We start from the raw sequence: 51,196 nt of genomic DNA, 5'->3' as shown, positions 1-51,196 counted from the left end.
TTCCGATCTTAGCTTTATATGTATCCGGCTACAGATTGGAAGAAGGCTCTTTTTAACGATTATACCATGAACCAGCGTGCAAATTTAAACGTAAGTGGAGGTGGTGGTGTAGCCAGGTATTTTATTGCTGGCTCCTTTAATCAGGATAACGGCATTTTGAAGGTCGACAATAGAAATAATTTTAACAGTAATATTGATTTAAAGAGTTATACACTACGTTCTAATGTGAATGTAAACCTGACTAAAAGTACAGAAGTTATCGTTAGAATGAGCGGTAGTTTTGATGATTATACAGGGCCTATTAGTGATGGTGCTTCTATTTACAGAAGGGTAATGCGTACCAATCCGGTTTATTTTCCTGCTTATTATCCTGTTGATGAAGATCACTCCTATGTGAAACATATTATGTTTGGTAATTATGATGATGGAAGTGGCAGCTACCTTTTAAATCCTTATTCGGAATTGGTAAAGGGTTATAAAAACTCATCCAGATCAATGATGTCTGCGCAATTTGAAGCCAAACAAGATCTGTCGGGCATTACAAAGGGTTTAAATGTGAACGCACTGCTTAACATAACCAGAAATAGTTTCTTTGATGTTAGCCGAAGTTATAGTCCATTTTGGTACCAGGCAGGCTCTTACGACAAACAAGCCAATACCTACAAAGTGGAGCTTTTGAATGAACTGGCTGGAACCGAATACCTCGACTATAATCCTGGCAGCAGAACCGTAAGCTCTAAATTCTATATGCAGGCTTCACTTAATTATAACCGTACCTTCTCAGAAAAGCATTCCTTAAGTGGTCTATTTGTATATATGCTCCGTAATGAATTAACCGGGCAATACAGCGATCTTCAATCTTCTTTGCCTTTTAGAAACATTGGATTAGCTGGCAGAGCCACCTATGGATACGATAACCGATATTATTTCGAAATGAATTTCGGATATAACGGATCAGAGCGATTCTACCAAACCAATCGCTATGGCTTCTTTCCATCTGCCGGTGCAGCATGGAATATTTCTAACGAGAAGTTCTGGGAGCCAATGAAAAACGTTATTTCTAAATTTAAGCTTAGAGGAACCTATGGCCTTACAGGTAACGATGCCATTGGATCTGCAACTGACCGTTTTCTATACCTCTCAAATGTGAATATGAATGATGCTGGAAGGGGTGCCGTTTTTGGTCGTGACAATGGATATTCAAGAAATGGCGTCTCCCTTTCCAGATATGCAAATGAAGCCATAACCTGGGAAACAGCTAAAAAAACGAATGTAGCTGTAGAATTAGAATTTTTTAGAGACTGGAGTCTGGAGGTAGACTTTTTTAAAGAACATCGTACCGGTATTTTGATGACCAGAACGGCTACACCAGCAACTATGGGTTTATCGGCTCAGCCTAAAGCTAATTTAGGCGAAGCCGAAGGGAAAGGTGTTGATATTTCCTTGAACTATACGCACTCATTCAGTAGTGGCCTATGGCTGCAAGCTATGGGTAACTTTACCTACGCGGCAAGTAAATACCTGAAATTTGAAGAGCCTTACTACGATGAAGCACCATGGAAACGCCATGCAGGGTATTCACTTGGGCAACAATGGGGTTATATAGCAGAGCGATTATTTGTTGATGATGAAGAAGCGCGTCGTTCACCAAAACAATTCGGAGAATATGGAGGGGGAGACATTAAATATTATGATGTAAATGGTGATGGTCAGATTACTTCACTTGATCAGGTGCCTATTGGTTATCCTGTAACACCAGAAATAACCTATGGTTTCGGCTTTTCAGTGGGGTATAAAAGCTTCGATTTTTCGGCTTTTTTCCAAGGTCTTGGCAGGGAGTCCTTTTGGATAGACACCAAAGCTACTGCTCCGTTTGTATCCTACCTGTATGACAATGAAACGCTAAACGGCAAACCTCAAAATCAACTATTAAAAGCATATGCAGATAGCCATTGGTCTGAAGACAATCAGAATACTTATGCTTTATGGCCAAGGTTAAGTACTACCTCGGTAGGAAATGAGAATAACTCAGTTACAAGCACCTGGTTCATGAGAAGCGGTTCCTTTTTACGTGTAAAACAAATGGAAATTGGTTATACCGTACCAGATAAACTGGCTCGTAAAATAAGCCTTAAAAAATTCAGGGCATATGTTAATGGAACCAATCTTTTATCCTTTAGCGGATTCAAATTGTGGGACATAGAGATGGCAGGAAATGGTCTTGGCTATCCGGTACAGCGAGTATTTAACTTAGGAATACTGGCAAGTTTTTAAAAATAAATATTATAAACAGATGAAAAAATCGATAAACATAGTTTTTATTCTTGTTACCATTTGCGTACTGGGTTCCTGTAAAAAGTTTTTAGACATAACTCCTGATAACATAGCCACTATAGAATATGCATTTCGCTTAAGGAGCACTGCCGAAAGGTATTTGTTTAGTTGCTATAACTACATGCCGGCATTGGGTAATTTTGATAACAATGCAGCTAACGCCGCCGGCGATGAATTCTGGCTGGTACCAACAAGTGGAGTAAATGCATGGAAAATAGCACGTGGTGCTCAGAATAAAGTGAATTCTTATATGAATTACTGGCAGGGTGTCAATGGAGGTAAAGATCTTTATCAGGGCATTCGTGAATGTAATATCTTTCTGGACAACATTAATAAAGTACCAGATATGGAATCTCTTGAAAAGGCGCGATGGGCTGCTGAGGTTAAATTTCTAAAGGCATATTACCACTATTACATGCTTCGTATGTATGGACCCATCGCCTTGGTTAAGGTAAATATACCGGTAGATGCCCCTGTTGATCAGGTTTACCCGCTACGATCACCTGTTGATTCCTGCGTAAATTATATTGTTCAGCTATTGGATGAGGCAGCCCCTGATCTTCCTGAAAAGATTGAAAATGAAGTTTCTGAACTTGGGCGGGTTACTAGAGCCATCGCGCTTAGTGTTAAAGCTGAAGTATTGGTTACAGCTGCAAGTCCATTGTTTAACGGGAATCCGGATTATACCGGATTCAAAGACCCCGAAGGACACTTGCTCTTTAGTTCGGCATATGATGTTTCAAAATGGGAGCGGGCTGCTAAGGCAACAAAGGCAGCAGTGGAGCTTACCGAATCATTAGGGCATAAGCTTTACACCTTTAACCCAGCTTTTTTTCAATATAAAATATCCGATACTATTAAAGTACAAATGAACATCCGTAATGCCATTACTGAGAAATGGAACCCTGAAATTATCTGGGGAAACACCAATAGTCTGGCAGGCAGTATACAAGCGGCGGCTACTCCGAGAGGACTAGACCCCAGATATACATCAAATGGCTCAACTGTGGGTAATATTGCGCCTCCTTTAAAGATAGCTGAGATGTTTTATAGTGAAAACGGTGTGCCTATTAAAGAAGATCATACTTATGATTATGCAGGGCGTTTTAACCTAAAGAAGGTACCGGCCCAAGACAATAAATACCTTCAGGAAGGTTATGTAACCGCTTCTTTAAACTTTAATAGGGAACCACGCTTTTATGCAGATCTGGGTTTTGATGGTGGTATCTGGTACGGACAAGGTTTTTTTGACGATAAGGCAAGCATGTTATTTGTAGCCAGTAAAAAAGGGCAGCCGGCAACAGCGCAAAATGAAGGAAGTTATTCTGTTACAGGATACTGGCCTAAAAAACTAGTGAATTTCAATAATGTAATTGCTGCCACAACCTATACCAGTCAAACTTATCCATGGCCAATGATTCGTTTGGCGAGTGTATATCTTCTCCATGCAGAAGCAATGAACGAAGCATATGGACCCACAGAAGACGTATATAAGTATCTTAATTTAATAAGAGCAAGAGCAGGACTACATACCGTACAAGACTCGTGGACTAATTACTCAACTAATCCTACTAAATACCAGAATAAAGATGGCTTACGTGAGATTATCCATAGAGAACGACTTATTGAAATGGCATTCGAAGGCCACCGTTTCTGGGATTTACGAAGATGGAAAGAAGCCGCCGGAGAGCTTAATAAGCCAATTACAGGCTGGGACTTAAGTCAGGAAGATGCAGCTGATTATTACCGCGAACGTGTAATATTCAATCAAACCTTTAGTACCCGCGATTATTTATGGCCACTACCAGAGAGCGAGTTATTAAGCAATAAAAGAATGAACCAAAATCCCGGCTGGTAATGATGGGGAATCTAAGAAATGTTTCAAAAAATAAAACTGTAATTATGTTTAAATATTTATTATCAGTTTGTCTGATGATTTTAATCATATCAGGCTGCAAGGAAATTGCAACCGAACCGCTGGATAAGGGCGATGCCGCCCCCGGTCCGGTAAAAAATGTTCAGGTTAAAAGTATACCGGGTGGTGCAGTAATCACTTACACAAGACCCGAAAACATGCTTTATGTTAAAGCGACTTATTCTATTAGAGAAGGGGTAGAAAAGGAAGTGAAAGCTTCATACTATAAGGATAATCTTACCATTGAAGGATTTCCTGATACAAAAGACCACCAAGTGAAATTATACGCGGTGAGCCGCGGAGAAACAATCTCAGAACCTGTAGTAATAAAAGTAACCCCACTAACTCCTCCTGTTCAAAGTGTATTTAAATCTTTACAGCTGGAAGAAGTTTATGGAGGTGTCAGACTTTGGTTCACAAATGAGGCACAAGCCGATGTAGTAATCAATTTATTGGTGCTGGATTCTATTGGAGATTTTGTTCCTGCCGATATTTTCTATACTAAAAGAAAGGAAGGGTATGTTACTTCGCGTGGTCTGGCTCCTGTAAAACGGAAGTTTGCAGCTTTTATTCGTGATCGCTGGAATAACCATTCGGATACTTTGCAAATTGATCTTACCCCTTTGTTTGAAAAGCAATTGGATAAATCCAAATTTAAAGAAGTACGGCTGCCAACTGATACCTACGAGCAACACTGTTGCGGAACGGGCATGGTAAACTTATGGGATAATAGCTGGAATAGCGGAAATGTGTTTCATACTAAGCCAGGTACAGGATTGGCACAATGGTTTACTTTCGATTTGGGAGTCGAATCAGATTTAAGCCGATTCAAGTTTTATCATCGTTTAGGTGATGGCCAGCAGTCAACAAATGGTGCATATGCCGGTGGAGATCCTAAACTATTTGAATTATGGGGCAGTAATGAACCAAATTTAGATGGTTCTTGGGGTAGCTGGACGTTAATTGGCGAATTCGAATCCATAAAACCTTCAGGTTCACCTCAGGGAACAGTGACCGGCGAAGATTTTCTATATGCTGTGGTAAATGGAGAGGAATTCGATATTCCGCCTGGAACCCCTTCTTTTAGATATATAAGGTGGAGAACGAGCAAAGTTTGGGGGGCATTGGATCATCAGTACATCGCTGAACTCACTTTTTGGGGAAATGATAAAAGTAATCTCATTAAATAAAAAACAATCATGGGCTTAAAACTCAAGTACTATATAACAATAGCTGCAATTTCAATCCTATTGGTCGCATGCAGTAAAATGGACTCCACCTATATAGATTTCACAAAGAAAGGTTCAATTACCTATGTGGGTTCTGCCGATTCTGTAAAAGTTCATTCAGGCAAGAACCGGATGAAGTTAAGCTGGAAATTAATTGATCCTACTGCTACAAAGGCAGTAATCTATTGGAACAACAAAAGTGACTCACTTTCGGTGCCAATCGTAACATCGAATGAATCAAATATTATGGATTTATGGCTAAATGATATGGCCGAAGGTTCTTATTCATTCGACATCTATCTATTTGATAAGAATAATAATAAATCAATTATGGTAAATGCGATAGGGCAGGTATATGGCAATAATTACATAGAGTCATTGCTTGCAAGACCTATAAAACGCGCAATTTACGAGAAAGACACTGTTCAAATAACATGGGGGACACCTGATGTGACCGTAATTGGCACAGAGGTAAAATATACCGACAAGCAAAATGTAGAACATGTTTTGAATATTCCTGTAGATTCCATAACCACTAAACTGGGGCAGTTTAACTTTAGTAAAAATGAAACATTTGAATACCGGACCTTATATGTGCCCGACTCTCTATCAATTGACACGTTTTATACGGTTACCAAAACTGTAAAAGCTACGGGTCCGCCGGTAGAGTACAACAGAAGTGCCTGGACTAGCGGAACAGAAGATTATGATATCCCCTCCGGGCGAACGCCGCAAAACACATTAGACGGAAAGACTTCAACGGTTTGGCATATGGATAAAACTCATGGCTATCCACATACCGCTTCATTTGATATGGGTGCAGTTAATTATGTAACGGGATTATTTTATGTTCAGCGAACTCCTTTAGATGGAGCGGCTAAACTGGTTGAAATTCAAATTAGTACGGATAACGTAACCTGGAATTCCTTAGGCGCATTTACGATGGAAAACTCTGGGACAAAGCAATACCTCGAGTTTTTTGAACCCCGTAACTTTAGATATTTTAAAATGATATTTAAATCAGATTATAAAAATGGACTATTTACCGCTATAGCAGAAATAGGAGCCTATAAGAGATAGTATATTAGAAGTCTATCAGAGGGTGTCAAAAACTATTTATTTGACGCCCTCTATTTTAGGGTTTATTTTTTGGAAGCAGATTCCGATCTTACACATCTGAAACCTGTATTTTGTAAACCGGTATCAGGCGACGATTTCATTCGGGCTGCTACCCTATAACCTTTACAATATGAACTGTTACACATAAATGAGCCTCCGCGTGTCACTTTTTTAGGAACGGTAGGCTCATCCGGGTCAAAACTTTTATCAGGACCTTTAGGGTTGGTAACTGTTTCACCTTTCTGCGTGTCATAATAATCATTAGTATACCAGTCCGACACCCATTCCCAAACATTGCCTGCCATATCGAATAAGCCGTATGCATTAGCGGGGAATGATCCGGTAGGAGCCAAACTATGAAAGCCGTCCCAATCCGTATTTTTGTCCGGAAAGCTTCCTTGCCAGGTATTCGCTTTTGGTTTCCCACCTTCAATTTGTTCATTTCCCCAAGGATATATAGTGTTCTTTTGTCCGCCACGTGCAGCATATTCCCACTCAGCCTCTGTCGGTAATCGTTTACCTGCCCATTTAGCATAAGCATTTGCATCTTCCCAGCAAACCTGCGTAACAGGGTAATTGTCTTTTCCTTTTAAATCACTTTTAGGCCCCTCAGGATGTTTCCAGTCGGCTCCGGGTGTCCAAGCCCACCATTGCGATGCATCGTGCAAAGGAACAGGTCTGGAGGGTGGATTAAATGTAAGTGAAGCGGCTACCAGTAAATCGTCTGATGGTTTTGGTGTGCCCTCAGGTAATTGCTTTTTGATTTCTTCCCAATCTGGTTTTCGTTCAGCAACTGTTTTATAGCCCGTTGCTTTAACAAAAGCAGCAAACTGGGCATTGGTAACTTCTGTTTCATCCATCCAGTAGCCGTCTAGTTTAACCTGATGCGACGGATATTCATCAGCACGTCCTTCCTTATCGCTAGCACCCATTAAAAATGTACCGCCCGGGATCCATTTCATTCCTTTAACTGACCCGTTTGAATTTGATGATAACAATGAGTCTTGTTTGTTTTGTGCCGATACACCATACCTGCTGGGTAAATTGTCCGAACAAGATTCATCAGCGGTCTTAACATTTTCAGATTTATTTGCCTGATTACACGATAGTCCAATAATGAGCGGCAATAAAAGGAGGGTTCTTTTGCCGCCATAAGTCTGGGCAAATAAATGAGATATTTTTTTAAAATTAACTTTGTTCATTTTTACAAATACCACTCGCAACTAAGCAGTCGTCGTTGGTTTTTTTTTCAGATTAGGTTATTGTATAATTTTATACAACGAAGATAACCAATTAATATCGATGATTTTTTTTGCTATTAATATTAGTATTCTTGTTTATCCCGGCAAATGCTTGTCGAAATTATATTTGGCCAGGTGAACACAGTTAAAGATTAGCTTTTTATGTTTAAAATAAATATCTATAAATCAATTATGTTATATGTTTTATATTAATAAAATAATCACATAAAAGTCGGTCTATATTCAATACGTTATCTATCAGATTCTTTACATAATTTTAAATTATAAGAGGTAAGATTTCCCTTATTCATTGATATATTAGCGCTGTAACCAACGTAATTTATCAAACATGTTTTTGGGAAAATCAATCTTTGTTTCTGGCTTTTTAACATGGGCGGCCATAACCGCATTTACTTATTCGGCTAATGAAAAAATAGATGTTAAACCTAAAAAAGATAAGAGACCGAACATCGTATTGATCATGGCCGATGACCTTGGCTATTCGGATATAGGTTCATATGGAGGTGAAATAAAAACCCCAAATCTCGATTACCTGGCATCTCAGGGCATCAGGTATAAGCGGTTCTATAATACTTCCCGTTGCTGTCCTTCAAGAGCCGCATTACTTACTGGGGTATACAATCATAATGCAGGCATAGGTGAAATGACTACCGACAGACATGTAGATGGTTATCGTGGTGCACTAGGTACCGATGTAGTTACCCTAGCTGAAGTGCTCAAAGATGCAGGTTACAGAACTGCAATGTCGGGAAAATGGCATGTATCCAATACTGTTGAGCAAGAAACACCAGAAGCACAGCTCGACTGGCTTAATCATAAAACTGAGCATCCGTTATTTTCACCTCTTGAACAGTACCCTACAAACAGGGGGTTCGAAAAGTATTTCGGTACACTTTGGGGGGTGGTAGATTATTTTGATCCATTCAGTTTGGTCAGCGGAACCACGCCAATTAAAAGTGTACCTAAAAACTATTATCACACTGATGCCATTAACGATAGCGCCGCTACCTACATTAAAAATTTTAGTAAAGGAGACAAGCNATTTTTTTTATATGTAGCCCGAAATGCACCTCACTGGCCTTTACAGGCAAAGCCTGAGGATATTGAAAAATATAAAGATATTTACAAAGGTGGTTGGGATGCAATAAGAGAAGCCAGGTATAACAGAATGGTTAAAATGGGGATTATTAACCCTGAAACGACAAGGCTGTCTCCCCGTATCAACAATGAACTTAAGTGGGAAGATAATCCGGATAAGGAATGGGGCGCAAGCGCAATGGCGGTACATGCTGCGATGGTCGACGAAATGGACCAGGGCATCGGAAGGATAATAGACGCATTAAAAAAGTCAGGAGAATTAGATAACACCCTTATAATCTTTTTAAGTGATAACGGGGCGAGCCCTGAAGACTGTTCAAAATATGGTAAAGGGTTCGATAGGCCGGGTCAAACAAGAGAGGGAAAGGAGATCATCTACCCTGTAAATAAAAAAGTCCTTCCCGGACCACAGACAACCTTTGCGTCGATAGGGCAAAGATGGGCTAATGTAGCCAATACACCGTATCAATATGCTAAAGAGCAATCATACGAAGGTGGTGTCCGTACCCCAATGATTGCTTTTTGGCCCAAAGGAATTACTGTAAAGAAGGGCACTATGAGTAATCACGTAGGACATGTAATGGATTTTATGGCTACCTTCATCGATATTGCCCAGGCAAAATATCCGTCTGTATATAAAGGAAAATCAATTAAACCAATTCAGGGCTTAAGCTTAACTTCTTCATTTAAAGGCCAAGAAAATGGTGGACATGAATTTCTATTCAATGAACATTTTAAAGCACGATACGCACGTTCAAAGGAATGGAAAGTGGTTTCCTTATCCAGTGACACTACATGGCACCTTTATAAGATACAGGATGATGAAACAGAGCTAAACGATCTGGCTGCTAAGTTCCCTGAAAAAGTAAAGGATTTAAGTGAAAGATGGCATAAATGGGCTGTTGACAACCATGTTTTACCTAAAAAGTAATATTAGCGTGTGCCATCACAAACACCCTTGAAATATCCCACAGATTCCGCTATTCCGGCCAATGGGTCTTTCATATCTTTTTCGTACTCTAAACTACAAGAGCCTGTATAATTTACCTTTCTTAGCATTTTTACATATGCCGGAATGTCAATTATTCCACGACCAAGCTCACATGTGCTGCCATCTTTTGTGGCGGCAGTTACATTTTTTAAATGCATATCAAAAATGCGTTTGGAAAACTTCTGAAAATCAACCACCGAATCGCGCCCGTCTCTTTTGTTGTGCCCCATATCAAAGCATATTCCTACGCGCTCATCAAGGTTTTTGATGAGGTTGTAAATACTTTCAGCGCTTGGGTATAATTTATCTTCAGGGCCATGGTTATGGATGGCGTAGCGAATGTTGTATTCTTTTGTTTTTTGGGCAACATAATCCAAGTCGGCATGTAAGGGAATGCCTATGACCAAATCAACACCAACCCTTTTGGCGTAATCAAATGCATCGTCAATTTCCTGCTTCGTTTTAGTGTATATAGGACCTACTGCATAGCCCGTTACACCGTTCTCTTTAAGCTTAGCGTGAAATGCGGCAATTTCTTCTGCAGTGCTCTTATAAGGCAGATGAAAGTCTTTAATGCACAAGTAATGCACATCAACTTTTTTCATCATTTTAAGTGATTCATCCAGATTGAAATTAATAAAGCTATAACCGGCAATACCCAGTTTAAATGGATCGGGCTTTCCTTTATCAGATTCCAGTTTAAATGGTTCGGCATAAACAGATGGTATGCTGGTCAGGGTAGTTACAGCTACCCCTAATATTCCTTTGTGCAAAAAGCTTCTTCTTGTAGTCATAATGATTTCACTAGTTTCCGAATTTAGTGTTTAAATTCATTTAGTTCAAACTTCGAGGAACGAAAATACTTCGCTTTTCAGCGAAAACGTTTGCGTAAAGCTGAATTTGGTTAATCAATAATGCCGTACATTTTTTTGAGTCCCTTTGCAGTTCTATTTAACTCCTGATCAGTTAAGGGATGATTGTAAAGCAGAAACCTTGAGATCTCGCCAATAAAAGATTCTGTACCGGGGTGTTCAATAGCATCACGTTCTTGGCCAATAGAAAGCTTTGATGAATTTGCCAGCTTGTTAACAGGGAAGGGATGGCTAACAACGGGCAAAGCTCCATTATTTAAGTACAATGAAAGCGTAACGGTATCAGTTCCTTTACCCATTCGGCCCATTAAAAGATAATACTTGTCAAATTCAAGTACAGAGTTGGCTGTAACTTTAGGATTGTTGTCGTCCCAGCGACCAAAGGTTATTCCGTTTCTGCTGCCCATCCAAATACTATTGTTGTCATTAAGTCCTGCCCAAATGCCTTCATAATTTCCACCGTTCTTTAAATTGCCAAAAAAGGAATTTACATCTTTTAACTCTCCAGATTGTTTTCCGGCCTTTAAAATGCAAAACCAGGTATATCCGCTTCCTGTAAGTAAATGGTCAAATGCATCCTCGTCATGCGCAACAAGCTCTTGCTTATTAAAAGCGATTGTATTGTGTCCGTTTAGTTCGGAAAGCTTGGTTCTTAAAGATGGCATCCCGGAACCCTTAACTTTTCGCCCCTCATCTCTTTTCACAAACTCTTTAACCGGAGGCGACAAAGCCTGGTTAAACCATTTTTCAACGCTGTTGTCTTTGTTTGCAACCACCCCCTTATCAGCATCCAGATCAACAATTAATCCCTTTTGCAGTATGTTTGCTGGCAATTTGACCAATGCGAATCCACATAAAACAGTTGTCAATAATAATAGGGTGAAAGCTATTTTATTCATTGCTTATATTTGTTAAAGGACATTAAATTAAAGATTTAAATCTTGCATCAAGATAAATATTTAATCAATCAGATTTTTATTTAGATAGTTTTTCTGAAAAATAAAGTATGCCGTGGAAACAAAGACAGGTGGTAGCAACCAGGTTATTCTGTATAGGATGATAAGAAACACAAGATTAAACAGTACAAAAATCCAAATCAGATAATTCTTTATGCTTAAACCAATCCAATAAAGTAAACTTCTAAATAAGATAAGGATGCTAAAAGCCTGTAGAAGAAGGCTAACTGAATGTATTCCGAAATTACCTATAAACCATAGTAGTTCGGGGAGCATTAAGATTGCATAATTTAAAAGAGACCCTAAAAACTGTTTCGACATGCTGTAAGGGAAATTCCTTGAGAAATAAAGGTACTTCTGGTTAAAACGAAATTCATTGTAAATAAGTAAACTATGCGCGGTCACGATCATTAATACAACTAAATTGGGAACGGCAGATTCATCTTTAATATCTGAGAAAACTGCAAAGGTCCCGATAATCAGCATCCAGGCGATCGCTTTTGTAATCAGATAAGTGATTTTGAGTTTATCAAAAACGAAGAGTGTATACAAAAGAAAAAACGACTTATTCCAGTTCCTCAATAACCTGATCAGAAGGATTTGCCTATCGATATCTATCAATCTGTTTGAGTGTCTTACATATATTGCTACACTAACAATTATTAGCGCTAACAGGTAAAGTAAAATAACAATAGGAATAATGTAATGGCCAAAATTAAAGCCAATTATGCCTGCAAATAAGGCATAGACTATCAGTGGAAGAAATATGTTAAACTGCACATAAAACCAACTCTTAAATTGTTGCCATTTGCCGAATGATGAAATACTGTGATATAGAAACTCGTTATTTCTTGCAGACAATTGTGTGATAACATATTGCCAGCTTTTAATGGCATAAATAAGAGCAGCCAAACAGAAAAATCCCATTATTACCGGGCTGCTTACCAGTGACAGTGTAATCATCAGATTCCAAACCGTAAAAGCCCATATAGGAACACTCCCCAGTGTATTTATAAAAAAACAATAACAGAGTATTGTACCAAAGAGGAAAATTAACATTCCAGAATGCATCCGGTAAAACCCAGATGAGAAGATTTTCATCAATATATTAGTTAATGGCGATTGTCTCATTTCTCCATTGTCAGCCTTTGCTTATCTACAAGTAGTACCCTGGCTTTCGTTGATAACACTTCATTTAATGGCTGATGTGAGGACAAAAGAAAAGTAGTGTTTTCTTCCTCATGCTTTTTCAGTATCCACTGGCATAATATGTCTAATGATTCTGTATCGATAGTAATCAAAGGCTCATCAAGCAGAATTACCTTGGGTTTACCTAAAAAAGCAAGCACCAAGGAGAGCTTTTTAAGCATTCCACTAGAATAGGAGCCCACGGCATTACTCAGATAGTTTTCCATTTTCATACTTTCTATGAAATACACTTCCTGTTCAGAGGTTGCCTGTTTTGCTTTTGCAAATAAGGCTATCATTTCCCACCCGGTTAAAAACTCAGGATAAATAGGTTCTGCGTCGGCAAAGTTTACCATTTTTCGATAGGCAACGCCATCCTTTTTAACGCTCACATTGTTCAATAATATTTCACCCTCAAAGAAGAGAAATCCTCCAATAGACTTTAGTAAAGTACTTTTTCCAGAGCCATTAACCCCTTTAATCCAATAGATGCCAGGCTCAATTGTCAGGCTTTCTATCTGTAAAATCGGGTGATAACCATATGATTTTCGGAAGTTATTAAATTGCAGCATTCAGTATACTTAAATTATAATTGATGAACTTTTACCTTTTTTTTGCAATAGACTAAACTATTAGAAGAACTGATAAAGGAAATGTTACATTTATTCAGATCAAATGATATTAGAAATAAAATAACCATTACATTTGCAGCAATTATGTTCAAAGGCCTAATTGCTTTTTCTTTAATCTTCATGATGCTGACTGCTAATTTTAGCAGATTCTTCATTTATGCAGGATTTGAGCTGAACAAGAGTTATATCGCATCAGAACTTTGTGAGAATAGAGATAAGCCAATGATGCATTGCAATGGGAAGTGTTACCTGATGAAAAAGCTTAAACAGGCTGAAGAGAAAGAAAAGAATCAAAGTCGTGCTGCACAAAAAGGACATTTTCAGGAAGCACTGATCACTCACAAAACAAACTTTAACTTTTTATCCCAACTAATTAAAGTAATTAAACCTGTTGAACTGCCTTTTGCGCTTCCAAGACATTCAGCTGCTATATTCCATCCACCACAGGCGTAATCAATACGTACACCAGAATTTTACATTCTGATATTTCATGGAATAACAATTATACTTTAATTTTTTATAATGCACCTATTCAGATACTTATATATATCTATTGGGCTGGCTATGATGTTTTGTCATACGCAAGCTCAGACACAGCCCGTTAAAGGCCATATCTACGATTCTCAAACACGTCAGCCATTAGCGGGCGTTATTTTAACAACAAATACTGCTCAACAAGTAGGCAAGTCAGATGCGAAAGGATACTTTGAAATCGATGGTGATCAGCCAGATGGGCAAGTAAAGGCCGCTTTGCCTGGTTACAAATCGCAGATCATTAAAATCAATCCCAGTCAAAATGAGTTAAACGTTCAGCTAGAGGCAGACGGAGTAAGCCTCAATGAAGTTAGGGTTGCAGGTTATAGCGAAAACAAAACAAGCAAAGAAACGGCAGGAGGAATCTCGCTGATCACGTCAAGAGACATCAGCCGTGGAAGTGCAGTTTCATTACAGCCTGCTTTAAACTCAATTCCGGGGGTTCGAATGGATCAAAGCACACTCTCAGAAGCCCGAATTTCAATAAGAGGTAATGGCGTGCGTGCATCTTACGGCATTCGTAACGTAAAGGTTTATGTAAATGAAATCCCGGTTACAGAAGCTGACGGCACCACCCGAATTGAAGCGCTTGATGTAAACAGCATCGGTAGAGCGGAGGTCATAAAAGGCCCTGCTTCAAGTATATATGGTGCAGGAACAGCAGGGGTTATTAATTTTCAATTACCGCGATCGCCATATCAGGAACAAAGCATAGAAGCTTCTGCACTCGTTGGTTCGTATGGCTTACATCGTTTAGCCACCACCTACAGAAGTGGCGGGGATAAGGTGAATAGCTATGCTTCATATGGCTGGCAGGAATACGATGGTTATCGTGAGCATAGCAAAGATATGCGTAGGTTTTTAACCGGTAACTTCCAGCTTTTTCCAAGCGATAAACGCATTATTACCTTAATATTAAACAGAACAACACAGTATTCGCAAATCCCCGGCTCACTAACTCAGGATCAGGTTGACGCAGACCCAAAGCAAGCAAACGCTACAAATCTGGATAAAGTGGCCGGCAGATATCAGAACTGGACAAGGGTAGGTCTGGGGCAGCAATACCGCTTTAACGATCAGTTTTCTAACACCACAAGTGTTTTTACGTATTTCTACGATTTGAATCATCCACTTTCATATGCGTATATCCGTAATATATACCAAAGTTATGGTGGCAGAACCCGATTTGCCTACGATCCTGGCTTCAGTGTTTTGCCTACCAAATTTACTATTGGCGCTGAGTTTAACAGTGGCCTAACCAAGGGAACGCAGTATGTAAACAATCAGGGTAAAGAAGGAGCAATAAATTCTAATATTGATTATCGGAACACGCAATACTCGTTGTTTTATCAGTCTGAAACAGAGCTGGCACCAAAGACTACCTTAACTTTAGGTATTAGCTATAACAGCCTGAATTACGACGTTCGTGATTACCTGAAACAGAACCAGAGCGGCGTAAAAAAGTTTGACCCACAAGCTACACCACGCATTGCCCTTAGCCATACCTTCAGCGATGCAATCAGCTTACATGCAAGTGTAAGTTCAGGATTTTCTCCACCTTCAAGTTCCGAGATAAAGAATGTAGATGGCTCTATCAATCCAAATCTGCAGGCAGAAAAGGGCTTGAATTATGAATTTAATGCAAAAGGTAATCTCTTAAAATCTCGCCTGGAATATGATCTTGCTTTATTTAAAATGGATATGAAAGGTGAACTTATTGCCCAATCTATCCAGCAAGGCATCACTATCTACAATAATTCAGGTAAAACCAGCCACAATGGTGTAGAACTTTCGTTATCCTATCAGTTATTTAAACCAGAAGATGATAGGCAGATTCTTAGCTTACGTCCATTTGCGGCAATAACCTATTCAGATTTTAAATTTAAAGACTATAAAACTTTAAACGCTCAAAATGAGGTCACAGCCACATACGATGGAAATGAACTAACTGGTATTGCACCATGGATGCTAAATGCGGGGATAGACCTTGAAACCAAAAGCGGATTGTATTTCTACGGAAGCTATTTTTATAGTGATAAACTACCTCTAAATGATGCAAATACAAACTACAATCCGTCTTATAATGTTGTAAATGCCAAATTAGGTTACAAGAAACAAGTAGTTAAGCACATTGAATTAAACGTTTATGCAGGTCTGGATAATATTTTGGATAAAAACTACAGCTCCATTGTTTCGTTAAATGCAGCTAGTTTTAATGGAGGTCAGCCAGCATATTTTAATCCCTCGCCAAAACGAAATGGTTATGGTGGGTTAAATGTTAAATACATATTCTAACAATTACTAAAATGAACAGAATAATAACAATACTGTTTACCGGATTTATTTTTCTTACAGCATGTAAGCAAAAGCAAGAGAAAGCAATAATTGGCACTTTAAGTACCCATGGGATAGCGGTAGGGGCTTACCTAACCCAGGATAGCAAAGGCAATCCGATTCTTTGCTGGTCTGAGCAAGATGGTAAAGATTCTCTTTATCGCTTAAAATATGCAAGTTATAATGAACAAACCAATGCGTTTGGCAACCCAGTTACTGTTCCCGCTTCCAGCGGGATCAGTACATCTGCCGAGAGTGTGGGTAAAGTAGCTTTTAAGGCCGACGGCACTGTAATAGCTGTGTACTCAAAGCGGTTTCCTAATGAAAAGAATCCTTATGCAGGTGCTATTTATTACAGCTCCTCTATTGATAATGGAAAAACCTGGTCTGCATCACAATTTCTTCACTCAGATACAACACACACTTATGGGCGCAGTTTTTTTGACATCACAACCTTAAAAGACGGAGAACTTGCTGCCGTTTGGCTTGATGGGCGTTTTGCCAAAAGCATTAAAGGCTCAGCCTTATTCTTTACCAGAACAACCAAAGGCAAAGGATTTGGTATAGATACTTGCCTAGAAAAAGGTACGTGTGAGTGCTGCAGAACAGATATTCTAACTGATAAAGTAGGGAATATTCATTTGGCTTACAGAAATATCACATTTCCAACAGGTCTTTCAGACAAACAGGTTCGGGACATGGGCTATAAGCTATCTACCGACAATGGAAAAACTTTTACTGCTGTAAAAACCATTAGTAACGACAATTGGCAAATAGATGGCTGTCCCCATTCCGGTCCCTCACTTGCAGTCACGAAAGAGGGTGTAAATGCAGTTTGGTTTACCGCAGGGGGCGGATCAGGTATCTATAACGCATCATTAAACAAGGCGCCGGATTTTGATAAACGCAGGTTAATTACGGCTCAGGGCAGGCACCCTCAGTTAATTTCTCTTGCAAATGACCAACTGGTTATGGTTTGCGAAGAATTGAAAGACGAGCCAGAAGAAAAACCAATGAAGATGAACCATTCTCATGGAGGAATGACCATGAACCATGGGCCTGCTGCAAATTCTAAAATAGTATTGAGAATCTTAATCCCGGGGAAAGAGGGGAAAACTAAATCAATTACCGACGGGCAGCAGCCAGATCATCACGCAGTAATTACCCAAATAAATAAAGGGGCATTGGTAGCCTGGGTAAGGGAAAAGAATAGACGATCAGAAATCTGTTATACACAGATAAATATCGATTAATTAACTGTTTGTCGACTTCTAAAATGGCTTGCTTTAGGCCGTGTACAACATCATCTGAACATCCCATTGAAGCAAAATTAATGGTATGGTTCCGATCTGTCACTATCAATAATGGCATATTGTTCGTCTGATATGCTTCGGTAATAGAAGAGGCATCTATAAGTAGTTTAGTATAAAAGATAGGAGTCTGTTTTAATCCTTCAACAACTTTATTTACCGTTTCATGAGTGATCAGTAAAATTTCCAGATTTTCTGGATTTTTTACTGACCTTATAACGTCGTTCACTTTATTGTAATCTCCGGTATCAAAACAGTTTGGATACCAAAAGATCATTAGTATCGATTTTTTTTTCAAGGCATCAATATTCGTTTTCTTAGCCAAGGGATCCAGATCCAATATAGAGCCCACCTTCAATCTGGGGCTAGCTGGACGTAAAGATATCTTTATGAGATCATATGTTTCGGCTTCCTTTTTAAGGTCTCTTTTTTCAATGATTTTTCTAAACTGGCTGTCTGAATCTCTTTTCTTCAAGACAATTCGATATTCCTTTCCCTCAAGCATGTTAACCACTTTCAGCGAATCAACTTTGTTTCCTTCCTCATCATACACATCCTTACTTTGATCTATCATCTTGTTTAATTCAGCACCGTTCATGGTTACTGTTCCTGAAGTAGTGGTCTGAGCAAAAGTAATTGAAGAAATACTGAGCAATAAGGAAAATGCGAGCGTTGTTTTCATCGTTTATCTATCTGGCATTTACAAGGTAACAAAATTTCTTAAAACACTTTCATTATCAAAATGTTCTAAATACAAACCTTATATTATGAAATTCAAAAAAGTTGATCATTCAAAAACCTCCTTTGGGTTTATAGCTGGACTTGCGGTTGGCATAGTTGTAGGTGTTTTATTTACCGAAAACAAAGTCGGGACAATTAAAGAAGAGCAAATGAACAAGCAAACCGACCTGGTTAAAACGGACGAAATAGCTAATCATCTTGCATACCTCGGTCACCAGGCAGAACAAAGCACATTAGATTAAAGCTGTTTTTATCTACAAGTTGAGCAAAAATTTTCTTGTAGTGGGTAATAAATAGGAGGAGAGCGTACTAAAGTGACGATAAACGGCGGTAATGTCATTGGTATGCTATTTGTCTATATGCACAACGTGAGAGAATTTTTTTTGTCGCAATTTATCCTCCTTGTTTAACATAATTTAATGAAAGTTACCTATACACAAACTCAATCCAGGAAAATTCTTCTTGCTTTTTTGGCTATTGTAATTGTTTTGGCGGTTGCTGCACTTTTTGTGCGCAACTCTATATCGCATAAATTAGAAAACATAGTTAAGCAAGCCAACAATGTAGACATTGATGGCTCTAAGCCTCAGCAAGTACTGCTCTTGCTACATCAAGCAGAAGACGATTTTCAAGAATCCTTACTTAATGTTAAAAGCCCAAAAAGCGCTGACTATAAAGCCAAGCTGTCGAAAGCCTTTAATGAGATTGATACCTTATTAAAAAGAACCACGGATACGCTTCAATTAACGCCTGACCAAAGCATAAAAGTGAAAGACTGGTATTATAAAAAGCTGCAGCTTTCAGACAAGTTATATTCTCTTAAGCATAATTTCGATTCCCTGTTAACAGTTTATGCCACTTTTGAAGCTCAAGGAAGCAAGGGCGAAGAAAAACTGGTAACCAGTATCAAATCAAGCAACAAGGTAAAAAGCAAAACAGATACCGTTCGCAAAGAAGTAATTGCTCAGAAAAAGGGCCTCTTTTCAAGATTAAAGGATGCTATTTCTAACAAAACAGCTACTTCACCGACAGCCGTAGTTGAGATTAACCATCGGCAGGAAACTGAGAACTCAGCTCTTACAACCCGAAAAGGGATTGGTAGTGATAGGGCAGTATACCTGGATAAATTGCAGCGACTGCAGGAAAGAAATGTAAAGATGCTTACCATGCAGCGCGAATTGATAAGCTTGAATGATCACATTAGCACTGAACTGGAAAACATAATTAACGAAGTTAAGACGCTGAACTACAATATGGCCGATGAATTTAAAACAATGGCCTTTAAAAGTTACCGGGAATCAACAGACTTATTGAACAGGCTGTACTTGGCTGCTCTTTTCCTTGTTCTTGTTTTTGCCATGCTGTTAATTGTATTTATAATAAAGCTTAACGGGTCTGAAAAACAATTGCGTAAGGAAAACGAGAGAGCAGTTACCATTGCACAGCAAAAAATGGATCTTTTACTGCATATGAGTCATGAAATAAGGAATCCGCTAACCGCCATTAAGGGGTTCTTATACATATTCAGCCAAACAGAATTATCAAAACGTCAATCCGATATGTTAGATTCTATCCGATTATCATCGGATATGCTATTGGGTACTTTGAACGACACCCTGGATGCGGCGAAAATGGAGAACAGTGAATTTAAGTTCAATGCCGATCCGTTTAACCCCGATTTTATACTCAGAGGTTTAATAGAAAATATGGAATTCAGTGCCACAAAAAAAATGCTGAAACTGAACTACAAATTTGAAGGGGATAACGAGGCTATTTTACTCGGCGATAGTTTTAGGTTAAAACAAATTATGATTAACCTGTTAAGCAATGCCATAAAATACACCAAAGAAGGAGAGATTGCTGTAAATGCCATATTAACAAAAGTAGACGATAAACCTAGACTAGAGATAGGCATAACAGATACTGGAATGGGGATCAGTGCCGAGCAGCAAACTAACCTGTTCTCCAAATATTATCAAACAAATTCCTCAAAAGGTAAAACCGGTACAGGCCTGGGACTCTATATCTGTAAGCAGTTTGTAGAACTTCAGGGTGGTAAAATAAGCGTAAAGAGCACAGAAGGAATGGGGAGTACCTTTAGTTTTTACATTCCATATCTTGAAAACAATAGCAATGGTGAGGCGGTAGTAAATCAAACTACAGAGGATCCTTTATCATTATTTAATGGAATAAGTATACTTGCTGTTGATGACAACGAGCTAAATCTGAAATTCCTGAAAATGATGACGCAAAAATGGAACGTTAAATTCTATAGCGCAACAAACGGGAAAGAAGCGTTGGATATTCTTGCTAAAGAAACCATAACAGTAGTTTTAACGGATATTCAGATGCCGGAAATGGATGGATATGAACTCCTTCAATCCATAAAGAGATTACCTAATCCATTGAATAAGCTACCTGTAATTGTAATTAGCGCGAGCCCGGAAGAATTTGAAATGAATAAAATCCTGACCAAAGGATTCTCAGGTATAGTTAGCAAGCCATTTGTAGAAGCAGGTTTAATAGAACAGATCGTTAAAGCATTAAAGGCGTAGGAGTTGTTTAAATAAATCAATAAAAGCTGTATCAACGATACAGCTTTTATTGATTTATTTTATTCTAATGTTTCCCATTGTTACTATTCCTGTTACCATGTTTGTCATTGCCTTTACCTTCACGGGATTTGCCATTACCTTTTGCTTCACGGTATTTGTTTTTGTTATTCGCAGGTTTGGCTTGTCTAATGCTTCTGCTATCTCTAATTAMKMTYKGWWKWSCKTYGTRWMSKKTGTATTTGCTATATTCTTTAACATGTATCTTATGCGATAAATAAGGTTTAGGTGAGTTAATTACAACTTTGTAACTATTGTACAAATCATAGTTCCTATACCTTGATGGCAAGCTATTATTAAACACCCAATTTCCATTATTCAGATAAATGTATTGTTTATTAGGTACGTTGTAATAGGTGTCTATATCAGGAAGATAATAATAATCAACATGATCATAACCAGTTGGACCCCATTGAGGTTGAGAACCTATATTTATATTTACGCTTACCTGCGCTTGAGTGTTTATGTTGCTTAACGAAGCTACTCCGAAAACTACAGCTAAAAGTATTCTTTTCATTTTGTGTGTTTGTTATTTGATAGCCATAGTGCAATGCCTATGCCGGAGACGATTAAAGTTAACACTCAATCTGCCAGATCTGTTAATTTACCGACCGAAAGCAAGAATATATCGACAGGATCAATCAAATAATCTTTTATATTCGTTAGATATTCTTAAAACTGGAAAAATCAGATGAAAACTTCTGTCCTAACTTTGCTACTTTTATTATTTGCGTTGATTACTAACGCCCAATCTACCTATGTAAGGCTTATTACAAACAAAGGAAACATTACCTTGATATTGTACGATGAAACACCCAGACATAGAGACATGTTTCTCCAAACTATTAAAAAAGGTCTTTACAATAACGCGCAATTTAATCGGGTCATTAAATCCTTTGTAAGCCAGGGAGGAGAGCTGGATGAAACTATCCTTGAAAGAGAAAAACTGCATCCTGAAGTGCCAATACAACGGTTAGCCGCAGAGATAACCCCAACACTGTTTCATAAAAAAGGTGCTCTTGGAGCTGGCAGAAATGACAATCCCGAAAAGAGCTCATACCTTACCCAAATATATCTGGTTGTAGGTAAACCGCAAACAGAGGAACAACTGGATGCCCTGGAAAAAAAGAAAGGCATTAAGTTCTCGCAATCACAGCGAACTACTTACAAAACAATAGGGGGAACACCCCATTTAGATAATGATTATACCGTTTTCGGTGAAATAGTAGAAGGAATGGATGTTGCTGATGCTATAAATTCTGTAAAAACAGACAAAAATGATCTTCCATTAGAAACCGTAACTTTTAAACCGGTAGTATTGTCTAAAAAAGAAATGTTAAAGCTTAAAAAAGTAGAATGATGAAAACAGCGCTCTTAACTACTTTCCTTTTATTATTGAACTTCCAGAAACCAACAATCGATACTGATAAAGATAGATGGAAACCCTATTATGTAGATGCTGTTCCAGCAGTTATAGCAAGCAATTGGGTATTGCCATTCGATGTATCCAACAGAAAAGACATAAAACAAATCAAAGTAATCAGCATATTTGGAGATCATCGGGATAGCTTCTATAAGGGACACATACATACCGCAATAGATATTAATCCTTTAAAACCTGGAACGACTTTGATAAGTGTTTATCCAATGTCAAAAGGCGTTGTATGCTCAGTACATTTAGCAGAAAACCAGCGCACAGTAGTAGTAAAACACAAACTTGCAGATGGTAAAGTGATGTTTACTTCTTACAAGCACTTAAAAGAAGTGTATGTGAGTCAGGGCCAACAGGTAACCGAACAAACAAAGCTCGCTCGTCTATTTACTAAGCAGGAGTCGAAAAAGTACGGAGGAGATTACCATCACCTTCACCTGGAGATTCGTAAAAATTTTGACGATTACGGCTGTGCCAGCTGGTTAACTATGAACCAAAAACAGCTTGATCAACGTTTTTACAACCCATTAATCTTTTTAAAAACAAAATTAAAAAGTTAGCCTGCCAGTTGGTATATTTAGTAATAGCTATTTAAATAAATTGTATGGATGCACATGAATTAAGAATTGGAAATATTGTTGGCCTTAAAGATGGAAGCTGGTTTGTTGTAACCGAGGAGCACTTTAAAACMCYACANYKWYGSKMWTCMSWTCATGGTTCCCATCAGGGGGTTCCCATAAACGAATATTGGGCATCATCACTGGGGTTGCAGGTTAAACTAAGCTCATTCATTACGTATGTAGAAGATAGCCAAGGCCAAAGCAATGAGTTTAATTTGTTAAATTCAGTTGACGAGAATAATCATGAAATCTGGATTGTACAGTATAACGATCACACTTTGAAAAGGGTAGAGTATGTTCACCAGATTCAGAATCTGTTCTTTGCCATTAGCGATTACGAACTAACGTTGGCCTTGTAGGTGGGCACTTTAATTAAACACTAAACTGATTCAAATGATGATTCAGGTGTTTGTAAAACATATTATTCCATTCTGCTTTAGTGAGTACACCAAATGAATGCGACTCTTTATTGTCGAAATGACCTTCGCCTAGCTGCTGCGTTTTTTCAATATAGCTTATCAAACGTGCTTTTTCAGTTTCAAACACCCTTGGATCAGTAATTAGAAATTGTGGTGCTGTAGCACCATTCTTACCATAAGGTTTTTCATTAACAACCTTATTCTTGATCATCATCTTTAAAATGAACTTTAAAAAGGCATTTGGATTTTTATGAATATTATCAAACACCAATTCGTACGTTACATTACAATGCGCAAGCATGCGTGCAACGTCCATTTTCCCCCATTCAGGTTGGCTTTCAGGTGTTAGCTTGTTTATTCTTGCGATTATTTCATCAGAAACGGATTTATTAAAGATATTTGGTAATGCCATTTTTAAGATTGCTAATAAAGATTAAATGCCTTTGCTAATCAGCAACAAGACGCGATGAAGTTAGTTAAAAAAACTAAAACTACCGCCGTAATCACGGATGTGATCCCTATAAACGGTATGATAATGCACCTCGGCCGGAAATACTGCACCTGGCTGGCAAATAAACTCTATCCATACAGAGGGGCCATCAATCCGTATATAATCACCCTTGTTGGTAAGTGTAGGTCCACCAAAATATGCGATATAGGTATTGTCTAGTTCTGCCGTGTAAAACGCCATTAGCTTTTTAACAGTAGCATCATCTGCAATTTGAACCCAGGCCTTTATGGCATCAATTACCAGCGTCTTTTGCTGTTTGTTTAGCACGCCCACTTTTAATCCAGCTTTTGTGGCAGGGAATTTACCATCAGCACCAGGGCCAACAGATACATCGCCAAAACCGCTGTTTAATTTGGCACTTTCTAATTGCTCAGGGCTCAAAGAAGCCAGGATCGCTATCAAAAGATCATGATTGGCTTTAAGAGGAGCGTAGGTAACTCCATTTGCAGTCCAGGTTTTGGGCTCTAAGCCAATAAAGAGTGGCGAAGCGCTAATAACCTTACCGTTATCAAACGTTAAGTTAACTGCCAAATGGTGGCCGCCTAACTGAAGTTGCCATTTGCCTGTAATACTTGGCTTACCAAGAAAGGCAATTATATAATTTCCCTCGGAGTATCCCTTACGGCCAGTTCCCAGAAAACCATCAGCAGCTAAAATCTGCATTGCCTGGTCATAACCTTTAGAAGGGAGCGTCCCCATAGCAGCCTTAACTACTGCTTTAGCATTTTGAAGCTGTATGTCTGTCAGTGAGCCTAATAACACCCCAACTCTACATTGCAATCCACATGGGAGATTGGTCCATTTTGTCGCATTTTCTTTAGTATAACCAATTACAGCTGCCTTTTGCTCATCGGCATTTAAAGATTCAATAAAAGTGTTTGCCGTTCTTATAACGGTCCTAACTGATACGGCCTTGCTGTTCTGACTGCAAACCAATACAAGAAACAAACAGAATAGTGTACCCAGGTTTTTCATTTGGTTTTTTTTATCCAAATTACTAAAAAAGGGTGGAATGCTAAAGTTCCATTTGACAACTATTGTGATCATAAGGAAGGTGGATCCAGATAAAGCCATTACTTAGAAGAGAAAGGACGATATCTCAAACCCATAGATAAAGGAAGGCTTGATAAAGCGATCAAAAAGGCCGAAACTTATCAAAGCCTGCTTTCAGGCAATCCAGAAATGAACACATTTGAAGGTAATACGGCAGACTTCTTATTAATCAAATCAGATAGAAGATTTCACAGGATCAAATTCGATAATATCAGATTTGTTGAAGGACTGAAGGACTACGTGGTAATCCATCTGGGTGACCAAAAGTTGATTACTGTCATGAACTTGAAAACCTTCCATCAAAAAATTCCTCATGATATCTTTTTGCGCGTAAGTAAATCCTATGTGGTAAACAGGAATTACATAGAATCTTTTGACCACCATACTATTTACTTGGGTACAAATGAATTGCCAATAGGAGAGGTTTACAAAAAGGACTTTTTCACGATATATTCAGGAGGCTCTATCTCCCCTGAAATTTGATTCAACAAAAAGGTTGTGTAAAATAATTCTTTAGTTGCAGTAACTAATTTTTTAGCTGATATTTGATCATAAAAAATCGTCGATGGATATAAAAGATCTGACTAAAGTTGAAAGCCAGTTGATGCAGGTGCTTTGGAAATTAGAAAGGGCATTTGTTAAAGAAATTATCAATGAGTTGCCTGAGCCCAAGCCAGCTTATAGCACCGTTTCTACAATTATCAGAATTTTAGAAAATAAGGGCGTAATTGGTTACGAGGCCTTCGGCAAAACCCATCGTTATTATCCGCTTATTACAAGGGAAGAATACATGCGCCACGAAGCTGATAAATTTCTGGGCAGTTATTTTTCAAATTCTGTACAGGATATGTTCTCGTTTTTCGTTCGTGAAAAAAAAATAGACCTAAAGGATGCAGAACAATTGTTAAGAATGATTGATAAAATTAAAGACTAAATATATGGAAGCCCAGCTTTACTTTTTCTGGTCGAGCATTTTGCTGATCATATTTTACTTCTTTTATCTTCTGTTGCTCAAATACGAAACGTTTTTTCTGTTAAATAGAATCTACTTGCTATCTGCACTTTGTTTGTCGATGACGCTTCCATTGCTGGATCTTTCCAACTTAATTGCATTGCCAAAAATTGAATTGATGGTTTCAACGCTATCGGTCATTGGCAGCGGAAAACTCGTAATTGCAGCCGAACAGGAATTTAATTGGTTGTCTATCGTTTACTGGATTGGTGTAGCCTTTACCTCGGGTTTATTATTGATGAAACTTTTTGGTGTAAAAAGGCAAATGGGATTACCAGAAAAAGGTCGGGCTTTTTCGTTTTGGAGAACAAAAGTGATCGATCAGGATCTTGATAATTTTGCGGAGATTGATGCGCATGAAAGTATACATGTAAAACAGCTTCATACACTAGACATGCTCCTGGTTGAACTTACCGGGGTGGTTTTTTGGTTTAATCCATTGATTTATTGCTACCGGAAGAGCCTAAAGTTTATTCATGAATACCTGGCCGATGAATATGCGGCAAACTTTGCAGGGAGTAAAAAAAAATACGCGATGGTACTATTTTTACAGAATTTTAAAGCTGGACCCGTTTTAGCGAATACGTTTTATAATCCTTCATTATTGGAAGCGCGGATCAAGATGCTGCAACGTAAAAAATCTAATACCTATCGTTTATTGAAATATGTTTTGTGCATACCATTGATTGTTTTGGTAGCAGTGTTGTGTTCTTTTAATACTTCTGACTTTGGTAGTTACGGCACAATTAAAATTGATCAGGCGGCTAGATTCCCAGGTGGATTTGAAAGTTTCAGTAAATATTTGATTAAAACCGCGAGAAAAGTTTCCAATAAAGATGGAAGGGTTATGGTCAGTTTCGTCGTAGAAACAGATGGAGAAATTACGAACGGAAAAGTTGAAAATGGTTTAGATGAAGCAAGCGATAGAGAAGCTTTACGGGTAATACAATTAAGTCCGAGATGGAAGGCTGCTTTACAGAACGGAAAAAAAGTACGTTCGGCTTATCAAATAGGAATAAATTTTAGATCTGATAATCAGATAAATAGAAAATATAATTAAGTATTTAGTTGGTACAGCTAATACATTAGTTGTATGACTAAATTATTAGTTATATGTTTGGGTTATTCAAATTAACCCAAACATTATGCTTTATTTAATTTTTAAATCTCCTCGATTTTATTACTGTTTAAGTTTTGTTTTGCTCTTCAGCACAATGATTCTTAACGCCCAACAAAAAACCGGCAAAATTAGTGGTGATGTAGTGGATGAAAATAGCGCTGCACTTCCATTTGTGCAGGTGATTTTAAAAAACAGTCGAGATTCCAGCACTGTTAAAGCGGTGCTTGCTGATGACAAAGGACACTTTGCATTCGAGATCCCTGCAGGCAAATATTTGATCGAGCTCAAGATGATGGGTTATGGCATAGTTTATTCTAAAGTTTTCGATATTGCCAGTGCGCAAACTGAATCACTAGGCATCATACAACTTAAACCGGTTACAACACAATTGGCTGCGGTAAACATTTCTGCACCGCCTCCATTTGTAGAAAGAAGGGCTGATAAACTCATTGTTAACCTGAATGGATTGGGTTCCGGTGCGCCAATTATGGAAGTAATGAACCAGTTTCCCGGCGTAACCGTTACACCAGACGATCGGATTAGTCTGAACGGGAAATCGGTTGAGATTTATATCGACGGCAAAGCCACCGTACTTTCTGGCGAAGCATTAGCTGGCTTATTAAAAGGCATGTCTTCATCGGCTATTCAAAAAGTTGAACTCATTGCTCAACCGTCAGCTAAATACGATGCTGCGGGAAACGGTGCCATCATTAACATTATCCGTAAACGCAATTACAAAGTCGGATTAAATGGCAATATCTATGCTGGTGGAGGTAAAGGGGCATTTGGAAAAGCAAATGGGGGAATTAACCTTAATTACAAAAGAGCAATTTATAACCTGTTATTAAACCTGGACTACAATTACAACGATTATTTCTACAACATTTACATTGCTTCCACCTTTCTTAATGGTAATGGCACACCAATAGGTCACTCTGTCTCCGAGATCCAAAGCACAAGAACCAATGCCAATTATACACCCAACTTGGGTATAGATTTTTACCTTTCTAAACGCACTACCTTGTCTGCTTCAGTTAAACCGGGATTTCAAACCTTTGATCGGGATGGTTTTGCCAATATCAATAATACTAATCAGGTAGGAAATGACGTTTCGCAATCCAAATTTGTCAATCTGGTTGGTATTCGCGCAACTAATTTTTCCTCAGGATTGCGCTTACAACATCAATTTGATACTGTAGGACGTGAACTAACCACCGATTTAGATTATTACCGTTATGGGAACTATAACGATCAAGATAATCGAACCATCACTTTCAGTCCGTCTTCAGATCTGCCAAGTGTGATAGTGCAGAACCGTGTTTTTGATGTCTATGCATTCAAAATGGATTATACTCATCCATTAGGCAATGGTCGTCAATTAGAAATGGGTATGAAAACAAGTTATGTCAATTCCGGAAATTCTAATTTTTATCAGGATAGGAATGGTCAGCAAGCCGATTCATTCGATTATAAAGAAAGTATTTCTGCGCTCTTTTTAACTTATGGTCGTACTGGCCAAAAGTTTTCATACCAGTTAGGTATAAGAGGAGAGTATACGCATGGACAGAGTAGGAGCTACTTTCAACCATTTCCATCACTACATTTTGACTATAAACTAACTAAAAATCACAACCTTACGTTAAGCCTTAACAAAAGGGTAGAGCGTCCGGGCTACGAAAGTTTAAACCCGTTGGTTCGCATCATCAGCAGTAACAATTTGCAACAGGGAAATCCTGCACTTCTACCTGTAATTGCCTACAATACCGACTTGTGGTATGGCTATAAAAATGCATTTTTCTTTGGCCTTACTTACAGTTACAGTGCCAATGATTTTGTTAGTATCTCCGTCCCGCTAACCGACAGCGTTATTACTACATTGCCAGGTAATGCTGATTATTCTGATTATTTCACACTCCAAGCCATGTACGGTAAACAAGTTCTGCCTTGGTGGTATACGAGCTCCAATGCTATTTTATCGAAACGATCGTTTAAAGGTGAATTTAACAGTATTTTACTACAGAACGATGGCATTTTTAGTCTATCTGGAACTTCATATAACAGTTTCTCGTTAAGTAGTAAATTCTCGTTGATGTTTCTTTTTAATTACCAGGGTAAAAGCATAAGCCGCTCCATTACCAACCAAGCTTTTGCCTATTTAACGGCAGGTGTTCGGCAGCAGTTTTTAAATAAACGAGCCTCCGCCCAGCTCAGCATTGTTGATCTATTTAAATCATACCGAAATTTCTACCAACAAAACAGTGGTGCTGTACAACAATTATGGCGAAACCAGTTTGAAACCAGAATGGTAAAACTAAACCTCAGTTACAACTTTGGTGGTACAATAAAGAATACTAAGAAAAGTAATAGTGCAGAGGAAGAAAGGAAACGAAGTACCTTGAATGAAAATTAACAATGAGAGTAAACGGATATGTAACATTTATTATATTTGTATACTCATCTTAATCCTATGAAAAAGCTCTGCATATGGCTTATTGTAAGTCTGATTTCTGTTAATCTGTTTTCACAAACAAAAACTGTAAAACAGGATATTATTCAAAAACTCAACGGCGAAGAAATGAAAGGCACAGTTGTCAAGGTAACCGACAGCGATGTTACATTTATATATGACGGCGAAACTGCCGAATATGTCGTTAAAAAATCTGATATAGCTAAAATCGTGCACTCCAGTGGCAGAATTGAAGTGATCAGCCAACAGAGCCAGCCGTCACAGGACCGCCAAAAAGATCCTGTAAGCATGTCTGCCTCCCCAGCTGATCATCACAATAAAATAGCTGTCTTGCCATTCACTTATTTAATGGACAATCAACCTGGCGCAGATGCAATCGGTCTCAAGGCACAGGAAGACACTTATGGATTCCTTTCACAGCACTCTGCAGGATATACCATTTTAGATTCAAGAACAACCAATGCTATGTTGGCCAAAGCTGGGGTAACTAAAGACAAAATGATAAGTTTTACCATGAAAGAAATTTGTGATATCCTTGGTGTGGAGTATGTTGTTGATGGCATAGTTACACAAAACAAAGGATACCAGACCAGCTCTTCAAGTGAAAACTCAAATACCAAGGTGAAAAGGGATGGCGACAAAGATGTTAAAGGAGTCTCTTCTTATGGTTCATCTTCCAGCAATGCCGTTCAACGATACGATGTGGCCGTAAGTCTGCATATCTACATGGACAATAACGCCAGTATTTATAACCAGACCCATAAAGCTTTTTTAAGCAATACCGATGGTTCCTATAGTGGTCCATTGGAATATCTGCTCAAAAGGTGCCCACTTTACAGAAAATAAAAACTACTCAATAAACCAAACCCCTTAGAGTTTTGTTGCAGTTTTCAAATCCATTTCCCAACAAACTGAGCAAAAGCATCTTTGTGCTGGTCGCCAACGCTGATCATCATCTTGCCAATATGCACCGAGCTTTTGGTCATTGATGTGATCTTATCCAGCGAAACAATAAACGAACGATGCACACGCATGAAACGTTTCGGGGGTAATTTTTCTTCCAACGCCTTCAGACTGGTGCGCGACAAGGTTGCTTTCTCGGCGTTCTTCAGAGCAACCTTTACATAATCCTTCAAGCCTTCAATATATAGAATATCATCAAGGGCGATGCGTACAAGTTGATATTCCACCTTCAGAAACAGATAATTGCTGTCCGCACTTTCTGTTTCATTTGTCATGGGCGCTTGTGCGACAGGTCTGTTTAGCAATTCAGCGTAATTCAACGCCTTTTGAGCAGTTCGGTGGAACTCTTTGTAATTAAAGGGCTTTAGCAGATAATCCAAAGCATCTACCGTGTATCCCTCCAGGGCGAACTGATTGTACGCTGTAGTAAATATAATACGTGGCTTATCAAGACCTGTGTCCAGCACGCGTGCCAGCTCAATGCCGTTCAGATCGGGCATTTGTATGTCCAGAAATATGAGGTCAATCTTTTCAGTACGAATGGCTTTTAGGGCGTGCACAGCATTTGCGTATTTTCCTGCCAGTTTTAAAAAAGGCGTTTGTTCAATAAATTTGCACACCTGATTAAGTGCCAGGGGTTCGTCATCAACTGCGATGCAATTCAATATCATAACAGATCAAGAATTAAGTGAACAGTGTACTCGTTATTGGCATTAATCTCGCAAATCTCTAGTTTATGTTTATCTGGGTAAAGCAGCTCCAGCCTTCTGCGGGTATTGACCAAACCAATGCCGCCACTGGTATCTAAGCTAACACTATTATCCTTCATTATCGAATTTTTTACAGTAATATCCAGAATGCTGTCCCGTTGCTGGATCACGATTTCGATATGACTTTGCGCTGTTGCACTCACACCATGCTTAAAGGCATTCTCAAGGAACGGTAATAAAATCATTGGTGCCATGGGCATATCTTTTAAGTGCGGAGGAGTATCGATGATTACCTTCACCGCGTCGGTTAACCGCAATTGCATCAGACTTATGTAATCCTCTACAAAGGCAATTTCCTGGCTCAGCCGGGTTTGTCCCTGTTGGGTTTCGTAAAGCAAATACCTCATCATGCGCGAGAGCTGATGAATGGCCTCACCAGCCATATCCGCATCAACCTGGGTAAGCACATAAATATTGTTCAATGTATTAAAGAAGAAATGCGGGTTGATCTGAGCCTTAAGAAACGACAATTCTGAAGTTACTTTGTCTTTTTCCAGCTCAGCGTGTTTCTGCTTATCTTTCTGCCATTTGCCAATGGTGGCTAGACTGGTACTAATACCAAGCACCAGTACTGAAATAACCAGAGTAAACACTTGTAGTATATTTTCTCCCCGATGTGCCAATATCTGCCTCATCAAGCGTTTATGAAAAGCTTCGTCAAATAACCATTGATTAAAGTTAAGTGCTGGTTCACTCCAACCATCTAAAAGCACAATAACTATAATCACACCAATGATTATAGCAAAATAGTAGCCAGGATGATTTTTTAACAGAAACCTCGGTACCAATACAAAAGCATTGATATAAAATGCGATCACGAGCAGGCCAAGCGTGATTACCTGTTTTATCCAGAACGCGTAATGAATATCAATTCCTGAAAAAAATGGCAGATAAAAAAATATAGCTAACCCGAATACACTCCAAACCAGGAAATGTATCAATATGGTTATCAGCTTGCTTTTTGACAGTAGTAGTTTCATTTCATAAAACTGATTTCAGTATTTGTCCGGAACATAACAAAAACATGTGCAATATCACTTATTAACTGGCTTCCTGCAAATTCAAGCGCTAATGAGCCCTTTTGTGCCGACGAACAGTCATTTTTCATCCCTTAACGGGGCTTACTGTTTTTTTAAATAGATAAAATGTCTTTAGTCGAACAAAAAGAGACCTCTGTCTATAATCGGCTGGTCGCGGTATATTACATTTTAGGGTGTGTAAATAATGCTTTTGCTTTGTCTCTATGAAGAAGCATTTAATATCAACATTTATTCTTATCGCTTACAGTGCGATCCTGATCAAGGTAATGGTATTCAAGGATGTGCCCATGATTAGGATAGGCTCACTGATGATTTATTTTGGTGGATCGCAAACAGGCCCGGCCAATTTAGTGCCGTTCAAAACCATCTTGGTGTATCTGCTGGGTGAGAAGGGCTTGATAATCGGAGGCATTAATCTTATCGGAAATATTATTTTACTAGTACCAGTAGGATTGCTTGGGTCTTTGGCCTTTCCGAATATCACATGGAAAAAAATGCTTGCGCTTGCAGTCGCCGCCGGCTTTGCTATCGAGGGATTGCAGGTAATATTGAGCGTAGGCATTTTTGATATTGATGATGTTATATTAAATGGACTCGGCGTTATGATAGGTTATTGGGCATTTACCGTTCTGGCAAAGAAGTTGAGTCTGATGGAGCCTAAAAGTATTAAGATTGCGGCAGTTGTACTGATGGGTGTTATTGCCGGAACTGCTTGTTATGGCCTGGTTATTTATCAGAAGGGCCAGTTTCCGGTGCGTTTCGAACCTGGTCCAGAGAGTGGTCGGTCTGATCATGCTGATAAGAGCCAAGGTGGAATTCCTCAAGGCAACGACCCCTGTGGTGGCACAGGTGGCCTAGGAGAGATCGTAAGTACTGGAAATCACGCCATTATTATTCAACGGAGCGACGGCGGAAAAGTAATTATTAAGCTTACCAACCGGACAACCATCAGAAACTCAGCTGGTACCATATTAGCGTCCGATTTGAAAATCGGTAACAGGGTAACAATAGTCACATACGAATCGGATCCAGACGGTAATAAAATTGCAACAGCTGTTTTGGTTTGTAACGCATCAAATCAAGGATCATGAAACTTCTACATTTTCTTTCAGCTGCTGCGTTGTTTTTCAGCATGCACGTTTGCGCACAAACCGGCAGGCAGGTAACTGGTTTGGTAAAGGATTCTACAGGAGCAACACTGCCCTGGGCGACAGTTAAATTACTGGCAGACAAAGACAGTTCAGTTGTGGCTACTAATTCGAGCGGCAGGTTTACTTTCTCTTCGGTATCAGGTAATCAGTTCAGCCTGGTGGTTTCTTCTTTAGGTTATCAGGGTGTTAAACGGCGATATAATCTTGCTCCTGGCGGTAATGCAGCTGAATTAGATCCAATCATCTTAAAAAGTGATCCCATTACACTTCAAGGTGTTACAGTCACTAATGCTAATGCAATCAAAATAAAGGAGGATACCATTGAATACAATGCGGCAGCATACAAAGTGCGCGAAGGTGCAGTAATAGAAGACGCTATCAAGAAAATGCCTGGTTTGGAAATAAGTAATGATGGTAACATCACCGCACAGGGTAAACAAGTAAATAAAGTACGACTCAATGGAAAAGATTATATGGCGGGTGATGTCAAAAGCCTTACCCGCAACTTGCCTGCAAATCTGGTGCAGAATGTACAGATCATAAACGACTACGGCGATCAGGCCAATATTACGGGCATAAAAATCGGTGATCCACAAAAGGTGTTAAACATCAATATCAAGAAAGATAAAGATCATGGCTACTTTGGACAGGGAACTGTGGGCATTGGTCGCGATGCTATTCAGGAAAGAGATGGAACAAAAAATGGTCGTCGCTATGTCGCTTCAACAAATGTATTTAATTTCCAGGGCAAGCGCCAGATAACCCTCTCAGCTGACTTCAACAATACTAATACAAGCCTGTTTACCTTTACCGGCGGAGACCGTCCGAACGTGTTTGGTCCCGATCCAAAGGGTATTACTAACGCACGTTCATTAGGCTTTAACTATCGTGATGATTGGAGCAAAAAGGTAAAAGTTTACGGAAGCTATAGTCTTGCCGATAACTCGGTATACACCACTTCAAAAACGGTACAAAATAACATATCAGGGCAGTTATCCTCAATCCAGAACAGCAATAGCACCGAGAATGCCCAGAATCTTAACCACCGTTTTAAATTCAATATAGAATACAAACCCGATACAACGAACTACTTTAAGTTCATTCCAACGTTTTCTTACAGCGGAGTGGATATCGATCAAACTTTTGGAAGTAAGCTACAAGCCCAAAATGTCGACAATACTTTAATTTCAGATTATACAAGACGTCTATTGTCTCACGCTGAGGCGCCAAACTTTGGCATCAGCGCATTGTACAATCATCGGTTCCAGAAGCATGGGCGCAATTTTAGTGTATTGTTAGCCAGCGGCACAACAACAAATAAGCAGTACCAGAATCCTGTCTACAATTATCTTGCAGGCAATGCCAATGCGCCTGTGAATCAGATGATCAATACCAACAGCCGTACCGACAGTTCCGGTCTTTCATTGTCATACCTGGAGCCGATCGGTAAAAAATCATACCTGGAGTTCAGTTACCAGTACCACAACTCACAAACAGGGGCCGACAGGCTTACCGACACGGTTACTAATGCTGGCGATATTAATCGCGATCCGGACTTGAGTAATGACTACAATTTTAATTTCATTACCAATAATTTTAGGGTAAACTACCAGGTAATTGACCAGAAATACAATTTTACATTAGGTTTGGCAGCGCAACCAACCCTGCTGAAAGGCTCATCGTCAGTCACCTTCCGTACACACAAAACCATATATAACTTCTCACCCGTGCTGCATTATGTCTATAACTTCTCCGAGCTTCAGGCATTGGCTTTTGACTACCAGGGAGCGAGCAATTCACCAGCTTATCATCAATTACAGCCGGTTATTGACTTTTCCGAGTCCAGCTACCCGATGCAAGGTAATCCAGATCTGCTGCCTGAATACAACAACAGTTTTCAGGTCAGGTATAACAAATTCGGCGACGGAACGGGGAAAACGTTTTTTGTGAATCTAAGTTTTACTCAAACTGACCGCAAGATTGTAGCGCACACCGTTACTTATCCCCGCAATTATACAGCAGATCCACGACTTGCCGGGGCAATATTAACGAAATATCAAAATGCTTCGGGGTTTTATAATGCTACAGCCTATTATGCGTTTGCCAAGCCTTGGGCCAAACGCAAATACAGTTTATTCTTTAATGGCAAAGTCACTTATAACAACAATATTTCTTACCTCACTAATGTTCTCGATTCACTCGGTATTAATCAAACTATTCAAAAGAATATGGCTAAAAATCTGGCACTTTCCCAAGGAGTACGTTTCAGAGTGGATATTCCCGACGTTTTAGATGCAGAGGCGAATGCCAATTACAGTATTAATCGCTCTAAAAATTCTGTCGCAGATGCATATAGTGATAATAATTTTCAAACCATCACCCTTGGCACCAATGGCAACCTCTATTTCTTCAAAAGCTGGACGCTAAATTATAACTACAGTAAGGCGATTTATGAAGGTTATAATGGCGCTACCAACCCAAATGTCTTGAATACTTACATAGAGCGACGCTTTCTAAAGAATAATGTGGGCACCCTGCGCTTTTCCGTGTACGACGCGTTTAACGAGAATACAGGTTTTACCTCAACGCAAAATGCATATGCCATTACGCAAAGTAACGTGAACCGGTTAGGACGCTATTACCTGCTCACCTTTACGCTGAGATTGCAAAAGTTTGCAGGTCGTCCTCCCAGAGGCATGCCAGGTGGCGCGGGTGGGGGTGGTTAACGTCCCCCCAGTGGTTTTACTAAATTTAAAATCCTCTCATTACCAGCTTTTGCTGTTTTCGAATCATACTCGATGCTCTCCGTGATTAAATCGGAATCATAAGCGACTCTGGCTTTTCCTTCAGGTACAAAAATGCCCGTCCCACCTTTGCTGTTATCAATGTTTATTATACCGATAGTATAATTTTTAATGTTGTTGCCTTCCTTTATACCCGAAATTATAGTAGCAAATATGGCCGAGTAAGAGCCATAAGTAGATTTAACCTTCCCATAAATGGTAAAATTATTTCCCGAACCAGATATCGCAGTTACAATACTTGTATCTCTTAAAGTTAATACGTGCTCGCCAATTAAGCTTATACCAAAATCATCATTGTGCTGGTCAAAAAATTTTACTTTTGAACTCAGAAATGCATTACCGGGTTTGTCTCCTAGTATGTTCGATACTCTTAGAATTAATGGAGATACATAAAATGCGCCTTCCATATTAGGTGGCGTTGTACCTTCGTTTACAGGAAAATTTAATGTTTTCAGGGTATCTAAGTATTGCTGTGGAATCACATCCTCAATCTTATTTTTAAGAATTTCTTCGTTTGATGGTCCATCTTTACCCTTTTTACAGGAAGCAAGATAAGAGATGCTTATTATTGCCAATATCAAAATTGAAGTATTTTTCATCAGTATTGTCTATTACTTTTTAATTTTAATTGATATTTGGCCGTCTTCTAAGGCTTCAATATTTTTTTCAGTAAATATGTCAGGATTGGTTTTTTGTAAGGCGATCAGCAAATCTTCTGTTGTACCACTATGTTCCAAACTAATGATTGAACCGGATGTATTAAATTTCATTTTTGAACTGAGCACACCTTTAGTATTCTCTGCTTTTTCATTTATGCTTTTTAGAGTGGCAAAATCTACACCGCTAATATTTACAGTAGTTTTGGTTTCAGCTACAACTTCTTCGGCACTTTTCTTTTTGCCAAAGAAGCTACTGAGTTTACCACCGGTTTTTCCGGCTCTGTCAGCTTGTTTCCCCGCTTTATCAGCCTTATCAAGCGTGCGGTCTATTTTGTCTAAAATGCCTTGTGCATTTGAAGATGCTACACCAAGTAATATCATGGTGAAACAGATAATTCCAAATTTTTTCATAACGGTAATTTTTAAGATGTACCCAAAGTGACTAATTATTGCTTTTTCAAACAATAGATGGATATTTGTATTTTTTTCTACTGGTTTACCCGTACTTTTATCACTAGGTTATCTTACAAGAGTAGGCCTTTGGCGTTATTATAAACTGATGGCTAACAGTTCAGTAATTTCCATAATTTATATGTGGCCCAAAATATTAACTAATTTGTTAAAAGGGTCGCGTACAAAAAATCTACGAACACCCCATGGCTCATCAACCGGACCATATTCAATTGATATTCCAAAATCTTTCATTCGGTTAAGCGCCTCATCAATATCATCAACCTCTATAGATAAATCAGGTACGGGTGTGCCGGAACCACCCTCAGTCGCAAAACTGATCTGAATTGCTTGGTGCTCATTAGACCCGTAGGTCTTAATCCAACCATGATCCATCAATAAATCAAGTCCAAGTATAACTTGATAGAATTGTTTGGCCGCATCTATATTTTGTGCGGATATGTCTATAACGATTCTTTTAACTTTCATAGATTAACATTGACTGCAAATAAAAGAAAATAATAAGCACATGTTTGTAAAATTTCTGAGTTTACAGGTAAGAAAAGCACTTCAGAGTAAATACGAATAATGTTTATCTTTATTTCAAAAGCTACCTTTTATGAACACAGTGGATGCCTTTATTAAAGCCAGTGTATGGTATGGTTCAACAGACGAAGCCGAAGCCCTGCTTGCTTCTTCTCCCGACATTGCCGAAAACAGCATATACACGGCTGCATTGCTTGGAAATGACATCGCCATAAAACATTTTTTGGCTCAAGATCCTTCTCTTGCTGCTGCTAAAGGAGGAACGCTAGGATGGGATGCGTTAACTTATCTCTGTTTTTCTCGTTTTTTGAATAGTCTCCCTCCAGCATCTTTTGTTTCCGCTGCTCAAACATTGATCAGTGCCGGAGCTGATGTAAATACAGGCTTCTTTGATGATCTGCACACACCTCACACAGAGTGGGAAAGTGTTCTTTACGGCGCTTCTGGGGTAGCATTCCATCCGGAATTGACCCGGTTGCTGCTCAATAACGGCGCAAATCCTAACGACAATGAAGTACCTTATCATTCACCCGAAAGTTACGACAACCGCGCCTTCCAGCTATTGCTAGATAGTGGTAAGATGACTGCAGATTCCATGGCTACTATGTTGCTGCGTAAGTGTGATATACATGATACCGAAGGCATCCGCCTGGTGCTGCAGAGTGGGGCAGATCCTAATCGTTTAACACTCTGGGGCGTTACAGCACTGCACCAGGCGATTTTACGCGACAATCAGTTACAAAACATATTGATGATACTGGAACATGGTGCTAATCCTGGATTGCAAAGCCAGAAGGACGGCAGATCTGCCATAGTAATGGCAGCGCAAAGGGGCAGGGCAGACGTTTTGCAATTGTTCCGGGATTATGGATTTGACATATCCTTGCAAGGAATGGACGAACTGGCCAGAGCTTGTGCGATGGATGAATCTGCAATCGGAATTTTATCGACCGAGTATGGAGGTATGTTACTTGGTGGGTTTGCTGGAAATAACAATGCGGCAGGAATAGGCAGAATTTTGGCCTTGGATATTCAGGTAGATACGCCTTATGTAAGTGGAGATGGTTATTTCGGAATTCCGAAAAATAGTTCTGCATTGCAGATTGCAGCTTGGCGTGGAGCTCATGATGCAGTAAAAAAGCTCATCAATAGCGGAGCCGACGTAGACGCGAAAGATACAAACGGAAATGCACCATTATTGCTCGCCATACGTGCCTGTACTGATTCCTATTGGATGGACGGTCGCAAACCTGATTCGATAGCAGCGTTGATTTCGGCCGGTGCAAAAACGGAAGGCATTATTCTGCCTACCGGATATGATGAGGCAGACCGCTTATTCGATATCGAGACTAACAATGATATCAGATAGTTTTATCTAGTTATTAGGTAAATTTGTAAACCAAAATAAATTAAATAATGGAATACATACAGGTTAAAAAGGCTACTATTGATGATTTAAGTGCAACTCAGCGCATTGGCAGAGAAACTTTCTTTGAAACATTTGCTGATAGCAACACCAAGGAGGATATGGAAAAGTATCTTGAAGACAGTTTTAATAATAGCCGGATGATAGCTGAATTAAGCAATCCAGATTCATTGTTCTACATTGCTTGGGAAGATGAGAACCCTGTTGGTTACCTAAAAGTAAATACCGGGACTGCACAAACAGAACAACAAGATCAAAAAGCTTTAGAAATTGAGCGCATATATGTTAAAAGCAGCCATCATGGTAAAAAGGTAGGTCAACTTCTTTATGAGAAAGCACTTGAAGTTGCTCAAGAACAGCATAATTCCTATTTATGGCTAGGTGTCTGGGAAAAAAATCCACGTGCAATAAGGTTCTACGAAAAGAATGGATTTATTGCTTTTGATAAGCATATATTCAAAATGGGTAACGACGAGCAGCTAGATATTATGATGAAGAAAGAATTGTTATGATAAGTAGAAGTAAACGCGAAATGATGCAATTGATTATTGATGTCGCTGCAAATAATCAAGACATAAGGGCAGTTCTGTTAAATGGTTCACAGGCCAATCCAAACGTTGCAAAGGATATCTTTCAGGATTACGACATCATATATGTGGTTAAAAGCCTCTCTCCATTTCTTCAGGATCATACGTGGATTGATGTTTTTGGCGAAAGGATGATACTTCAAATGCCTGAGGACATGGAGCTTTATCCGCCAACACCTGAACTAGATGGGGCATTTTCCTATTTAATGCAATTTATGGACGGAAATCGGATTGACTTAACATTAATCCCGATTGAAAATCTACATCGTTTCCTGGATGATAGTCTTAGTAAGGTATTATTGAATAAAGATGATATGCTTAGTTTAGCTTCACTAGATCCGGCAAGTGATAAAAGTTACCTGGTAAATCGACCATCGGTTAGGGAATTTGGTGATTGTTGTAACGAGTTCTGGTATACCAATACAGGACTTGCAAAGGGTATTTGGCGAGAGCAGATTCCCCACGCTCAGTACTTATTCTATAATGTTATTCAATCTGCATTAATACAAATGATAGATTGGCACATTGGTTTCCGCTATCAATTTTCAGTAAATCCAGGCAAATATGGGAAGTTTTATAAAAAATATCTTGAGCCAGAACTTTACGCAGAATTACTTGAAACCTACCCAACTGGCGATGTTAATGAAGTATGGAATGCAGTGTTCGTTACTATTAAGCTTTTTCAAAAAATAGCACAAAATGTTGCGAGGCAACTTGGAGTAAGCTATCCTTTAAATGAGCATGAACACATCATCGAATATTTACAGCATGTTAAACAGTTGTCTAAAAATGCTCAGCGCATATATTAAAGCTGGTCTATTTATTGCATCGAGGGTGCTTCTTACGTTTTATTGTCGCTGTTTACAATTTGCAAAGCATTTTCTGGCTACATTGGTAGCTGGTTGTCGGGGCTTTTCAGCAGTTGCCCAATTAGCAATGGGAATACATTTTCACTATACTCTTTAACGCCACAAAGTTTAATCATAGTACCTACACAATGGTCATTGGTGATGACTGAACCTTTGTCTGCAGTGGTTATTATTTTAGGTAATGCATTATATATTTCTTTCGGTTTAATTGTAGTGATCGCATTTAGCGATCATTGCAACCCATTGCAAACGATTATTCTTACTGTCTAACAGATCAATCAATTACGAACAGAAATCGGCTATCATTTCCGGTTTCAATGTTCCAATCTCATAAATTACTTTTATGCAATCGTTCTGGATAACCCTGCTTTATGATATAGGTTCTCAACCAACTCTCTGACCGCTTCATAGTCGATGCTTTGTACAATAGCATTAGCCAGTTCCTGATCGGGTACTTCATCCCGTCTTCCCAATGAATGCGCTAACTTATCTATTATGTTGGTATTCATTATTTCTATTAATTCTAATGCTTACTTATGGACAGGTTGAAGCAATGTTTACGTTATCGGTAATTACGATCGGGCCTCCCTTGGTTTGCACAGTATATTTAGTGCTCATACCGATGACGCTACCATTTGCTGGAGACATGGTATAGGTGTATTCATAAACCGTCGCGTATTTATAGTCATAGTTGTTGATTTTTCGTACATAAATCATCTTTGAGGGAAGGTTAAACGAACTTGATCCTCTAAGTGTTACTGGAACGAAATTGCCGAGTATCGATTCATTGAAAAACTGGAATGACTGAGTTCTGGCATCTGTTTTAAAATTTGTATACTCAAAAATGTATTTACTATCCAAACGCTCATCGTCCTTAATTTCTACAAGCACATAATCCAGATTTCCACCAGCATAAAAAAATGTAGAGATGCTTCTGACAACTCCCTCATGTTCCAGCAAAATCTGCTTCATCCGACCATCAGAATCATAGGAAATTTTTTGAACATCCTTTGAGTCGATGGTAATAATGTTCACCGCACGACCATTGTCAAGAGCAATTTTATGAGCATCATTGCCACCAGAGCGGACAATCACTTCGTTTCCATTGTATTGGTAGGAAAAGGATTGGGACGATGTTATAACGTCAATGATTTGCTTGGCAGAATTGAAGCGCATAATAACGTCCTCCGTAAAATCTGTAATTATTGAAGAAATGTGGTGCGTTAATTTCATTTCACAGTCGACCTTCGCAGCCTTATCCTTTTTGCAGGAACTAAGCGTAAARRCWAWSMYMRGANWGAKCRWYRWGGCGTTAATTTTATTCATGCTTGAATTTACGAAATTGAAACCATTTTGAAAGAAAAATAAAATACTAAGGCACTAGTTTTTTTGACGCTATTCACCTCTAAGTTGTCGTTTTTACCCCGCATCAAACTCTGAAATGCATTCCATCTTTGTATTGTCAATAAAATACTTATTATCATAATTACTAAAAATCAAATAAAATGAGAAAAATAACAGTATTGTCAATGATTTCACTGGATGGTGTTATGCAAGCACCAGGTGGACCGGGAGAAGACACATCAGGTGGTTTCAAATATGGCGGCTGGACCGCATCTTATGGTGATGAGCTTTTTGGCAAGATCATTCAGGAAGAGTTGAAACCAGCAGAATATCTTCTAGGCAGAAAAACATACGACATCTTTGCTTCGTACTGGCCTGATCACGCTGACTTTTGGCCAGGTATTAATGATGGCACCAAATACGTCCTGTCGCAGACCATGGAAAAATCAGATTGGAAAAACTCCTTATTCCTCCACAATGTGGCAGATATTAAGAAACTCAAAAATTCAGAAGGTTCTGATATTCAGGTTTGGGGTAGTAGTGAGCTCGTTCAACTTTTGCTGGAGCATGATTTAGTAGATGAACTTCGTCTAAAAATTTATCCACTGACGCTTGGTAAAGGAAAAAAATTGTTTGACAGTGGGCCCATTCCAGCAGCATTTACATTAGTAGAGAGTTTGGCTACCTCAACCGGAGTAATTATTGCCAGCTACAAACGTGCCGGTGAAGTCCAGACAGGCACTGTCGGTGCTTAATATAATATTGAACTAGCAAATAGCACTTTTTAGCAGTTACCTGTTAGCCCTTGGATATTCTTTTTCTCTTCTGTTCTGTGTAAAACTGAAATCTTCATTCCCTGTAAATATGCGTTTATTGTCATCCAGGAAAAACAAGATGTGATCGTCGCCTTTTAGCGGATTAAGGGGCGCGACCACCTATCGGAAGTGAATGTAGTTTAATAGACTAACAGCGAAAAAAGTAGATGAATCTAACGAAGGCCTGTAATCCAGTTTTTAAAGTCTTTGCTCCTAATATAATAGACCTCCATTTGTGAAAACTCACTGACAAACACACCGTAAAATAAATCTGATAATGTTATGTGGTAAGGGTAGTGACAGGATTGGTGATCTCTTTAGTCTGTATCTTGATGTATGTAAAAAGAAGAAAAAAATAAATTGACTTTTGCATTGCTAAATAAATACCTTTAAAAGATATGGGGTTAATTTTAGAAACCGAAAGATTATTTTTTAGGAAAATCGATAACCAAGACATTGATGATCTATTTGAATTGGACTCCGACGCTGAAGTTCACAAATTTATTGAAAACAAACCTGTAAAATCCAAAGAACAAATTGTACAGGTGATTGAAATGTTTCAAAAACAATATAACGATAATGGAATTGCTCGTTGGGCCGTTGTCGAGAAACAGACAAATGAATGTATTGGCTGGGCAGGCTTAAAATACTTTAGAGAACCGCTAAACAATCATATAAACTTTTATGATTTGGGTTATAGGTTTAAGAAAAAGCACTGGGGAAGGGGTTATGCAACAGAATCATCAAAAGCAATTWYSSRATWTGNNKYTYTRAANNWWYMKASRKAKWAATTMAATTTKTNCNNTWWCTCNATMTNKAAAATAAAAGCTCAATAAAAGTTCTTGAAAAATTAGGGTTTGAACTTATTGAGGTCTTTGACTACGATGGGGACTTGACAAATTGGTTTGAATTATCACAAGTAAAATCAAACGATAATAGTAATCCGAAACGATAAAATTTTCTCGATGTTTAGATCATTCCTTCTTCTTTTAATACCTGTACTGTTATTTTCCTGCAATTACCCAGGTGAAGGAAGTTTAGGTGGCTGGGCCTCTATTACTTTTCCAATAGAGAAAGACAAATTTAAGTTAGCTGTCGAAAGCTTTAGAAATGCAAATCCCGAAAATGAAATTCCAGAACGATGGCAATATGATTCAGAACATTGGACTAGAGATGTTGCTGGCATAAAAGAAGGAGAGGTATTATATGATAAAAAAGATCAGGAACAAATGTTTTTCTTCTCTTATATACCAACTGACAACCAGAATAAAACAACAACTACAATCGCACTAAGGTCTGTTTTTCGCAATGGAACCTGGCATAGAAAAAAAGTATTGGATACCGCAGAACAGAAAAGAATTTCTAAGCAATTTTATGAGAAGGTTGTAGCAAAGCTGGAGTTAATTACAAATACCAAGTCCAGATCAGAAAAAGAAAAATATGAACAGCCTGATAATGATCATGAAGATGTGGGTAATAATTCAGATTTTGTTTTGACGGTTGCTACAGACAAGAATATTGAGGAAAAAAAAGAATTAAATATTAAAGAAAAGTCAGATAGCATTGGGGCGATACTAAAGCATGGCAAGTTTGATGTTTCCACTGTTAATGCGTTAGAAAGAATATGTCCAAATTCAGAAGATATAGCAATGCAATCCTTTACCACAACAGTCGAAGACTTGTTTTATACACACATGGCAAGCTTTACCAATTATTACATAGCTAACCCCAATTCCTGCCTCAAGGCAAAGTTAAAGCAAAGTATGGAAGAATATATGGCTGCCTATGAGGCAAAAGATAGGATGACAAAACATATTGAAAAAGAGAAGAGAATTCTAAAAAAAGCTGAACGAGAACACTTCTCTCCAAAGCAACTTACCTTTCTTCATACGCTTCTTAATAGCATCAATCTTAATTTGAAAAAATAACCATTGCCTTCCACCTTCTTCGCCAAGACATTCTTGTCTTCAGTTTTGAGAGCTGAAAATCCCGCATCTTTCTAATGGTTTTGTTAATCGAAACCTATTGATGTAATTATAGATATGCATTAACTTAGCAGAACTATGCCGACACAACAGACCGAAGAGAGAATTAAGTTTCTGAAAGAAAACATCGAACCATTGGAGAACAATACATATGGACCTACCAGGTGTGCAACAAATGCCGACTTGCCTAAGCTTGGCGAATTTCTGCAAATGTTGGTTGAGGCGGAGCGTCCTTTTAATCCTACCCTAAAGGATGGTGAAATCTTCTATTACGACCTTAAGACACTAATAGAGGATGAACAAACAGTAGTTCTTGTGATTGAGTTTAATGCTGAAATCGTTGGTTGTGGTTACGCCCAAATCCGGTCAGCAAAAGCTTACGAACGTCATGAACTCTTTGGTTATCTTGGCTTCATGTTCGTAAAGCCCGAATTTAGAGGAAAAGGAATCAATAAGCTATTGATAAACGATCTTAAGCAATGGGTTTTATCAAAAGGAATAACTGAGCTGCGTCTTGATGTATACCACGACAATGATGCAGCTGTGAAGGCATATGAAAAAGTAGGTTTCAAGAAATTACTTACAACAATGCGTTGTGATATCAGCTGATCGTTTTGTTTTCAGCGTACAAAAACGAAGCTCTTCTTGTTGCATAGAAAAAATACGTGCTCAGCGTATTTGGGGGCGAGCTACAAATGGCAAGAGAAAAAAATCAAAAAGAATTGTAAAGAATATGATCGAGGAAATGCTGTTAAAATATGGATTGACTAATGAATCTAGTATTTTGTCTATGCTGGACGATTTCGGAGATGAGGGAGAGGTTAGAGAATATTGCTGGCAAGTATTGCGAACTTATCCTGATCTAAAAAAAGAAGATTGGATTATTGGAATCGAAGGGGGGGATTATATTTATAGTTTTAATGGCAACTACATTTTTATTACAGACGATATCTGGAGTTTCAACCTGATTGCTTGCCAGCCAGTATTGGATTTGCTCGTAGAAAAAATAAAAAGCTTAAGATAGCCAGTCTTATTATTAGCTTTTTTTTACAAATTGCGATTTCACACACAATGAATGAGAATTAACCTAAACGAGCTGGCCACCAAGCCGCACTATCCTATATTAGACGGCCTTCGCGGAATCGCAGCCATAATTGTTGTAACTTTCCATCTGGCCGAACCATTTTCAACAAGTAATTTAGACAAATTCGTCAATCACGGCTACCTGGCTGTCGACTTTTTCTTTCTATTATCCGGTTTCGTGATGGGCTATGCTTATGACGATCGGTGGCATAAAATGACAGTGGGCAGTTTTTTCAAACGCCGTATCATACGTCTTCAGCCAATGGTGATTTTGGGGATGACCCTCGGCGCTGTCGGATTCTATTTTACAGATTCTACGTTATGGCCGCTCATTCATACCATTCCTATCTGGAAGATGCTACTGGTACTGCTGATCGGTTATACCATCCTGCCCATACCATTATCGCTTGATATACGTGGCTGGCAGGAGATGCACCCAATGAATAGTGTAGGGTGGTCATTGTTTTTTGAATACATCGCCAATATTCTTTATGCCCTCTGGATCAGAAAATTTTCTAAAACAGCGCTAAGTATTTTAGTAGGCATCTCTGCTATTGCACTTGTACACCTGGCAATCACAAACGGAGACGTTAGTGGCGGCTGGACTCTGAATGTGGAACAGGTTCGTATCGGACTAACGCGTGTCATGTATCCTTTCTTTGCCGGTCTGTTGCTTTCGCGTGTAGCCAAGCCGACCCGTATTAAAAATGCCTTTTTATGGTGCAGTCTTTTAGTAGCAATAGTACTTTATATGCCGCGCATTGGCGGTGTTGGACAGGTTTGGATGAACGGAGTCTATGACTCTGTTTGCATTATCATCGTATTCCCACTTATCGTATACCTTGGTGCCAGTGGTCTGATGCAAAGTCAAAGAGAGAACAGGGTCTGCAAATTCTTAGGTGATATATCGTACCCCCTTTATATGGTACATTACCCGATTGTCTACTTTTACGTGGCCTGGATCAGTAATAACAAAGGGATAACGATAGCACAGGCTTGGCCTTATGCATTACTAATCTTAATAGGTAGCATTATTTTGGCATATGCCGCATTGAAATGGTATGATGAGCCGGTTCGCAAATGGTTGCGGAAAAAGCTTGCGTAGAATTGGATACGATTAAGCTAACCCTTATACCTTTTAACAGCTAAGTCATACGCTACATCAAGATAACTTTTTAATCCAGGCAAGCTATCCTTGTCTGGATTCACGATACATAACCAATACATTGATCCGTAAAATGGGTGAGGCATCACTATGTTCTCGGCCGTAAAATCTATACAGGAGGCTACATACGCGCCAATACCTTTCTTTAACGCTATACCCTCAAAAGAGCTGACAAACAAAGTCTTGTCAATACCAATATTTAGTCGAAAGAAACCCTCTCTATTCAACTGAGATATACTGTCAAAATCGTTGTCACTGGTAACTATAGTTGCAAATGGCATCATCTTCTCCTGATCGTACATAAAGAAAAGGTCACCACTTGCTTCTGTAATGTTTACTTTTTTAAAATTAGATAAGATATAAGCAGTAATTTCCTCAATGGTCATAATCAACGTGGTTGTAGTTAAATTGTAAATGTCTGCTACTAACCTTACATTTGCAAGTAGTTACCTCTTTGTACAATAGTAACAAAAAGTAAAGTTTTATTGATTTACAGTGTTTTAAATTTTCAATGCAGGAAGATAAAATTGAGATCTGTCCATGCCAGGAAGCGATGGATTTAATGTCGGGTAAATGGACCATGACGATCATCAATACATTGATGACCGGTAAAATGAGGTTTAAGGTACTGGAAAGATCAATCCCCGGTATAAATACACGTATGCTGGTAAAAGAGCTTAAACAATTGGAAAAAACAGGAGTTCTGATCAGAACCGCCTATGCAACAGTACCTCCGACTGTAGAGTATGTACTAAGTGAAAAAGGAATTTCATTGACACCTGTTCTTATTGCTGTGCAGGAATGGGCGTTAAAAAACATACATACCAACAATATTTAAATTATGTTGAGTTTAATTTCTTCAATTTGTTTAATATCTCTCGGTATAATGGCAAGGTATTCAACCAACAACGACGGCTGGAGTTCTGTCAAAAAGTACTCAAACTATCTTATTATCGGTGGGTTGCTTTTTTTAATCATCGGGGTATTGCGATTCCTTTAATATATATAAGTAATTAGCTGTTCCTTCTAGAGCTATAACTTCAATATTTTGAAACTCTTATCATCTTGACGCTAGGAGAACCGAGCCCTTCAGCGAGTTCAGCGCAGCTAAATTTAGTATATTTGATGAAAAGCCTTTTTATTAAATCCTGAAACAACCATACAAATATGTCTGCATATAGACGTCGCGATTTCTTAAAACTCTCTTCTTTATCTGCCTTGCCGCTTATTATGCCAATAAATACATTTGCTGTAGAAAAACCAAGGCCATCAATAGATAGTGAAGCAGTTTATTTTATTAACGATGGGATTTTTTACCGGCCAGAGGATTTTCTCAATAAGCTACAAGAGATAAATACTGCTAATCCAATCGAAAGAGATAATTATGCCGAGGGCGGGACCATCGAAAGGCTATGCATCTTGGACATCTTGGGGAAGTGGAAATGATATATTTGTACATTTGATTAAAAACCTATGAAACGACTCTCCAAATTTTACGGTATCTTATCGCTCCTTAGCATTAGTTTAAATCTTTTCGCTCAGGATTCGGGTAAATCCGTCAGGAAGATAGATACCACTATCATAAATTTAGACCATCCGTATTATGGCAACGTGAAACCTCCCAAATTTCCAGGAGGAGGGCACGACCTGCAAGGATATATCATCGATAAATTTCACTTTACCAAGAAGGAAATTGATAACGGTGTAAAAGGAGAGGTTGTGATCTGGATCTATATCGAGCGGGATGGAATTATTTCTCAAACAAGGTTTGATAAAAACACCTATTCAGATTATGGAGATCGGGCTCGTGGTATTCTTCTGCATGCTCCTAGATACATTCCAGGAACCAAAGACGGAAAAACGGCAAGATTCAAGACCAAACTGATCATGAAATTTGAGGCGCATCGGGGAACATAAACTTCCAGAGACTTCTAATGTTTGAAGCGTAATAACCAATTAAATAATCCGTTTTTTATTTATCAACCACATCGACAGGTATGATACACAAAAAAACTTTTATCGTTGGCTTATTAACCAGTCTTGGTGTATGTTCATACGCCTTTTCACAAACTAAAAGTAAGGCCGTAATTGGTACCGAATTAAGCAGTAGCCGTAAGAAAATAGATTCTTTAGATAAATTACTCATAGCGGTACTAGGCAGTCGTTAGCGTGTTGTCAGAGAAATTGGAATCTATAAGAAGAACAATAACATTCCACCACTACAAGCAGATCGTTTTAAACAAGCGCTAAATAAAACAATAACAGTGGGAACTAAACAAGGCCTGTCTCCTGAATTCATTACCGAAATAATGAATGCCCTACATAAGGAAAGCCTGCATTTAGAGCAATAAACACTTCATTCTTTTAACCCGTAACATCTCTTCTGCAAAATACTACCAGAGGTTACAGAAAACAACTATAAGTAGCGTGATTACAACTAAAACGCTCGCCGTTGTTGCTGAATTTGGCTATTAGGCCGATTACCTTTGCTATGCCAAAAAATTAAAAAGAAAAGTATATGCAAAACAACTCAATTCAAGTTAAAGGATTGCGAAAGTCCTATAAGCAGCTTCATGTTCTGAAGGGCGTAGATTTTGAAGTTGAAAAGGGCAGTATTTTTGCCCTACTCGGCTCCAATGGTACCGGCAAAACAACAATTGTCAAAATCCTGAGCACACTGCTCAAACAAGATAGCGGAAATGTAAGGGTAAATGGATTTGATGTTCTTTTAAAACCCGAAAGTGTACGGCAGTCAATCAGCCTTACGGGACAATTTGCAGCAATAGACGAGGTGTTAACCGGACGAGAAAATATTACTATGATTGCCAGACTGAGGCACCTTAGCAATCCGCGTCAGGTAGCTGATAATCTCCTTAAGCGGATCAACTTAACCGATGCGGCAGACCGCAGGGCTTCTACCTATTCCGGAGGCATGCGTCGCAGGCTCGACATTGCCATGAGCCTTGTGGGAAATCCGCCAATCATTTTCTTAGACGAGCCGACTACTGGACTTGATCCGGAGGCCAGAATTGAGTTTTGGAAGATCGTCAAAGAGCTTTCTGACGGCGGCACCACGGTATTCCTAACCACCCAGTATTTAGAGGAAGCAGAACAGCTTGCCGATAAAATTGCCATTCTTCATGAAGGCACAATCATCGTGAGCGGCAGCTTTGCTGAGCTTAAAAAGCTGTTCCCAGCCACACAAGTAGAATTTATTGAAAAACAGCCAACCTTGGAGGAGATATTTCTTTCAATTGTTGGTGAAAAAGAGAAATAAAATGGAAACCACTAAAAATTATTTTCTTGTAGACATGGGTGTTATGGTAGGACGTTCCATGCGTCACGTTTTCCGCAGTATGGATACCATCATCACCGTTACTATTATGCCCATTGCCATGATGCTGTTGTTCGTCTATGTGCTAGGGGGCGCCATTAAAACCGGCACAGATAACTATGTCAATTACCTATTGCCAGGCATTCTGTTAATTGCTGTCGCAAACAGTGTAGGCTATGTGTCTTACCGCTTGTTTCTCGATGTGCAACAGGGCATATTTGAGCGTTTCAACTCAATGCCCATTGCACGTTCGGTGGCCTTATGGGGGCATGTGCTAACCTCACTGGTATCCAACGTGATCTCAATTGCCGTAATTATTTTAGTTGCACTCCTAATGGGTTTCCGTTCGCCGGCCGGAGTCTTTGAGTGGCTTGCCGTGGCGGGKAYAMTKKCNGCWRTWTACGCTGGCACTTACGTGGATCGCTGCTATCGCCGGATTGTCGG

At 38.9% G+C, this 51,196-nt stretch carries 49 protein-coding genes and 3 pseudogenes; 35 read left to right on the top strand and 17 right to left on the bottom strand.

Annotated features, from left to right (window positions below; translation table 11 throughout):
* Window positions 1-18 precede the first annotated feature (18 nt).
* Genes N824_RS14310 through N824_RS14295 form a run of 4 tightly spaced genes read left to right on the top strand, consistent with a single transcriptional unit; the run spans window position 19 to window position 6,558 of the window.
* A complete protein-coding gene (locus tag N824_RS14310; protein WP_048905839.1) occupies window positions 19-2,274 on the top strand; it encodes a SusC/RagA family TonB-linked outer membrane protein in 2,256 nt (751 codons plus the stop codon).
* Window positions 2,275-2,293: 19 nt separating this feature from the next.
* Window positions 2,294-4,192 (top strand): RagB/SusD family nutrient uptake outer membrane protein, encoded by a 1,899-nt coding sequence (locus N824_RS14305; RefSeq protein WP_048905838.1) that lies wholly within the window; start codon window positions 2,294-2,296, stop codon window positions 4,190-4,192.
* A 44-nt stretch (window positions 4,193-4,236) separates the two neighbouring features.
* Entirely contained in the window at window positions 4,237-5,439 is a 1,203-nt protein-coding gene (locus N824_RS14300; protein WP_161662323.1) for a DUF5000 domain-containing lipoprotein, read from the top strand.
* Between the two features lie 9 nt (window positions 5,440-5,448).
* On the top strand, window positions 5,449-6,558 hold the full coding sequence (locus N824_RS14295) for a DUF4998 domain-containing protein (RefSeq protein WP_084498334.1): 1,110 nt from the start codon (window positions 5,449-5,451) through the stop codon (window positions 6,556-6,558).
* A gap of 62 nt (window positions 6,559-6,620) precedes the next feature.
* Here N824_RS14295 and N824_RS14290 read toward each other — a convergent pair whose 3' ends face one another.
* Complete coding sequence (locus N824_RS14290) at window positions 6,621-7,799, bottom strand: formylglycine-generating enzyme family protein (protein ID WP_084498333.1); 1,179 nt, start codon at window positions 7,797-7,799, stop codon at window positions 6,621-6,623.
* 394 nt (window positions 7,800-8,193) lie between these two features.
* On the opposite strand from N824_RS14290, the gene N824_RS14285 reads away from it, so the two are divergent.
* Entirely contained in the window at window positions 8,194-9,888 is a 1,695-nt protein-coding gene (locus N824_RS14285; protein WP_235207128.1) for an arylsulfatase, read from the top strand.
* A gap of 2 nt (window positions 9,889-9,890) precedes the next feature.
* Here N824_RS14285 and N824_RS14280 read toward each other — a convergent pair whose 3' ends face one another.
* From N824_RS14280 to N824_RS14265, 4 genes are all read right to left on the bottom strand, one after another.
* The gene (locus N824_RS14280) at window positions 9,891-10,742 is read right to left on the bottom strand and encodes a sugar phosphate isomerase/epimerase (RefSeq protein ID WP_048905835.1); all 852 of its coding nucleotides are present in this window, start codon (window positions 10,740-10,742) and stop codon (window positions 9,891-9,893) included.
* A 110-nt stretch (window positions 10,743-10,852) separates the two neighbouring features.
* Window positions 10,853-11,719: a hypothetical protein gene (locus N824_RS14275; RefSeq protein WP_048905834.1), complete on the bottom strand. Its 867-nt coding sequence runs from the start codon at window positions 11,717-11,719 to the stop codon at window positions 10,853-10,855.
* 60 nt (window positions 11,720-11,779) lie between these two features.
* On the bottom strand, window positions 11,780-12,739 hold the full coding sequence (locus N824_RS14270; RefSeq protein WP_152542293.1) for a hypothetical protein: 960 nt from the start codon (window positions 12,737-12,739) through the stop codon (window positions 11,780-11,782).
* Window positions 12,740-12,903: 164 nt separating this feature from the next.
* Window positions 12,904-13,536 carry an ABC transporter ATP-binding protein gene (locus tag N824_RS14265; RefSeq protein WP_048905832.1) on the bottom strand — a complete coding sequence of 211 codons (633 nt, stop codon included), beginning with the start codon at window positions 13,534-13,536 and terminating at the stop codon, window positions 12,904-12,906.
* Between the two features lie 81 nt (window positions 13,537-13,617).
* Here N824_RS14265 and N824_RS14260 point away from each other — a divergent pair, with 81 nt between their 5' ends.
* From N824_RS14260 to N824_RS14250, 3 genes are all read left to right on the top strand, one after another.
* A complete protein-coding gene (locus N824_RS14260; protein WP_235207127.1) occupies window positions 13,618-14,049 on the top strand; it encodes a hypothetical protein in 432 nt (143 codons plus the stop codon).
* A gap of 69 nt (window positions 14,050-14,118) precedes the next feature.
* Complete coding sequence (locus N824_RS14255) at window positions 14,119-16,425, top strand: TonB-dependent receptor domain-containing protein (protein ID WP_084498331.1); 2,307 nt, start codon at window positions 14,119-14,121, stop codon at window positions 16,423-16,425.
* A gap of 11 nt (window positions 16,426-16,436) precedes the next feature.
* On the top strand, window positions 16,437-17,717 hold the full coding sequence (locus N824_RS14250) for a sialidase family protein (protein ID WP_048905830.1): 1,281 nt from the start codon (window positions 16,437-16,439) through the stop codon (window positions 17,715-17,717).
* On the opposite strand, the gene N824_RS14245 is transcribed toward N824_RS14250, so the two are convergent.
* Window positions 17,626-18,456, bottom strand: coding sequence for a hypothetical protein (locus tag N824_RS14245; RefSeq protein ID WP_048905829.1), 831 nt, complete (start codon window positions 18,454-18,456; stop codon window positions 17,626-17,628). The two genes, N824_RS14250 and N824_RS14245, sit on opposite strands and share 92 nt — an antisense overlap.
* A gap of 85 nt (window positions 18,457-18,541) precedes the next feature.
* On the opposite strand from N824_RS14245, the gene N824_RS14240 reads away from it, so the two are divergent.
* Both N824_RS14240 and N824_RS14235 read left to right on the top strand, forming a co-directional pair.
* Entirely contained in the window at window positions 18,542-18,757 is a 216-nt protein-coding gene (locus tag N824_RS14240; protein WP_048905828.1) for a hypothetical protein, read from the top strand.
* A gap of 177 nt (window positions 18,758-18,934) precedes the next feature.
* The gene (locus N824_RS14235; protein WP_048905827.1) at window positions 18,935-21,070 is read left to right on the top strand and encodes an ATP-binding protein; all 2,136 of its coding nucleotides are present in this window, start codon (window positions 18,935-18,937) and stop codon (window positions 21,068-21,070) included.
* 64 nt (window positions 21,071-21,134) lie between these two features.
* Here N824_RS14235 and N824_RS28045 read toward each other — a convergent pair.
* Window positions 21,135-21,644: pseudogene (locus tag N824_RS28045) on the bottom strand (hypothetical protein).
* A 174-nt stretch (window positions 21,645-21,818) separates the two neighbouring features.
* On the opposite strand from N824_RS28045, the gene N824_RS14225 reads away from it, so the two are divergent.
* Both N824_RS14225 and N824_RS14220 read left to right on the top strand, forming a co-directional pair.
* Window positions 21,819-22,487: a peptidylprolyl isomerase gene (locus tag N824_RS14225; RefSeq protein WP_048905826.1), complete on the top strand. Its 669-nt coding sequence runs from the start codon at window positions 21,819-21,821 to the stop codon at window positions 22,485-22,487.
* Window positions 22,484-23,119 carry a M23 family metallopeptidase gene (locus N824_RS14220; protein WP_048905825.1) on the top strand — a complete coding sequence of 212 codons (636 nt, stop codon included), beginning with the start codon at window positions 22,484-22,486 and terminating at the stop codon, window positions 23,117-23,119. Before N824_RS14225 ends, N824_RS14220 begins: the two co-directional genes overlap by 4 nt.
* Window positions 23,120-23,551: 432 nt before the next feature.
* Here the strand turns inward: N824_RS14220 and N824_RS14210 are convergent, their stop codons facing one another.
* Together N824_RS14210 and N824_RS14205 are read right to left on the bottom strand one after the other, a co-directional pair.
* Window positions 23,552-24,010 carry a DUF1569 domain-containing protein gene (locus N824_RS14210; protein ID WP_048905823.1) on the bottom strand — a complete coding sequence of 153 codons (459 nt, stop codon included), beginning with the start codon at window positions 24,008-24,010 and terminating at the stop codon, window positions 23,552-23,554.
* Window positions 24,011-24,070: 60 nt separating this feature from the next.
* Entirely contained in the window at window positions 24,071-25,084 is a 1,014-nt protein-coding gene (locus N824_RS14205; protein ID WP_161662322.1) for a DUF3500 domain-containing protein, read from the bottom strand.
* A 207-nt stretch (window positions 25,085-25,291) separates the two neighbouring features.
* Here N824_RS14205 and N824_RS14200 point away from each other — a divergent pair, with 207 nt between their 5' ends.
* The 5 genes from N824_RS14200 (at window position 25,292) to N824_RS14180 (ending at window position 30,607) form a co-directional block, all read left to right on the top strand.
* Window positions 25,292-25,645 (top strand): LytTR family DNA-binding domain-containing protein, encoded by a 354-nt coding sequence (locus N824_RS14200; protein WP_052334145.1) that lies wholly within the window; start codon window positions 25,292-25,294, stop codon window positions 25,643-25,645.
* A gap of 82 nt (window positions 25,646-25,727) precedes the next feature.
* Window positions 25,728-26,096 (top strand): BlaI/MecI/CopY family transcriptional regulator, encoded by a 369-nt coding sequence (locus N824_RS14195; RefSeq protein ID WP_048905822.1) that lies wholly within the window; start codon window positions 25,728-25,730, stop codon window positions 26,094-26,096.
* 4 nt (window positions 26,097-26,100) lie between these two features.
* Entirely contained in the window at window positions 26,101-27,234 is a 1,134-nt protein-coding gene (locus N824_RS14190) for an energy transducer TonB (protein WP_084498329.1), read from the top strand.
* Window positions 27,235-27,388: 154 nt separating this feature from the next.
* Complete coding sequence (locus tag N824_RS14185; RefSeq protein ID WP_048905820.1) at window positions 27,389-29,704, top strand: outer membrane beta-barrel family protein; 2,316 nt, start codon at window positions 27,389-27,391, stop codon at window positions 29,702-29,704.
* A gap of 57 nt (window positions 29,705-29,761) precedes the next feature.
* A complete protein-coding gene (locus N824_RS14180; protein WP_048905819.1) occupies window positions 29,762-30,607 on the top strand; it encodes a hypothetical protein in 846 nt (281 codons plus the stop codon).
* A gap of 44 nt (window positions 30,608-30,651) precedes the next feature.
* Here N824_RS14180 and N824_RS14175 read toward each other — a convergent pair whose 3' ends face one another.
* Together N824_RS14175 and N824_RS14170 are read right to left on the bottom strand one after the other, a co-directional pair.
* Window positions 30,652-31,395, bottom strand: a complete 744-nt coding sequence (locus N824_RS14175) for a LytTR family DNA-binding domain-containing protein (RefSeq protein WP_048905818.1) — start codon at window positions 31,393-31,395, stop codon at window positions 30,652-30,654.
* Window positions 31,392-32,474 (bottom strand): sensor histidine kinase, encoded by a 1,083-nt coding sequence (locus tag N824_RS14170; RefSeq protein ID WP_048905817.1) that lies wholly within the window; start codon window positions 32,472-32,474, stop codon window positions 31,392-31,394. The genes N824_RS14175 and N824_RS14170 overlap by 4 nt, the downstream gene beginning before the upstream one ends.
* Window positions 32,475-32,737: 263 nt before the next feature.
* Here N824_RS14170 and N824_RS14165 point away from each other — a divergent pair, with 263 nt between their 5' ends.
* Both N824_RS14165 and N824_RS14160 read left to right on the top strand, forming a co-directional pair.
* A complete protein-coding gene (locus N824_RS14165; protein WP_048905816.1) occupies window positions 32,738-33,625 on the top strand; it encodes a VanZ family protein in 888 nt (295 codons plus the stop codon).
* Complete coding sequence (locus N824_RS14160; RefSeq protein WP_048905815.1) at window positions 33,622-36,411, top strand: TonB-dependent receptor; 2,790 nt, start codon at window positions 33,622-33,624, stop codon at window positions 36,409-36,411. The genes N824_RS14165 and N824_RS14160 overlap by 4 nt, the downstream gene beginning before the upstream one ends.
* On the opposite strand, the gene N824_RS14155 is transcribed toward N824_RS14160, so the two are convergent.
* The 3 genes from N824_RS14155 to N824_RS14145 all read right to left on the bottom strand — a co-directional run bounded on the left by N824_RS14155 (window position 36,408) and on the right by N824_RS14145 (window position 38,087).
* Window positions 36,408-37,088, bottom strand: a complete 681-nt coding sequence (locus N824_RS14155) for a hypothetical protein (protein ID WP_048905814.1) — start codon at window positions 37,086-37,088, stop codon at window positions 36,408-36,410. The two genes, N824_RS14160 and N824_RS14155, sit on opposite strands and share 4 nt — an antisense overlap.
* 12 nt (window positions 37,089-37,100) lie before the next feature.
* The gene (locus tag N824_RS14150; RefSeq protein WP_152542291.1) at window positions 37,101-37,613 is read right to left on the bottom strand and encodes a hypothetical protein; all 513 of its coding nucleotides are present in this window, start codon (window positions 37,611-37,613) and stop codon (window positions 37,101-37,103) included.
* A gap of 123 nt (window positions 37,614-37,736) precedes the next feature.
* A complete protein-coding gene (locus N824_RS14145; RefSeq protein ID WP_048905812.1) occupies window positions 37,737-38,087 on the bottom strand; it encodes a VOC family protein in 351 nt (116 codons plus the stop codon).
* Between the two features lie 130 nt (window positions 38,088-38,217).
* Here N824_RS14145 and N824_RS14140 point away from each other — a divergent pair, with 130 nt between their 5' ends.
* The 3 genes from N824_RS14140 to N824_RS14130 are packed head-to-tail and all read left to right on the top strand — an operon-like array spanning window position 38,218 to window position 40,966.
* Window positions 38,218-39,513: an ankyrin repeat domain-containing protein gene (locus N824_RS14140; RefSeq protein ID WP_048905811.1), complete on the top strand. Its 1,296-nt coding sequence runs from the start codon at window positions 38,218-38,220 to the stop codon at window positions 39,511-39,513.
* Window positions 39,514-39,560: 47 nt separating this feature from the next.
* On the top strand, window positions 39,561-40,082 hold the full coding sequence (locus N824_RS14135) for a GNAT family N-acetyltransferase (protein ID WP_048905810.1): 522 nt from the start codon (window positions 39,561-39,563) through the stop codon (window positions 40,080-40,082).
* Window positions 40,079-40,966, top strand: coding sequence for an aminoglycoside 6-adenylyltransferase (locus N824_RS14130; protein WP_048905809.1), 888 nt, complete (start codon window positions 40,079-40,081; stop codon window positions 40,964-40,966). The genes N824_RS14135 and N824_RS14130 overlap by 4 nt, the downstream gene beginning before the upstream one ends.
* 401 nt (window positions 40,967-41,367) lie before the next feature.
* On the opposite strand, the gene N824_RS31345 is transcribed toward N824_RS14130, so the two are convergent.
* Both N824_RS31345 and N824_RS14125 read right to left on the bottom strand, forming a co-directional pair.
* The gene (locus N824_RS31345; protein WP_161662321.1) at window positions 41,368-41,535 is read right to left on the bottom strand and encodes a hypothetical protein; all 168 of its coding nucleotides are present in this window, start codon (window positions 41,533-41,535) and stop codon (window positions 41,368-41,370) included.
* Window positions 41,536-41,560: 25 nt separating this feature from the next.
* Window positions 41,561-42,259, bottom strand: a complete 699-nt coding sequence (locus N824_RS14125) for a hypothetical protein (protein ID WP_152542289.1) — start codon at window positions 42,257-42,259, stop codon at window positions 41,561-41,563.
* Window positions 42,260-42,531: 272 nt separating this feature from the next.
* Here N824_RS14125 and N824_RS14120 point away from each other — a divergent pair, with 272 nt between their 5' ends.
* The 6 genes and pseudogenes from N824_RS14120 (at window position 42,532) to N824_RS14095 (ending at window position 47,358) form a co-directional block, all read left to right on the top strand.
* Entirely contained in the window at window positions 42,532-43,125 is a 594-nt protein-coding gene (locus tag N824_RS14120) for a dihydrofolate reductase family protein (protein WP_048905807.1), read from the top strand.
* A 458-nt stretch (window positions 43,126-43,583) separates the two neighbouring features.
* Window positions 43,584-44,021, top strand: a pseudogene (locus N824_RS14115) (GNAT family N-acetyltransferase).
* Between the two features lie 129 nt (window positions 44,022-44,150).
* Window positions 44,151-45,113 (top strand): hypothetical protein, encoded by a 963-nt coding sequence (locus N824_RS14110; protein ID WP_048905806.1) that lies wholly within the window; start codon window positions 44,151-44,153, stop codon window positions 45,111-45,113.
* Between the two features lie 135 nt (window positions 45,114-45,248).
* Entirely contained in the window at window positions 45,249-45,779 is a 531-nt protein-coding gene (locus tag N824_RS14105) for a GNAT family N-acetyltransferase (protein WP_084498327.1), read from the top strand.
* Complete coding sequence (locus tag N824_RS14100) at window positions 45,766-46,194, top strand: hypothetical protein (RefSeq protein WP_152542287.1); 429 nt, start codon at window positions 45,766-45,768, stop codon at window positions 46,192-46,194. Before N824_RS14105 ends, N824_RS14100 begins: the two co-directional genes overlap by 14 nt.
* A gap of 57 nt (window positions 46,195-46,251) precedes the next feature.
* Entirely contained in the window at window positions 46,252-47,358 is a 1,107-nt protein-coding gene (locus N824_RS14095) for an acyltransferase (protein WP_084498335.1), read from the top strand.
* Between the two features lie 17 nt (window positions 47,359-47,375).
* Here N824_RS14095 and N824_RS14090 read toward each other — a convergent pair whose 3' ends face one another.
* Window positions 47,376-47,804: a DUF6194 family protein gene (locus N824_RS14090; RefSeq protein WP_048905803.1), complete on the bottom strand. Its 429-nt coding sequence runs from the start codon at window positions 47,802-47,804 to the stop codon at window positions 47,376-47,378.
* Window positions 47,805-47,929: 125 nt separating this feature from the next.
* On the opposite strand from N824_RS14090, the gene N824_RS14085 reads away from it, so the two are divergent.
* The 7 genes and pseudogenes from N824_RS14085 to N824_RS14065 all read left to right on the top strand — a co-directional run.
* Window positions 47,930-48,256, top strand: a complete 327-nt coding sequence (locus N824_RS14085) for a helix-turn-helix domain-containing protein (protein ID WP_048905802.1) — start codon at window positions 47,930-47,932, stop codon at window positions 48,254-48,256.
* A gap of 329 nt (window positions 48,257-48,585) precedes the next feature.
* A complete protein-coding gene (locus N824_RS14080) occupies window positions 48,586-48,864 on the top strand; it encodes a hypothetical protein (RefSeq protein WP_048905801.1) in 279 nt (92 codons plus the stop codon).
* 27 nt (window positions 48,865-48,891) lie between these two features.
* On the top strand, window positions 48,892-49,335 hold the full coding sequence (locus N824_RS14075) for a hypothetical protein (protein WP_048905800.1): 444 nt from the start codon (window positions 48,892-48,894) through the stop codon (window positions 49,333-49,335).
* A gap of 80 nt (window positions 49,336-49,415) precedes the next feature.
* Complete coding sequence (locus N824_RS31340; protein WP_161662320.1) at window positions 49,416-49,586, top strand: hypothetical protein; 171 nt, start codon at window positions 49,416-49,418, stop codon at window positions 49,584-49,586.
* 12 nt (window positions 49,587-49,598) lie between these two features.
* A pseudogene (locus tag N824_RS38485) lies at window positions 49,599-49,769 on the top strand (chorismate mutase); the annotation flags it as partial.
* 167 nt (window positions 49,770-49,936) lie between these two features.
* Window positions 49,937-50,695 (top strand): ABC transporter ATP-binding protein, encoded by a 759-nt coding sequence (locus N824_RS14070; RefSeq protein WP_048905799.1) that lies wholly within the window; start codon window positions 49,937-49,939, stop codon window positions 50,693-50,695.
* Window position 50,696: 1 nt separating this feature from the next.
* A partial coding sequence (locus N824_RS14065) for an ABC transporter permease (RefSeq protein WP_304412534.1) occupies window positions 50,697-51,196 on the top strand: 500 nt, incomplete at its 3' end.

The organism is Pedobacter sp. V48 (genome assembly GCF_000523515.1).
GTDB lineage: Bacteria > Bacteroidota > Bacteroidia > Sphingobacteriales > Sphingobacteriaceae > Pedobacter.
The sequence above is the reverse complement of the archived record's forward strand: the minus strand, read 5'-3'. Positions and strand labels throughout refer to the sequence as shown.

What these genes read in the sequence shown, in the direction of transcription:
- N824_RS14085 (WP_048905802.1), top strand. Translation starts at nt 47,930, where the DNA reads ATGCAGGAAGATAAAATTGAGATCTGTCCATGCCAGGAAGCGATGGAT.
- N824_RS14260 (WP_235207127.1), top strand. Translation starts at nt 13,618, where the DNA reads ATGTTACATTTATTCAGATCAAATGATATTAGAAATAAAATAACCATT.
- N824_RS14145 (WP_048905812.1), bottom strand. Translation starts at nt 38,087, where the DNA reads ATGAAAGTTAAAAGAATCGTTATAGACATATCCGCACAAAATATAGAT.
- N824_RS14225 (WP_048905826.1), top strand. Translation starts at nt 21,819, where the DNA reads ATGAAAACTTCTGTCCTAACTTTGCTACTTTTATTATTTGCGTTGATT.
- N824_RS31340 (WP_161662320.1), top strand. Translation starts at nt 49,416, where the DNA reads ATGATACACAAAAAAACTTTTATCGTTGGCTTATTAACCAGTCTTGGT.
- N824_RS14245 (WP_048905829.1), bottom strand. Translation starts at nt 18,456, where the DNA reads ATGAAAACAACGCTCGCATTTTCCTTATTGCTCAGTATTTCTTCAATT.
- N824_RS14280 (WP_048905835.1), bottom strand. Translation starts at nt 10,742, where the DNA reads ATGACTACAAGAAGAAGCTTTTTGCACAAAGGAATATTAGGGGTAGCT.
- N824_RS14290 (WP_084498333.1), bottom strand. Translation starts at nt 7,799, where the DNA reads ATGAACAAAGTTAATTTTAAAAAAATATCTCATTTATTTGCCCAGACT.
- N824_RS14135 (WP_048905810.1), top strand. Translation starts at nt 39,561, where the DNA reads ATGGAATACATACAGGTTAAAAAGGCTACTATTGATGATTTAAGTGCA.
- N824_RS14125 (WP_152542289.1), bottom strand. Translation starts at nt 42,259, where the DNA reads ATGAAATTAACGCACCACATTTCTTCAATAATTACAGATTTTACGGAG.
- N824_RS31345 (WP_161662321.1), bottom strand. Translation starts at nt 41,535, where the DNA reads ATGAATACCAACATAATAGATAAGTTAGCGCATTCATTGGGAAGACGG.
- N824_RS14265 (WP_048905832.1), bottom strand. Translation starts at nt 13,536, where the DNA reads ATGCTGCAATTTAATAACTTCCGAAAATCATATGGTTATCACCCGATT.
- N824_RS14120 (WP_048905807.1), top strand. Translation starts at nt 42,532, where the DNA reads ATGAGAAAAATAACAGTATTGTCAATGATTTCACTGGATGGTGTTATG.
- N824_RS14250 (WP_048905830.1), top strand. Translation starts at nt 16,437, where the DNA reads ATGAACAGAATAATAACAATACTGTTTACCGGATTTATTTTTCTTACA.
- N824_RS14200 (WP_052334145.1), top strand. Translation starts at nt 25,292, where the DNA reads ATGAACACATTTGAAGGTAATACGGCAGACTTCTTATTAATCAAATCA.
- N824_RS14255 (WP_084498331.1), top strand. Translation starts at nt 14,119, where the DNA reads ATGCACCTATTCAGATACTTATATATATCTATTGGGCTGGCTATGATG.
- N824_RS14195 (WP_048905822.1), top strand. Translation starts at nt 25,728, where the DNA reads ATGGATATAAAAGATCTGACTAAAGTTGAAAGCCAGTTGATGCAGGTG.
- N824_RS14220 (WP_048905825.1), top strand. Translation starts at nt 22,484, where the DNA reads ATGATGAAAACAGCGCTCTTAACTACTTTCCTTTTATTATTGAACTTC.
- N824_RS14180 (WP_048905819.1), top strand. Translation starts at nt 29,762, where the DNA reads ATGAAAAAGCTCTGCATATGGCTTATTGTAAGTCTGATTTCTGTTAAT.
- N824_RS14270 (WP_152542293.1), bottom strand. Translation starts at nt 12,739, where the DNA reads ATGATTACACTGTCACTGGTAAGCAGCCCGGTAATAATGGGATTTTTC.
- N824_RS14275 (WP_048905834.1), bottom strand. Translation starts at nt 11,719, where the DNA reads ATGAATAAAATAGCTTTCACCCTATTATTATTGACAACTGTTTTATGT.
- N824_RS14305 (WP_048905838.1), top strand. Translation starts at nt 2,294, where the DNA reads ATGAAAAAATCGATAAACATAGTTTTTATTCTTGTTACCATTTGCGTA.
- N824_RS14090 (WP_048905803.1), bottom strand. Translation starts at nt 47,804, where the DNA reads ATGACCATTGAGGAAATTACTGCTTATATCTTATCTAATTTTAAAAAA.
- N824_RS14185 (WP_048905820.1), top strand. Translation starts at nt 27,389, where the DNA reads ATGATTCTTAACGCCCAACAAAAAACCGGCAAAATTAGTGGTGATGTA.
- N824_RS14310 (WP_048905839.1), top strand. Translation starts at nt 19, where the DNA reads ATGTATCCGGCTACAGATTGGAAGAAGGCTCTTTTTAACGATTATACC.
- N824_RS14130 (WP_048905809.1), top strand. Translation starts at nt 40,079, where the DNA reads ATGATAAGTAGAAGTAAACGCGAAATGATGCAATTGATTATTGATGTC.
- N824_RS14210 (WP_048905823.1), bottom strand. Translation starts at nt 24,010, where the DNA reads ATGGCATTACCAAATATCTTTAATAAATCCGTTTCTGATGAAATAATC.
- N824_RS14105 (WP_084498327.1), top strand. Translation starts at nt 45,249, where the DNA reads ATGCCGACACAACAGACCGAAGAGAGAATTAAGTTTCTGAAAGAAAAC.
- N824_RS14205 (WP_161662322.1), bottom strand. Translation starts at nt 25,084, where the DNA reads ATGAAAAACCTGGGTACACTATTCTGTTTGTTTCTTGTATTGGTTTGC.
- N824_RS14235 (WP_048905827.1), top strand. Translation starts at nt 18,935, where the DNA reads ATGAAAGTTACCTATACACAAACTCAATCCAGGAAAATTCTTCTTGCT.
- N824_RS14240 (WP_048905828.1), top strand. Translation starts at nt 18,542, where the DNA reads ATGAAATTCAAAAAAGTTGATCATTCAAAAACCTCCTTTGGGTTTATA.
- N824_RS14070 (WP_048905799.1), top strand. Translation starts at nt 49,937, where the DNA reads ATGCAAAACAACTCAATTCAAGTTAAAGGATTGCGAAAGTCCTATAAG.
- N824_RS14170 (WP_048905817.1), bottom strand. Translation starts at nt 32,474, where the DNA reads ATGAAACTACTACTGTCAAAAAGCAAGCTGATAACCATATTGATACAT.
- N824_RS14165 (WP_048905816.1), top strand. Translation starts at nt 32,738, where the DNA reads ATGAAGAAGCATTTAATATCAACATTTATTCTTATCGCTTACAGTGCG.
- N824_RS14110 (WP_048905806.1), top strand. Translation starts at nt 44,151, where the DNA reads ATGTTTAGATCATTCCTTCTTCTTTTAATACCTGTACTGTTATTTTCC.
- N824_RS14190 (WP_084498329.1), top strand. Translation starts at nt 26,101, where the DNA reads ATGGAAGCCCAGCTTTACTTTTTCTGGTCGAGCATTTTGCTGATCATA.
- N824_RS14160 (WP_048905815.1), top strand. Translation starts at nt 33,622, where the DNA reads ATGAAACTTCTACATTTTCTTTCAGCTGCTGCGTTGTTTTTCAGCATG.
- N824_RS14080 (WP_048905801.1), top strand. Translation starts at nt 48,586, where the DNA reads ATGTCTGCATATAGACGTCGCGATTTCTTAAAACTCTCTTCTTTATCT.
- N824_RS14140 (WP_048905811.1), top strand. Translation starts at nt 38,218, where the DNA reads ATGAACACAGTGGATGCCTTTATTAAAGCCAGTGTATGGTATGGTTCA.
- N824_RS14155 (WP_048905814.1), bottom strand. Translation starts at nt 37,088, where the DNA reads ATGAAAAATACTTCAATTTTGATATTGGCAATAATAAGCATCTCTTAT.
- N824_RS14175 (WP_048905818.1), bottom strand. Translation starts at nt 31,395, where the DNA reads ATGATATTGAATTGCATCGCAGTTGATGACGAACCCCTGGCACTTAAT.
- N824_RS14300 (WP_161662323.1), top strand. Translation starts at nt 4,237, where the DNA reads ATGTTTAAATATTTATTATCAGTTTGTCTGATGATTTTAATCATATCA.
- N824_RS14295 (WP_084498334.1), top strand. Translation starts at nt 5,449, where the DNA reads ATGGGCTTAAAACTCAAGTACTATATAACAATAGCTGCAATTTCAATC.
- N824_RS14075 (WP_048905800.1), top strand. Translation starts at nt 48,892, where the DNA reads ATGAAACGACTCTCCAAATTTTACGGTATCTTATCGCTCCTTAGCATT.